Genomic DNA, 42,217 nt, shown 5'->3' on the forward strand with positions numbered 1-42,217 from the left:
CCGACGTTCATGTTGAAGTAGTGGTTATGCTGTATGAGCACCTTTTTTCAGATGTCAGCCCCCACTTGTGGGCAGGTTACCCTCGTGTTACTCGCCCGTCCGCCACTCACCAAGGTCCAAATCCAGGAGCAAGCTCCAATCAATGGTTTGGTTCGTTCGACTTGCATGTATTAGGCATGCCGCCAGCGTTCGTCCTGAGCCAGGATCAAACTCTCATATTAAAAGTTTGTGACTCATAAAAAAATTATACTAGCGAATTGACTTCGTTGTAAAACCAACAAAATGTTGGCCTACACAAAATAGTGTTAAAACTTTGTTCAGTTTTCAAAGGTCTACCAGCTGATTAAGCGCTTACGCTCATCAGCGACTTAATTATTTTATCAAGGAGACAAGTTGATGTCAAGAACTTTTTAAAATAATTTTTCTAAGATTTTAATGAAAATATTCATTAAAATCTTAGCTGTTAACTCGACGAGTTAACTTAATTATCATAACAAGTTCAAAACACATTGTCAAGAACTTATTTAAAATAATTATTTCAACAATTTAGCAAAATCATCGCTAAACCGTTGCTGTCGTTGACTTGTCGTGACAACAGGTAATATCTTACCGTTAATGGTAAACCAATGCAAGTACTTTTTCATATTTTTTTGAAAATAGTTAATTTTCTTTTATCTTTTCAATATCTAGAACCTTATCAATCCAATCACTACTATAAAAATCCTCCTCATGGGTTACGAGAATTATTGATCCATCATAGTTTCTAAGCCCTTTGCGGAGGGCTGCCTTACTTTCATCATCCAAATGGTTTGTTGGTTCATCCATAAATAGAAAGTTAGTATTATCAAACATCAAATCACCAATTTTAACCTTGGTCTGTTCTCCACCTGACAATGATCGCAATGGGGACATGATTTGCTGATTAGTTAAACCTGTTCTTGCAAGAACTCGTCTAACCTCTTTGCCATCCCTATCTGGATGTTCATTACTTATATAATGAAATGGCGTCTCCATATTATTCTTCCATACTAAATCTTGTTTAAAATAACCTATCTTAACCGTCTCTGAAAAATCAAAGTTACCATCTATTGGTTTAAGGATTCCCAAAAGGGTCTTTATCAAAGTAGACTTACCAATTCCGTTAAACCCTTTAATAACCATCTTTTCGCCACTAACAATCGAAAAATTCAAAGCTTTATCAAACAAAGCCTTACCATCATAGCCTACTTTTAGATCATTGACCTCTAATAGCATCCTTGAGCTAGGTACCTCAATATATGGGAATCCAAAGCTTGCAGCAGTCTTGTTCCCTGGTGGAGTCAAGACATCCATATGAGCCAATTGCTTCTCTCTACTCTTAGCACTTTTAGAACGTGAACCAGCCTTAAACTTTCTAATATAAGCTTTTGTCTTAGAAATTTGATCCTGCTGTTTAACATATGCCTTCATATAGGTCTCTTTATTAGCAGCCTTTTGTTTAAGCGCTTGTTTAAGTGAACCTGTATATTTGGTTATCTTACCAAATTCAAAATCAGCTACACAGTTAATGATACGATCCAAGAAATTGTAATCATGAGAAATAACAATAAAAGCGCCATCAAAGTTATTCAAATAATCAGCTAACCAATCTATATGGTTAGTATCCAAGTAATTAGTTGGCTCATCCAGCAAAATCATATCTGGTTTCTCAAGCAAAATTTTAGCCAGAATTATCTTTGATCTTTGTCCACCACTTAACTTGGAAACATCATGGTCATATCCAATTGCATCTAGTCCCAATCCAGTTGCTACTTGTTGAATCTTAGTATCCAATTCGTAGAAATCGTTGGCATCCAAGATTTCTTGTAACTTTCCAGCCTTTTCAAGATCCTCATCTGAAGGATTATTCATGTAAATCTCGTTTAATTTGTCACTTGTTTCATATAATTTTGTAAATGCTGTTTTTAAATACTCATAAATCGACATCCCTGCAGCCAATTTGGCTTGTTGATCCAAATAACCAATGGTCAAATGCTTCTTCCAAGATATCTTTCCTTCATCAGCTTCCAATTGACCAGTCAAAATTTTGATAAAAGTTGATTTACCAACACCGTTCTGACCAATTATGCCCAAATGATCCTCTTTATTTACTTGTAAATCGGCTGAATCATACAATTTTTTATCCAAAAATTGCTGGGTTAAGCCATGTACTTCTAAAACACTCATATTTTTCTCCTTTTATAACATAAGAAAAGACTGAAACTATTGTCTCAGCCTTCATTCAAATTCTTATTCAGACGTTTGATTTCTTGTGAAGATTGTATAGTTTTGATTTTGGTTCTCACTCTTAAAGGAAAAACCATTATCTTCATTCAATGTATTTAATCTTGTTTCTTCATTATCTAACTCTTCTTCAGATAAACCTAATTGTTTACGCAATTTATTAGATGCTCTTTGCAATTCCTTAGTTGGAATAACCTCATAAGACGAACCATTAATCATTGAACCATAACCTTGAACGTGATCTGATCCAATACTCTTGGCTGCTCCACGATAATTAAGGAACATCGACTGCATATCATTAAAACTCAAGTTAGTTGTCATTGAACTAGAAATACTATCCAATACTTTTTGATAATGCGTAAATGTCTTGGCACTTGCCGCACTCTTGATAATCGCAGTAATAACTTGACGCTGTCTTAACTGTCGTCCATAGTCTCCCTGCGGATCTTCATAACGCATTCTAGAATAATCTAGCGCTTGTTTACCATTTAAATGCATTTTACCTTTCTTAAAGTGAGATTCTTTTTCACCTGTATCACCATAAGAAAAACTAAATGGTACATCAACATCAACACCACCAACAGCGTTAACAATTTGTTTCAATGAATTAAAGTCAACCTTAACATAATAGTCAATAGGTATGTTCAAAAATTTCTCAGTCGTTGCAACGGCACTATTCTCGTTACCGATGTTATAGGCTGAATTGATTTTTTGGATCTTCTTAGTATTGTTAGTACTGCTCTTCCAAATTTGAGCCATACTGTCACGTGGAACTGACATCATTGTTGTCTTGTTAGTCTTAGGATTAACCGTTACAACGATCATAGTATCTGAATTACCACGATAATCTGTTTCTGTATCTCTGACTCCATTATCAGTTGTATCGACACCTAATAAAAGAATAGATACTGGTTTTTTATCACTGATTCTAGTTGAAACAGTTTTTCCATCCAAAGCTTTATAAGTCTTACCCAATGAATTTTGAGCTTGAGCGTAGATTCTAAAACCATATGCCCCCATAACGAAGATCATTACTAAAAACACTAATCCAATAATCTTCAAAAATGGACGTTTGATATTACCATTGTTAGAAGCTAAGGCACTGTTCCTAGATCTTTGCCTGTGCTCTCTAGACATGTTCTTATTGTTATTATCCATAAATAAACTCCGATTAATTTGCTATCTACAATTCAAGACAAATACCATCTATATTATATAGTAGATAGAATGCAATTATACAGCTTAATTCTAAGGAATTAAAATTTTCTTTTTAAGTCTGTATGTTTAAATTATAAATTTTTGATAGCAACTGTCAATTTTACCCAAAAATATTTACTAAAATATAACAACCATTATATGTAAAAAACTATCTCATTATTTAAGAGTTTTAATTGTATATTTCCTGTATAATCTCCTTCGTAGGAGGATTTTTATAATGTCAGATGTAACTACTAATGCCAAGACATTCAGATGGTGGAATATTGCCCTCTTAGGTTTTACCACTGTTTGGGGTCTTAACAACGTTATTAACAACTTTGCCAATCAAGGTTTAGCTGTTGTAACGTCGTGGATTTTAATTATGGTTCTATATTTTGTCCCATACACTTTAATGGTTGGACAATTAGGATCAGCATTCCAAGAAGCTGGTGGTGGTGTCAGTTCTTGGGTAAAGGCACTTTCTAATAATAGGTTAGCTTATTTTGCAGCTTGGACTTATTGGGTTGTGCATGTTCCTTATCTTGCTCAAAAACCACAGATCATAATGGTTAGTTTGAGCTGGCTGTTTAAGGGAAATGGTTCATTCATCAAAACCGCATCCCCTCTTGTAGTTCAAGGCGCTAGTTTGATTATCTTTTTAGCCTTTGTTTTATTAGCCAGCAGGGGGACTAACATTCTGAATAATTTGGGTAGTATTGCTGGTATCGCAATGTTTACTATGTCAATGTTATTCATTATTCTTGGAGTCAGCGCTCCATTTATCACTCATGTACAAATCGCTACACCAAACATGACTGATATTCACACATATATACCGAAATTCGATTTTCAATACTTTACGACAATTTCAATGCTAGTCTTTGCCGTTGGTGGTTCAGAAAAAATCTCACCATATGTTAACAAAACCAAAAACGCTTCTAAAGAGTTCCCACTAGGTATGATTATCCTGGCTGTCATGGTTGCTGTTTCAGCTATCATGGGATCATTTGCTATTGGTATGATTGTTAATTCTAATCATATACCAGCCGACCTTATGGCTAACGGTGCTTACCAAGCGTTCCAATTCTTAGGAAATAGTTTCCATGTTGGTAATTTATTTGTCTGGGCTTTTGCTATTACTAATACAATTGCTTCAGCTGCCGCTCTTGCTATTTCAATTGATGCGCCATTACGTATGCTTTTAGGAGATGCTGATAAGAAATTTATTCCTAAGGCTCTTTTGAAGAAAAACAAACGTGGCATTGCTATCAATGGTTACAAGATGACGGCCATTCTTGTTTCGATCCTTATCGTTGTTCCAGCTCTTGGTATCAGCGGTATGAACGACTTATACAACTGGTTATTAAACCTTAATTCAATTGTTATGCCTATGCGTTATCTTTGGGTATTCTTAGCATATATGATGCTAACTAAACAATTAGATAAATATAAATCAGATTATATGTTTGTTAAAAATCGATATGTTGGTTTTGGCTTTGGACTCTGGGCTTTCTTCCTAACTGCTTTTGCATGTATTCTAGGTATGGTTCCTAAGATGAACATGGCTCAAAATCCATCGTCATGGTGGTTCCAACTAGCCCTTAATATCATTACACCTATTGTTTTTATCGCTTTAGGATTGATTTTACCTGCCATCGCTAAACGTACTAATAAAGATGAATTAGATAAAATCTAAATTATTATCTCTGCACAGATAATATAATAGAAAAAATAAAAATAGTCTGTATTGACGTCAACTGACGAATCAATACAGACTATTTTTTTGACCAACTAAAACCAAAATATACGATCGTTATCTTTAATTATCATCATTACTAGAGCTAGTTGATGACGATGAACTAGTTGTTGTATTACCATTAGCATCAATCTTTATATCTGGTACACTCCCACCATAACTTCTGATCTCATTCATAATATCAATCAATTTTTGTTTCTGATCTTCTTTATCAGAATCATCATTTTTATAAGCACTCTTCACCTTTTGCAATTGTGTATTGTACTGCGGCATCAATTTATCAACCATTGCTTGACGTTTTTGTTCCCGTTGGGTCTCAATTGACTCTTTTTCAGATTCATATTTAGCAATCTTCTTATTATCTTTGGCTGCTTGGAACATAGCCTGACTCATATTTAAATCTTTTTGTAATCCCAAAATCTGTTTATTGAATCGGTTTTTAGCACTCTGACGTTTAACATTTGCATTAAGATATCGGATTTTTTGTAATTCACTTAGTTTCTTATCATATTGAGACTCTTTAGTAATTGGATTTTCATTATACTTATCAATTGCCTTTTCAACCTTATCTTCTCGGCTAAATTCTTCCTTCTTAGTTAAATGATAAATAATTCGGTAATCAAGATTATAAAGTCGATTAGTATTCTTTTCTTCTTGATCAGAGTTATATTTAGAAAAATCATTATCGATTATATCTTGAATGCTTGGCTTCTCGCTAGTCTTATTAACGGTTAAATTACTACCATTAACAGTGATAGTGCTTGGCTTCTTAAAGTCCTTTTCTTTTTCCTTGGTATAATCGACTAAATACTCGCCTTCAGCTTTAAAAGCCTGCATGGTTAGAGCATCTTCACTAGCTGTTAAGGTAGATGGTTGATCATTCCCAGTCCAGTTAGCAATCGTAAAATTAGGTGTCATCCCTACAAAATAAGAATCCTTAGTATCATCAGTTGTACCAGTTTTACCAGCCAGATATTTATAATTATCCAAAGCAGCAGCCTTACCCAACCCATCTGTAATGACAGATTGCATTGTATTGACCATCATGTAGCTGGCATTTTTGGTATAAACACGCTTTTGCATATGTGTATTTTGATAAATATAACGACCATTATCATTATCATAAATACTACTTAAATTACTTGGATGAACAAAATTGCCACCACGTGAAAAGGAACTATAAGCCGAAGCCATTTCTGTAGTGGTAGTTCCCTTGTTAAATGAACCAATAGCCAAACGAGGATCAGTCTTTTGGGTTGGATCTAGACCAGAGAACTCCATCTTTACTAAGTCATCATAATAAGTGTGTTTGGTATCTGAAGCAGCAAGTTTATAAGCCACTGTATTAATAGAATTTTCCAAAGCATGTCTAACAGTTGTTTGACCAGTATAACCACTGTACCAGTTATGAACAACTGGAGTTCCAACAGCTGAATCAATTACCGTACTCTGTGGCAAATATCCTCTTTCAAAAGCCGGTGCATAAGCCACAATTGGCTTAGCAGTCGAACCAGGTTGACGATACCCTGTTATTGCTCGGTTATTTTGATCTCCATCAGTTGTTCGACCACCAATTATAGCTATCACATCCCCTGTTTTGTTATCAATTACTGTACTAGCAACTTGAGGGGCCAGTTTACCATTGGCATCGCGGCCTGTGTAGGATTTATAAACATTATTAACCAAATCTTCTACCTTATTTTGAACACTCATATCTATAGTTGTTCGAATCGAATAGCCACCATCCATCAATTGACCACGAGCACGATCGGCCGCCTGTTGATAACGGACTCCATAAGCTTTTTGTTCGGCCTCATTTTTAAAATCATACTGCATTGAAAACCCAGATGATTTCATCAATTCTTCAGTCGCATTAAAAACAGCATAATTTAAAGCATAATTATTCGAAACGTCGTTATCATACTTACGTTCATTGACTTTCAAGTCTAAAGGACGCTTTCTAGCCGTTTGATAAGTCTTTTTGGAGATCAATCCCCGTTGATAAAAGATATAAAGAATCATGTTGCGGCGTTTCACAGTTCGTTCTGGATATGCAACGGGATCATAGTAAACTGGATTATTAGGTATACCAACTAGAACAGCTAGTTTATCAATTGATAAATCTTTTTGATTCTCAGAAAAATAATAATCTGAAGCAGAACTGAATCCATAAGAACCGTGTCCCATATAAACATCATTAATATAAAATTCCAAAATTTGTTTCTTAGTAAACTTCTTCTCAAGTTGCTGTGCAATTACCATTTCTTTTAACTTACGATTCAGATTCTGAGATTGATCTTGCAAAACAACATTCTTAACCAACTGTTGAGTTAAAGTGGAACCACCTTCAGTTCGGCGATGCAATACAGTTGAAATAACTGAACGCATAATCCCGTACAAATCAACCCCATGGTGAATATAAAAGCGTTGATCCTCAACATCTACTAATCCCTGACTGATCTTAGGATTGATTTCATTTATCGATGTATAATTCGAACTGGATTGTGAAAGCTTTTTTAACACTTTACCGTTACGATCATATATAACGGTTGAATTTTTGGGATGAAAGTCTGATTTCTTCAAACCCTGACTATATGAATAGCCATCAGCAATAGTATTTCTGATTTCATAACCATACTTCCACCAAAATGTTCCTATACCCAAAACAATTAAAATTATTATTGTTAGGAGTACCCAGGGCCATTTTTTTCTTTTCTTTGTTAACCTATGTTCCATTTTTTTACGCATAATTAGCCCCTAATTGACATAGAATGTTATTCCAGAAGATACTTGTGACATCAAATTAGACAAGTCTGATGAACTAATTTGCATACCATTGTTATAACTAGTGCCTCCGGCATAGATGAATCCTAGTGTTGATCCGTCACTAAAGTAAATTGAACTATTCAAAGCCGAATTATTCTTAAACCAGAAGACCGGAGTAGCTGAACTGAAATCAGCCGTTGTATTATCTGGATCAGCGACATTTAATGCACTCAATGAACTATCAGTCGCATTAGCAACGTATTGTCCAAAATTACTATTGCTACTATCAGTTATGATTGCATCATTCGAATTGGCATTAACCAATTTTTTAACTGTATACTTGCCGGAACTAACTTGTGAGTTAGTGACATTAGCATAACCATTTTCTGCTACATACTTCCCACTTACTCTAGTCATCAAGGCTAAAGTATTCTTACTTGAATTATAATAAAGAACATTCTTATCAGTAATCCCAGCTTGAGTAAGTGCATCAGAAGCTCCCGTTGTAGAATTTAAACTAGAAACAATATCAACATTTGCCGGTATGTATTTCTCAGTCAGAGGTGAATTCTTTAAGGCCTCTAATTCCTTCTTAACTGCCTCTACTCGCGAACTTTCTCCTTGATGATTTGAAAAATACTGATCCATTTTAGATACTGCTTCAGACCAACGTTTCTTTACAGTCTTGTTCTTGATCAATTTGTAATAAGTATTGACCATTGATATCTTTTCAAAACTTAAACTACTGTTATCAGTATTGAAAGCATCCCAAGTCTTACTAAAGTATTTATCGGCATCTTGAGTCTGCTCATACCAAATCTGAACTGTATCAAGTTTGTTTCTTTGTTTCTGATAAACATCCTGATTCTTTTCCTTTAGAAGTAACTTATCAAGGTCATTAATCTTATCACTGGTAACATCATCACGATAATTACTTTTTCCATCATAAAGACTCTCAACCATCTTTGTTCGATTCTTACGAGCTTGAATATAATTTTCCAACTGATTATATTTTTGAACATTACTTTTAGAGATGATATAACCATCACTAACGTTAATTACTTTACCAATAAAATCTAGTGAACGATAATTAAGATCCGTTTTTAAAACCTCTAGTTCTTTATCCTGATATTGACTAGATATTTTAGATGTTACAACTGCATTGACGACACCAAGCGAAAGCATAATGAAGAAAATGACGGCGGTAATAACGCCAACAACACCGGCACCCAACATTAAATAATGTTCTGATTTCGTTCTAGTCTTTAAATCTTTCTTATCTTTCATAATTTTCCCCAAATATCTAGTTCATCTTGTTATTATTATAGTAAATTATCCTGCAAATAAAGGGTGGAAATTTTGAAAAAATTAAACAAAAAATATATTAAATGGATCATTATTCTACTTTTGTTAGTAATAATCGTTTCCTCATATGCCCTTAATCTTGGCAAAATTAAAGATAAAACCGTAAACGGCATTGCTTCTCTAACAATTCCTTTTTCATTGATCGTTAATCCTAAGAATATTGATGAAGACATCGCCCCTAAGGCTATTAAACTTGGCAACAGTGACATGGAAAAAGACAAACAGCAAGCTCTGAGTTTAATAAGTACAATCAATGATGACTATGATAATACAAAAGAATTATCATTTTTGTCTAATGATCAAGAAAAATCTTTATTAAAAAGAGTCAATGAAAAACCTCATCGTTATATTGCTAAAATGACATTATTGAATTTTGGTAAAGATATTCATGGAAAATACATTACTATCAGTTGTAATCGTTATGATGACACTAAAACTATTGTTAGTTATCGTTATCGCCTATATTATAAAGATGATACTATCAGATCTGCCAAATACCTTGGAGTTAGATCTAACAAATATCCACCAAAGTTTATTATTAATAATATTGCAATCGGTAAGCCTGGTACAGATCAAGCTAAGGCCTTCATTCAACGTTTAAAGACTGCTATTATCAATTCAAACCTAACGGCTACAAATGCCAGTGAGCCAGGTAATTTTAACCAAATTTCGATTAACTTAGGGCTAAATCCTGACAAGAGTAATACTGGTTTATATCAATTGGCCAAAAACTCCAATTCACGAGTCAGCAATTCTAGTATTGTCGGTTATCAAATCTCTGATGTTCCTCGTTATACTAGAGTATATATTAAACAACTCAGTAAAAATAATACTTACTATTACACATTAACTTTCAGCCGCAACAGTGGTCGTTTCATCAATTTTCAAAATGGTATTATCGGAACTGATAAACAAAACTAAGTTTCTCCTTAAATTCCAGGTAGACCTTAAGTCTAAATAATTCTATTCTGATTTTTCAAATATTCAAAAATAGCCTGTATTGACATCAACTATGTTTTTTCAACATGGTTAATAATCAGTACAGACTATTTATTTTGATCAATTAAAATTATTTCAATAACAAAGCATACAACAGCTATCTCTGGAACAAAATAAGTTTAAATAAAAATGACTTTTCAGAAAACTAATTATTCATTTTTTAGAATTATTAACTAAAATACTGTCAATAATATCTTTCAAAGTCACTTGAGACATACTTTTTTCAGCATCAGATTGAATCTTTTGATAAACTCCTGTCAAAGTTTCTTGAATATTGCCACCAACAATACATTTTAGATTTGTTTTCTCATCAACATGCAACAAATTCTGATTATCCTCAATTGCACGATAGATGTTCAACAAACTTATTTCGTCTGCTGGTCGAGCAAGTTTTGGTGCCACTACTCCTGGTTGACTAACCAACAAACCGGCTTTACTCAATCGCGACATCATCCTTCTTACTAAACTAGGATTAGATTCAATACTACTGGCAATTGCTGCACTAGATAAGTCACCATCCTTGCAGATTTCAACGTAAGCGAGGATATGTACTCCATCACTCAACTTATTAGAATATTTCATAGTTAGCTCCTATCTTTTACCATCATAAAGTATTTTCAGAGCTGAAATAATTATTTATTAATTACTAATTTGACCGCTTGTTTAATTGGTATTAAATCGTGTCCTAAGACATCTGATAAATCAGTAGTGTCTTCAGCCAATTGGTTATCACTGATCAAATCTTGAATAGAAACAATTATCTCAATTGTCTGTTCATCCATACCAGCTTCTTTTAAGCTCTTCCTATACTCTTCATCACTTAATGATAATACCTTAACATTACCCACTGCCTCAGCCAAATCAGCATATGATCTACTTGGTCCCGCAAATTCGTAAACATCTTTAGGACTTTCTGTTACTAAAACTTTAACTGCGGCTTCTGAATATTCATCCTCTAGGGCCCAACCGACTTTACCAGTAGCTGAGTAAACAAAAGGTTGTCCATTAGCGGCGCCTTTTAAAGTAGCTGTTTCATTTTCTAAGTACCAATTATTTCGCAAAAATGAATACTTCATACCTGATTCAATAATTAATTTCTCGGTTGCCTTATGATCAGTTGCTAATGGTGCCGTGGCAATATTTGCATGTGGGAAACTAGTATAGGCAATATAGTTAACTCCAGCATTTTTAGCAGCCAAAACAATATTTTTGTGTTGCGTTAATCTAGATACTGGACCACCTGGCTGTGAAGATACGAATAATAATTTATCAACACCTTGTAAAGATTCTTGTAATTGTTCAGGCTTGTTATAATCAGTTGCTCTAACCTCAACACCTTCAGGAACAATCTCTTTGGCACGCTCTACATTACGGGCTAATGCAACAATATCACTTGGAGACACTAATTTAACTAATTCTTTAAGTGCATTTCGACCAAAGTGACCAGTTGCACCTGTTACAGCATATTTTGTCATAAAAAATCCTCTTTTCTTTGATGTTACTTTATAATTAACTTGTTATTTAAATAATAACATCATTGAAAATTTATACAAGAATTTTGTTTAATAAAAAAGCTCATCTAACAATCCATTACGTGGATGGCTTAGATGAGCTTAGTTATTTAATAATTATTTTTTCCAAACATCATTTACTTCAATTGTTTGTTCTCTATCAGGACCAACAGAAACTGTAGCATATTCAACGCCTAATTGATCTTTTACAAAATCAAGATAATTTCTAGCTGCCTGTGGCAATTCTTCGATACTCTTAGCTTGAGTCATATCTTCTGTCCAACCTGGGAAAGTTTTATAAACTGGCTTGCATTTAGCCAAAATATTTAAATTAGCTGGATATTCGTCAATAATCTTGCCATTCAAATCATAACCCGTGCAGACTTTAATTTCCTTCAATCCTGTTAGAACATCAAGACAATTAAGCGAAAGATGAGTTACACCAGAAACATTACATGAATGTTTTAGAACAACTAAATCTAACCAACCAACACGACGTGGACGATGTGTAACTGTTCCGTACTCATGACCCGCTTCACGAAGGAAGTCTCCTGTATCATTAAGTTGTTCTGTTGGGAAAGGACCAGCACCAACACGTGATGTATAAGCCTTAACCACACCAATAACATTATCAATTAAAGGGGCACCAATACCGGCACCAGTTGTTACACCACCAGCAGGATTAGATGAGGTTACATATGGGTAAGTACCATGATCAATATCAAGCATGATACCTTGTGCACCCTCAAAAAGTACATTTTTACCATTTTTCAATTCTTTATTTAAATATGCAGATGTGTCAATGACACGATCCTTAAGGTCTTGACCAATTTGATAATACTTATCAAAAATATCATCAAAATTCATTGGTTGTGCCCCATAGATCTTTGTGAATAGCTCATTTTTTTGCTTAAGATTAGCAGTTAGTAATTCTTTGAATAAATCCTTATCAAGAATATCGGCCATTCTTATACCAATACGTGAAGCCTTGTCAGTATAAGCTGGTCCGATTCCACGATTAGTTGTTCCAACTTTAGAATCACCCTTAGCAGCCTCTTGAAGCTTGTCTAACTCAATATGGTAAGGAAGAATCAACTGTGCACGATTAGAAATCTTCAAGTTAGTTGTATCAACGCCCTGTTCATGTAAACGGCCTAACTCTTCTTGAAGAGATTCAAGGTTCAAAACGACCCCATTACCAATAACACTAGTTTTATCTGAATATAAAATACCTGATGGAACAGATCTTAGTTTATAAACTTGATTATCAATATTCAAGGTATGTCCAGCATTATCTCCACCTTGGTAACGTGCAATAATGTTAGCTTCACCACTGAAATAATCGGTAATCTTTCCCTTACCTTCATCGCCCCATTGAGTACCTACTACAACAACTGTTGTCATATTTCTTCTACACCTACACTATTTAATTTTCTGGAATTGTCGCTATCGATGAAAACTTATTATAAGATTTCACGAACAATAACTTAGCTGTACCACGAGGTCCTGAACGGTTTTTACTGATGATGACTTCGACCTCACCAACATTTTGATCCTCTGAATCTTCAGGTTCCTCATTACCACCACCATTATTGTCATCGCCATCTTCATCACGATAATAATCATCACGATAAAGAAAGGCAACAATATCAGCATCCTGTTCAATTGAACCAGATTCACGGATATCTGACAACATTGGTCTTTTATCCTGACGGGCTTCAACCCCACGGGAAAGCTGTGATAACGCGATTATAGGAACATGAAGTTCTTTTGCTAATTTTTTCAAATTACGTGAAATAACTGAAACTTCTTGTTGTCTGTTTTCTTGTCCTGTACCTTCAATCAATTGTAAATAATCGATGATAACTAAATCTAAATGTCCACTTTCTTTTAATAATCGACGACATTTGGATCTGATTTCAGCCATTTTAATACCAGGAGTATCGTCAATGTAAACATTAGTCCTAGACAAACTACCCATGGCAACGACCAAATTATTCCATTGTCCTTCGTCTAATTTACCAGTTCGCAAAGCATTAGCATCAATACTACCTTCTGAACAAAGCATACGATTAACTAGTGACTCTGCACCCATTTCCAAACTGAAAATAGCCACAGTTGCATTAGACTTAGTGGCTGCATTTTGAGCTAGATTTAAAGCAAAAGCAGTTTTACCAACACCAGGACGAGCAGCCAGAATAATTAATTCATCTTTGTGCAAACCAGTAGTCATATCATCTAGTTCTTTATAACCAGTTGAAAGGCCAGTAACATCACTATCTTGATCATACAATTTGTCAATTTCTTCAAGAGAAGATTTAACAACATCAGAGATTCTTCGAAAGCCCTTATGATTACGGTTTTCAGAAACATCCATAATCTCTTTTTCTGACAAATCAATGATACTATCAACATCGTCATCTTCTTCAAAACTGCGGGTCACGATGCTTGTTGCAGCATTGATAAGTCGGCGAAGCGTTGATTTATTTTTAACAATTTTTGCATAATAGGTTGTATTAGCAGCCGTAGGTACAGCACTTGCTAACTCAGCAAGATAACTTACGCCACCAATATCTTCAATTTGATTTAACCGATCAAGTTCATTCTGAACTGTCACAACATCAACAGGTTCTTCTTCATCGTTTAAATTCATCATAGCTTGGAATACCAGTTGATTAGCATGTTGATAGAAATCTTCTGCTTCTACATATTCCATCGCTTCAATTAAAGCATCCTGACTTAGAAAAACCGCTCCTAATACAGCTTGCTCAGCATCCTTATCATTGGGCGGAATTCTTGTGGTTATATCGTTATTCATTTATATCCTACTTCTTTTCAGCAACGTGAACTCTGATTGTGGCTTCTACGCCATCGAACAACTTAACTGGGACATTGATATATCCTAATGATTTAACGCCGTCAGAAAGCACCATTTTATGCTTATCAACCTTGATTTCATATTGCTTATTAAGTTCTTCAGCAATCTTTTTAGTTGTTACAGATCCAAACAATCGACCATCAGTACCAGCCTTAGCTAAAATCTCGACAACAGTTTTGTCATCTTCAATCTTTGTTTTTAGAACTTTGGCTTCTTCTTTTTCTGCTTCATAATCTTTAGCTTCGCGATTTTGTTCAGCTTTTAATTTGGCTACATTAGCATTGGTTGCCTCAATAGCCTTTTTATTCTTAATAAGGAAGTTTTGAGCGTATCCATCAGCAACGTTCTTTAGCTCTCCTTTTTTACCTTTACCTCTAACATCTTCTAGGAAAATAACTTTCATAATATATGATCCTCCTCTTAGCTCTTCTTATTAGAATCAGCCAAAACATCAACTAATTGATTTTTAACATCTTCCACCGTTGAATCTGAAATTTGAGTTGCAGCGTCAGACAAATGTCCACCACCACCAAGTTTCTCCATAATGACCTGAACATTAACATTTCCCAAACTACGTGCCGAAATTCCTATTCGGCCATCGGGACGTTTGCTAATTACAAATGAGGCTTCAACATTATCTAATGATAACAATGTATCAGCTGCTTGGGCAACAATAACTGGATCATAAGTTTTGTCTTCTTCACCAAAACATACTGCCATATTACCGCTAACCATTGTAATTGTTTCAATTAAATGACTCTTTTGAATAAATGAATCAATATTCTCTTTCAAAACATTTTGAATGACTGTCTCATCAGCACCAACTGATCTTAAATAACTTGCAGCATCAAATGTTCTTGTACCAGTCCTAAGTGAGAATGACTTAGTATCAACTGTAATTCCTGCCAACAAGGCCGTAGCCTCAATTTTTTCAATAGCTTTTTTATTCTTTGGTTGATACTCCAACATTTCAGTAATTAATTCACTGGTTGAAGAAGCATAAGGTTCAATATAAATCAGCATTGGATTCTCAGGGAATTCCTCACCACGTCTATGGTGATCGATAACAACAACTTTATTATTATCACCATTGAATAAATCTGGATTAATAGAAATACTTTGCTTAGAATGATCCACCATTACAATCAATGTTCTTGGCGTTTTAATAGCAATTGATTCTTCTGATGAAATAATATCTTTTTTGATCTCTGGATCTTCATCAATCATACCTAGAAGTCGACTAACATCTGAATGTAGTGACTTGTTATCAATCACAACTTTACATGGCGTATTATTCATCATAGCAATTCTTCTAATACCTAATGAAGAACCCAAAACATCCATATCGGGATGTGAGTGGCCCATTACAAGAACCTGATCACTATCTTTCAATAGTTCTTGCAAAGCCTCACTAATCATCCTGGCACGAACTCGTGTTCTCTTTTCCATTGGATCGGTATTGCCACCATAAAATCGTGCCTTTTCACCAATCTCCTTAACGACAACTTGATCTCCACCACGACCAAGGGCCAAATTAAGGTTCTTTTGTGCCTCATCATTTAACTTATGTAGATCATCAACACCATAAGAGAAACCCATACTTAAGGTTAAAGGAACGTTTTGTTGAGATGTATATTCTCGAATGACATCCAAGATCTTAAAACCATTCTTTTCCATATCAAAAATTCGACCTGTATAAGCCATGATAAAGAAATGATCATCATCAATTCGTTTTAAAAACATTTGTTGTTTTGAAGCCCAATTGGATAATTCATTAGTTATATAATTGTCCAAATTTGATACATCACGATCACTCATTGACTGAGTGATTTCTGCATAATTGTCCAAGTAAACTTGACCAATTACTGAACGATTACCCTCATAACGTTTCTCAATTTCGGAGTAATGCGTTATGTTCAACAAATAAATGACTTTTAATTCTGTTTGAACTTGTACCAAATAGTACTTGTCATCTATCTGAATCGTTTTATCACCAGAATATTCTTCAGCATCAATCAAGTCCGAAAGTTCCGATGAAATATCTCCAACTTTCATACTATTTGATGGGTTAAAGCCGGTTTCCTCAACAAAGGAAGGATTCACCCATTGAACCATCTTATCAGCATCATATAAAAGGATGCCTAATGGATACTCTACAAAACTATTATCCGTTCCTCTATCAATCCGATATTGTAAGTTATTAGTGTACTTACCTGCTTTTTCACCTAAAAGTAAAAACAAATAAACAAATAGGATTAGCGAGATAATTATTAAAACAGCCTGAATGTAACCGGCTACAGAGCCGTGAATCAAACCGACTATTAATATTGATAATAGCATTACAATCAAAGAGACTGCCGTAAGTTGAGTCGAATGATCAACTCGCGAAAGGAAGAATTTCAGATTAGATTTTATCTTTTTCATATTAGTCCCCTCTTAGATATACCCCTTAATTTTATCACAGCCTACTTCTTCTTTCCGAATAATATTAACCGGAAACCATGATCAAATTTTTACATCTAAAAGATAATTTACCATTAGATTTTTGTGTTACACAGAAAATTAGAGTTTAAAAAAAGACCACTCTCAAAAGTGGTCTTTTTACAAAAAATTAGTCTTCAGCGACGAATGGTAATAGAGCCATAATTCTTGCTCTCTTAATAGCTACAGTAAGCTTACGTTGGTTCTTAGCACTTGTACCTGTAACACGTCTTGGTAAGATCTTACCACGTTCTGAGATAAATCTCTTAAGTAATTCTGTGTCTTTATAATCGATGTATTCGATATGATTAGCAGCGATGAAGTCAACTTTACGTCTTCTACGTCCGCCTCTTCTTTGTTGGGCCATTATTAATTGCTCCCTTCTATATTAAAATGGTAAATCATCATCAGAAATGTCAATCTGTTTGCCATCAGCAAATGGATCGCCATTATTATTGTTAGAATTGTTAGATTGGTTATTATTATTGTTGTTATTGGTACTATTACTATTGTTGCTGTAATTGCTATTGTTACCAGAATTATTCCCGTAACTATTGCCATTACCGCTATTATTGCCAAATGAAGGCTGATTTGATTGGTTTGAATTATTATAGCCGGATGTTTGATTTGAAGAGTTTCCACTACCGGAATTTCTTCTTTCACTTTCAGCACGAGATTCTAGTAACGAGAAGTTATCGACATTAACGTCTGTTCTATAAACTCTTTGACCTTGTTGATTTTCATAAGAACTTGTTTGAATACGTCCTTCGACACCAACTAAAGATCCCTTATTAGTGAAATTAGCAAAATTCTCGGCGGCTTTTCTCCAAATAATACAATTGATAAAATCGGCTTCGCGTTCACCTTGTGCATTTGTAAATGTACGATTTACGGCAACCGTAAAGTTTGCAACCGCTGCTCCATTGGCAGTGTATCGCAATTCAGGATCACGTGTCAGGCGTCCAACTAAAACTACTCGATTAATCATTTATCTGCCTCCTAATTGTTTCACGTGAAACAAGACTAGTCTTCGCGTCTAACGATCATGTGACGAAGAATGTTATCTTCAATCTTTGAAAGACGGTCAAATTCGTTGATTGCTTCATCGTTTTCAGCATCTACATTGATAATATGGTAGATACCTTCTTTGTAATTAGCAATTTCATATGCTAAACGTTTCTTTTCCCAGTCTTTTGAGTCGATTACTTTGGCGCCGTTGTCAGTAAGGATCTTATCGAAACGATCGATCAATACCTTCTTTGCGTCTTCTTCCATATCAGGTTTAATGATATATGTGATTTCGTAATGTGCTTCAGCCATGACTGTACACCTCCTTATGGTCTAATGGTTCCTTGCGGAACAAGGAGCATAAATTAACTTCATTTTATACTCACGAAATATAAGTCTATCATAGAATAACTCCAATTGCTAGGTCTAATTTAACTAAAAAAAATCGTTTTTGCCTGACACGCATCCTTAAAGGATACATATCTAAAATACGCAAAAACGATTCATTAATTTTAATCAGTTGTATCTGTTTCTGGAGATTCATTATTATCTACTTCCGAGTCATCATCATCTTCAGAATCATCAGCAATTTTAGCCATTGTTGAAACGATTGAATCATCATCAACCTTGATCAGTCTGACACCTAGTGTGGCACGACCTGTTTGTGAAACGCTTTGTACGTCAAAACGAATCATAACACCTTTATCAGTGATCAACATAATATCTTCATCGCCATCAACAACTGTCAAACCAGCAATTGGTCCATTTTTCTCAGTAACGTTAGCAGTCTTAATACCTTTACCACCACGTCCTTTGATTGGATATTCGGTAACAGCTGTTCTCTTACCATATCCTTTTTCTGAGATCGTCAAAATTTCTTGGCTAGCTTCAGCTATTGAAGAACCTACTACATAATCTTCCTCACGTAGCTTAATACCACGAACACCAGCAGCTGTTCTTCCCATTGGACGAACATCACCTTCTCTAAATGTTACGGCATAGCCTTTGTGTGTTCCGATAATAATAACTTTATCACCATCAGTTAGAAAGACGTTATTTAGTTCATCCTCATCTTTAAGGGTGATTGCACGTAAGCCAGAATGTCTAATATTAGCAAAATCTGTGACTGGTGTACGTTTTACGGTTCCATATTTAGTTACAAAGAACAAATATGAATTGTCAGGATCAACATCCCTATCAACATTGATGACCGTTTCAATTTTTTCACCTTTTTCAATATTCAAAAGGTTAATAACTGGAATACCTTTGGCTGTACGACCATATTCAGGTACCTCATAGCCCTTGATACGATAAACTTTACCCGCATTAGTAAAGAATAGGAGACGATCATGCGTTGATGTATAAATCATTTGTTCAATGAAATCATCATCATGGATTCCCATTCCTTGAACACCACGGCCACCACGGTTTTGAACACGGAATTCATCTGCTGATAAACGTTTGATGTAACCATTATGTGTTAAGACAATTAAGATATTCTCTTCTTCGATCAGATCTTCATCTTCGATATTAGCAACTTCACTAGCACGAATTTCAGTTCTTCTGTCATCGCCGAATTTATCTTGTATATCAAGCAATTCATCATAAATGATCTTATCAACACGTTCAGGTTTAGCCAAAATATCCTCATAATCAGCAATCTTAACTAATAATTCTTGATATTCAGCTTCAACTTTTTCACGTTCCAAACCTGTCAAACGAACCAAACGCATATCCAAGATAGCTTGTGATTGTTTATCAGATAATTTGTAACTATCCATTAAAGTTTGTTTAGCAATGGCTGAGGTCTCGGAGCTACGGATGATCTTGATAATTTCATCAATATGATCCAAAGCGATTCTTAAACCTTCGAGAATATGAGCGCGCGCTTTAGCACGTCTTAATTCAAATTCGGTTCTACGTCTAATAACAACTTCCTGATGCTTTAAGTACTCAACCAAAATACCTTTTAGTGAAAACACTTTAGGTGTCTTACCAACGATAGCAACCATGTTGATACCATAAGAAATTTGTAATTGAGTCAATTTATAAAGATTGTTTAAAACAACTGAAGCAGACATATCACGACGAATATCGATAACGATACGCATACCTTCACGATCAGATTCATCGTTTAGATCAGTGATACCCTCAAGTTTCTTTTCACGAGCTAGTTCCGCAATTCTTTCCACAAGACGGGCCTTATTAACCATGTATGGCAATTCAGTAACGATAATTTGCTCAGCGCCACTCTTCTTTGTCACCACATCGACTTTAGCACGCAAAATAATTGTGCCTTTACCTTCTTCATAAGCCTTTCTGATACCAGAACGGCCCATGATAATACCACCTGTTGGGAAATCAGGACCAGGGATAACTTTCATCAAGTCAGCCACCGTTGCATCTTTATTTCTCATCAAAATATGTAAGGCATCAATAACCTCTTTTAGGTTATGTGATGGAATATTAGTTGTCATACCAACGGCAATACCGGTAGCTCCATTAACTAACAAGTTAGGGAAACGTGCTGGTAGAACCATTGGTTCTTTTTCTTCGCCATCATAGTTAGGAACTAAATCAACAGTATCTTTGTTGATATCACGCAACATTTCAACAGCCATTTTGCTCATTCTAGCTTCGGTATAACGCATGGCAGCAGGTGGATCACCATCAATTGAACCAAAGTTTCCGTGTCCATCAACTAATGGGTAACGATAACTAAAATCCTGTGCCATTCTAACCATTGATTCATAAATAGCTGAGTCCCCATGGGGGTGATACTTACCCATGATATCCCCAACGAAACGAGCACTCTTTTTATAAGGCTTGTCAGGTGTAACACCTAACTCATTCATACCATAAAGAATACGGCGATGAACTGGTTTTAGACCATCACGTACGTCAGGTAAAGCACGTGACACGATAACACTAGCAGCGTAGTCAACGAAGGAATTCTTCATGACTTCTGTCAAGTTAACATTTTCTATTCTATGATCTGCCATTTGCCATCCTCCTAGTAATCTACTTCTGCATAACGTGCATTTGCTTCAATGAACTCTCTTCTAGGTTCAACTCTATCGCCCATCAACATGGAGAAAATTTCATTAGCCTCAATAGCATCGTCGAGGTTAACTCGGTCTAATCTTCTCTTATCAGGGTCCATAGTTGTCTCCCACAATTGATCAGCATCCATTTCACCAAGACCCTTATAACGTTGAATCTTTGGTTCTGGCTTTGGTGGTAACTGTTCAACGAAGTCATCTTTTTCTTTATCAGTATCAAAGTATCTCATCATCTTACCTTGACGTACTTGATACAAAGGTGGCTTAGCGATATAAACATATCCTGCATCAACAACTGGACGCATATATCTATAAAGTAAAGTTAAAAGTAAAGTCCTAATATGGGCACCATCGACATCGGCATCAGTCATAATAATAACTTTATGATACCTAGCTTTAGAAATATCAAAATCTTCACCGAAACCTGTTCCCATAGCAGTAAATAATGTTCTAATTTCTTCATTAGCCAAAATTTTATCCATTGAGGCTTTTTCAACATTCAAGATTTTACCTCTAATAGGTAAAATTGCTTGAGTCAAACGTGAACGTCCGGTTTTAGCGGAACCACCAGCAGAATCACCCTCGACAATAAATAATTCAGAAATTGCAGGATCTTTACTAGCGTTGTCAGCCAACTTACCAGGTAAATTACTGATTTCCAAACCATTTTGTTTTCTAGTAACCTCACGTGCACGTTTAGCGGCTAAACGTGCCTTAGTAGCTAATGAACCCTTTTCAACGATCTTTTTAGCTACATCTGGATTTTCCATCAAGAATTTGTTGAAGTGTTCGCTGAATAGACGATCGGTAATAGTTCTAGCATCACTATTACCAAGTTTAGTCTTAGTTTGACCTTCAAATTGTGGATCTGGATGCTTGATAGAAACAACTGCTGTCATTCCTTCACGAACATCTTCACCGGACAACTTTTCAGTATCTTTTAATAGTTTATTTTTATGAGCGTAGTCGTTAATAACACGCGTCAAAGCGGTCTTAAATCCAACTTCGTGAGTACCACCTTCATACGTATGAATGTTATTAGCAAAGGTCATCAAATTAGTATGGTATTCATCGGTATATTGCAAAGAAACCTCAACCGTAATCCCATCTTGGAATCCTTCAAGATAAATTGGTTCATCAAAAAGAACCTCCTTATCTTTATCCATAAATTCGACGTAACTCTTTATACCGCCTTCATAATGGAAAACCAACTTTTCAGCAGTATCTGCTCTTTTATCAGTGAAGGTTAATTTGAGACCCTTATTTAAGAAAGCCAGCTCACGAATTCTAGTGGTTAAAACCTTATCATCGTAAACGGTCGTTTCTGTAAAGATATCAGGATCTGGAACAAAATGAACTTTTGTACCATGATCGAATTCTTCCGCATCACCTAAAATATGCATCGGATGAGCAACTTTACCACGTTTGAAGTCAATTCCGTAACGCTTTCCAGCACGAACAACCTCAACATCAAGTTCAGTACTCAAGGCATTAACAACAGAAGCACCAACACCATGCAAACCACCAGATACTTTGTATCCGCCTCCGCCGAATTTACCACCAGCATGCAAAATTGTATAAACTGTTTCAAGTGCGGGTTTTCCAGTTTTCTTTTGAATGTCAATTGGAATACCACGACCATCATCAGTAACTGTAATGGAGTTATCAGGCTCAACAGTGACCTCGATTTTAGTAGCGAAACCAGCTAGAGCTTCATCAATACCATTATCAATAATTTCCCAAACAAGATGATGTAAACCTTGTTTACTTGTAGAGCCGATATACATACCGGGACGTTTACGAACAGCCTCTAGTCCTTCAAGAACTTGAATTTGACTCGCGTCATATTCTTCGACTTTTTCTTCTTTCTTTTCCAGCTCAGCTTTTCTGTCTTCAGCCATTAAATCTCCTCCTGTTGAACTTTGCCATTACTAATATTTAATATATTAGGGTTCTTAACTAATTGTGGATCAACGTCATCAATTGAGGTCGTTGTAATGAAAGTTTGAATTCCTTTTTTAATCGACGACAACAAATGAGTCTGACGCTTATGATCAAGTTCTGATAACACATCATCCAGTAAAAGAATTGGATAATCGCCAACAGTATCCTTGATCAACTCCACTTCGGCTAATTTTAAACTTAACGCCACTGAACGTTGTTGACCTTGTGATCCAAAATCTTGAACGTTCTTTTCATTGACCATGAATTTAATATCATCACGGTGAGGCCCTAAAAGAGTTACACCACGTTGAATTTCTTTTTGATAATTCTTTTTGAAATTTTCTTTGAAAATATCATAGATATTTTCAGCAGTTTTTCCATCAGTGTTGAAAAAAGTACTGTAAACAATTTCCAATTTTTCATGATCTTCAGTAATATTTGCATGAATTTTTTCAATATGTTCCTGCAACTTTTGAATATACTGCAATCGCGAAAAAACAACTTCAGCACAATATGCCGAGAATTGATCCGATAAAACATCTAAATAAATCATATCCTTCGTTTGTCGATGCTGAAGCTTTTTTAAATATGCGTTACGTTGTTTCAAGACTGATCGAAATTGACTCATTGTCTTCAAATATTGTGACGACATTTGTCCAAATTCCATATCAATAAACTTGCGACGAATCCCTGGATTTCCTTTAACAATGGAAAGATCCTCTGGAGAAAAAAGAACAACATTTAAATTACCAATATAACTGGATAATTTACGTTGTTCTAAATTATTCAATTTGGCTTTTTTTCCAGACCTACTAATGACCAAATCCAATTTCAATCGACTGGAATTATCTTTGATCACAGTTCCTGAGATTCTTGCAAAGTCACTATTCCACTTAATAAAATCCTTGTCATTTGATGTTCGATGGCTTCTTGTTAAAGCTAAAAAATACATAGCCTCTAATAAATTGGTCTTGCCTTGAGCATTCTCTCCCAAAAAAACATTGATTCCGGGTGAAAAATTAACATCTAAGGATTCATAATTTCGGTAATTTTGAAGCTTTAGTTCTTTTACAAACATTTATTCAATTTCAAATGTCTGATCACCAACAACCACAACGTCCCCAGTTCTTAATTTCTTACCACGACGATCTTCAGGATTGCCATTAAGAAGGACTGAATTTTCTCTCAAGAACCATTTAGCTTGACCACCAGTTTCAATAACACCAGTATCCTTTAAAAGTTGACCTAAAGTAATAAATTCAGTTTCTAGCTTAATTTTTTCAGACATTGTTAACACCCTATTTATTAGATTTATCCATTAATGACATAATAATATTATAGTTGTTTTCACAATAAAAAACAACTTAGAACGAAATATCAGGCGATTTGAGCAATTTTTCAAATAATAAGTATCCACCCACTAAAATCACTAAAAAAAAGTCCCTAAGCGAATTTATGGCCTTTAAATCTATGAAGTTAAAAAAAATAGACCGAACCGAAAGTTCAGTCTATTTTTACTATTTCACATTAAAATGTTCGTACCGGAGTAATAAGTTGTACAAAATTATCACGATCTTCTACTGGTCTTAAAGTAAATGGATGTAATGGTGATGTAAAACTCATTTCAATTGTTGTGTTAGATCCGAATGATCTTAAAGCATCTTTCAAGTAATCAGGATTAAATGAAATTTCCAAATCGTCACCCTCAAGATTTTCGAAATCAAGTACTTCTTCAACCGTACCGACTTCTGGAGAGTTCCCATATAGGGTAGCCTTTTTGTCCACAGCCTTGATCTCTAATTTAATAACATTATTTCTACTTTCATGAGAAAGTAATGACGCACGTTCAACTGAGGCTAATAGATTTGATGAATCAAATGTCAAACGAGTACTTGATTCGTCTGGAATTAGGCGATCAGTTTCTGGATAACGTCCATCAAGCAATCTTGAATAGAACATAATGTTATCAAAACTGAATAAGACTTGGTTTTCAGAAATTGACATTGAAATTTCTTTGACTGAATCACTGATGGTTCTAACCAATTCAGTCAAACTTTTACCAGGAATAATTAAATTATAATCTTCATCACTAGTTATATTGATTTTTCTTTGTGAAAGACGATGACTATCAGTAGCGACAGCGGCTAATCCTTCACTGTTGATTAAAAAGTTAACACCAGTTAAAACAGGACGACTTTCTTGAGTAGAGACGGCAATAACAGTTTGATTTACAACCTCTTTAAAAACATCTGTTGGTAAAACTAATTGGTTATCAGTTTCAACATCAGGAAGATGAGGATAATTTACAGCATCTAGTCCATTGATTGTAAATTCTGAAACCCCTGACTTAATCAAAGTTTGGTTGTTGTCTAATACTTCAAGTTCAAAATTGTCGCCAGGAAGTTTTTTAATAATTTCGTTAAAGAATCTAGCAGGTAAAACGATTGAACCAGTGCTTTCAATTTTTAGATCATTATCAGAATCTTCTTTAGAAATGAATGATGTGATAGAAATATCTGAATTACTACCAGTAATTGTTAAGCCTGATTCAGAAAGATCCAACTTCATACCCGTTAAAATCGGAATGGTTGTTTTCGTTGAGATAGCTCTTTGAACGTTACTCGTTTGATTTATGAACTTTGATCGATCAATAGAAAATTTCATAGGTAACTCCTTTTTTTAAGTAATTAATAAAAAAATAGTAGTAGTAGTAGGTACTGTTGAAACTGTGGAAAACTTACTGAAGCATTGAGTTTATTTGAAAAAAAGATGTTATTAACAGCTGTGGAAAACTTTGGGAAAACTCAAAAGTTATAAACATGTTAATTTCTGAGGTCATCTTTCAGCTCATTAACTGAACGTTTTAAATCGACATCTTTAATAAGTAACTCGGATATTTTATCACACGAATGCATAACTGTCGTATGATCTTTCCCGCCAAATTCCATACCAATTTGTGGAAGCGATCTGTCTGTCATTTCTCGTGACAAATACATTGCGATTTGTCTTGGTACAACAATTGATTTAACACGTTTCTTTCCTTTTAGATCTTGAACGGAAACATGGTAATATTTAGCAACTTTACTTTGAATCTTAGCAATAGAAAGTCCCTTTTTATCATTAGATAGTTTGAAGACTTTTAAAGCATCGGCAGCAACGGCTTTAGTGATATCGGTATTTTTAGTTGTTGAATAGGCTTGAACTCGAATCAAAGCACCCTCAAGCTCACGAACATTAGTATCAATTTGAGCGGCAATATAAGATAAAGTATCATTGGGAATTTCCAGATGCTCAGCTTTGGCCTTGTTTCTTAGAATGGCAATTCTTGTTTCCAAATCTGGTGCAGTAATATCAGCCGACAAACCACTTGTAAATCTGGAGACCAATCTAGCCTGTAACTTAGGGATTTCGTTAGGTAGACGATCAGATGTCATTACAATTTGTTTGCCATTTTCATACAATTCATTAAATGTATGGAAAAATTCTTCTTGTGTTCCCTCTTTTTCGGCAAAAAATTGAATATCATCTATTAATAGTAAATCGACGTTTCGATATTCTTGACGAAAATCATCTTGAGATTTTGTCTGGATAGAGTTAATGAAATCGTTGGCAAAAGTCTCACTAGTAACGTATTTGACTTTTGCAAGTGGGTCTAATTTGATCATTTGGTGTCCGATGGCCTGCATCAAATGAGTTTTTCCTAATCCAACACCTCCATAAATGAAGAGTGGATTGTATACACCACCTGGATCTTCTGCAGCAGCTAAAGCAGCGGCATGGGCCATTTGATTGCCACCCCCAACGATGAAGGTTGAAAAAGTATATTTTGGATTTAAATGTGAATTATGAAAAACATGTTTTGGTTGGACTGATTCAGTTTCTTGTTCAACTTGGGGAGCTATTTCTGGCTCCTCTTTTTTATTGTTGTCTTCAACATTTTCAATAATTGGGTTAAGTTCAATACCATTTAGTTCATATGAATAAATAACAATTTTTTCGGTATAGTTTCGTTCCCAATAATCTTTATGCAATTTTGTGGGGACTGAAATATAAATGTTATTACCATCTATATATAATGGATGAGCACTTTCAACCCAAGTTGAATAACTAACTGAAGTTAATTGAGAACGTAATTTGTTGGTAAAGTAGTCCCAAAACTTGGTTAATTCTGGATCAGTTGAGTTATGTATGTTTTGCAATAAATTCCCCCCAATCTGTAGTTGTGGATAATTTTTTTCCCTAAAATGACAGAGTATAGTTTATCATTCTATTAACTAGTTTTCCACAGAACACATGTTTAAATTAACTAGAATTTAAAGTAATTAACAAGTGTTATTTCAAGAATACACAACCTTGTGGAAAATTAGAGACAGTATAGTTTATTAACATGGTTATCCACAATTAACAGCCGTGTAAAAGCTTAATTGACAGCTGTTACATACAAAAAACAAGAAATTGACAAAAACTGTGGAAAACTAAAACACAGTAAAAATTATATGGGAAAACTTTGTTTAAAGTCTTGTGGATAAAAAAAGTTGTCAAATACGTTCACAAATTATCCACAATTCAAATTGCGAAAAATTAATTAAAAAAATCTTGCATTAATAGGAAATTTGTTATTTAAAAAATTGGCATAACATGATATTATAGATGAGCAATTGTCTGAAGAAGTGAAGTATTTTAATATAAAGAAGAGTCAGGAGGTTTACTGATGACTACAAAGAGAACATATCAACCTAAGAAGCGTCACCGTGAACGCGTCCATGGTTTCATGAAGAGAATGAGTACAAGTAATGGTCGCAAGGTTCTAGCAAGACGTCGCAAAAAGGGTCGTAAAGTATTATCAGCTTAGTTTTGAAGGATCACTAAACATTTTGGTGGTCTTTTTTTATTACAAAACGAGAGTAGTCTGGTGACATATGAGAAAAAGCTATCGAATAAAAAAAGAAAATGAGTTTCAATATGTCTATTCCAATGGACAATCCGTTGCTAATCGTAATTTTGTCCTATATACAATGCCTAAAGAAACTCAAAAGCATTGGCGAGTGGGATTGTCAGTTGGAAAGAAAGTTTCACATACGGCAGTCGGGCGTAATCGTATTAAAAGATACGTTCGCCAATCGTTATTAGAGTTGAAACCTGAAATTCCTGCTGAATTAGACTTTTTAATTATTGCAAGGAAACCTGCAGTAAATTTAGATATGTTTGAAACAAAGAAAAATATTGTACATTTATTGAAATTAGGTAAAGTATTAAATTAGGGTCGAAAATTATAATAATTAAATAGGTGTAAACGTGAATAAAAAAAGCTTAAAGAAATACATAGGTATAGCACTGTTACTTAGTGTTGTCTTGGTTTTAGCTGGATGTTCAAACCTAAACGAACCGATTACAAGCCACAGTACTGGATTTTGGGATCACTACGTTATTTATAGTTTCTCAAGATTTATTCTTTGGTTAGCCTCACTTGTCGGTAATAGTTATGGTTGGGCGATCATCATCTTCACACTGATCATTAGAATTATTTTGTTGCCACTTAACTGGTTCCAGATCAGAAGCATGAATAAACAAATGAAGATTCAGCCACAAATGCAGGCTCTTCAAAAGAAATATTCTGCTAAGGATGTTGATACACAACAAAAATTAAGAGAAGAAACGCAAAAGTTATATAGTGAAGCAGGAGTTAATCCGGTCGCTGGATGTTTACCATTAGTAGTTCAATTGCCGGTTATGTTTGGTTTGTATCAAGCCATTTATAAGACAACGCAATTGCGTGATGGTAGTTTCTTGTGGATGCAGCTTGGTAAGGCTGATCCGTATTATATTATGGCTATCTTAGCTGCAGTATTTACTTTCTTAAGTACATACATTTCTAGCTATTCACAACCAACACAGAACGCCACAACAAAGATTATGACTTGGGTCATGCCAATATTTATCTTCGTACCAGCATTGACATTCCCATCAGCCATCACTATTTATTGGGTAATTACTAATGCATTCCAAGTTCTTCAGACATTGGCTTTCCAAAATCCTTTCAAGTATCGTCGCGAACGTCGTGAAGAAGCGGAAGCAGAGAAAGAAAAAGAACGTCGACTTAGAAAAGCTAAGAAACGTGTTTACAAAAATCGTAAATAATTGACATTTCTTAAATTACCATTTAAGATGTTTTAGAATTGTTAATAGATTTTATATATAGAAAAGTAGTCAAGGTGCTTTTCCGTCAATATGGCGGATTATGCACTTTTTTTATGCTCAAAAATAAGAAGGGAGTTTATTTATGCCTAGTGCAGTAACCGAATATGATACGATAGCAGCCATTTCAACGCCTCCTGGGGAAGGAGCCATCTCCATTGTTAGATTATCTGGAGATCAGGCTGTAACGGTCGCTAAGAGAATTTTTAAAGGTAAAGATTTGGCAAAGGTAGCCAGCCATACAATTAATTATGGACATATTATCGATCCATCTGATGGATCTTTAGTTGATGAGGTAATGGTTTCAGTTATGCGTGCCCCAAAAACCTTTACCAGAGAGGACGTCATCGAAATAAATACCCATGGGGGTATAGTTGCGACGAATAAAGTCCTGCAACTTTTGTTAGGTTATGGCGCTCGAATGGCCGAACCAGGTGAATTTACTAAGCGTGCTTTTTTAAATGGTCGAATTGATTTGACCCAGGCAGAATCAGTAATGGATCTAATTCGTGCTAAAACTGATAAGGCAATGCAGGTAGCTGTTAATCAACTGGATGGAAACTTACATCATTTGATTTCTAATTTGAGACAAGAGATTTTGGATTCGTTGGCTCAGGTTGAAGTTAATATTGATTATCCAGAATATGATACTGATCAAATGACTACAAATTTATTACTAGAAAAAGCTCGAACGGTTAGTACTCGAATCGATGAGTTATTGAAGACAGCTGATAGCGGTGAAATTTTGCAACATGGTTTGGCAACAGCAATTGTCGGTAAACCCAATGTGGGAAAGTCTAGTCTTTTGAACCGTCTATTGGATGAAGAAAAGGCTATCGTAACAGACGTTGCGGGAACTACTCGTGATGTTGTTGAACAATACGTCAATATAGATGGGGTGCCTTTGAAGTTGATCGATACTGCCGGTATTCGTGATACAGAAGATAAAGTCGAGAAAATTGGGGTTGAGCGCTCTAAGAAGGCTTTGGCTGGTGCCGATTTAGTGATTCTAGTTTTGGACTCAAGCCGCGAGCTAGAAGATGATGATATAGAGCTCTTAGACGCAACTGTAGATAAGAAGAGAATCGTTATCTTTAATAAGAATGATTTAATGCCCGTTATAACGCCTGAGTCAGTCGTTCAATTAAACCCTGACGACGTTATCTTGAGAACATCAGCTATTAAAAATGATGGTATTGAAACAATTAAACAAACAATTGGTAAAATATTTAATTCGGGAATTGAAGATAGCAGTAGTAATGTCATCATCACTAGTGCTAGACAAGCTGGATTGCTTCGTAAAGCTAAAAATAGCCTCAATGATGTAATTTCAGGAATTGAAGCAGGAATGCCTATTGATTTGGTTCAAATTGATATGACTGCTTGCTGGGACACTCTAGGAGAAATTACTGGAGAAAGTTATCAAGACGAATTAATAACACAATTATTCTCACAATTTTGTTTAGGAAAATAGGTATAAATAAAAATGGAAATTAAGGAATTTGATTCAGAAACTTATGATGTTATCGTTGTAGGTGCTGGTCATGCGGGTTCAGAAGCAGCATTAGCCGCCGCTCGTATGGGCCAAAAGACATTATTGGTTACAATTAATCTTGATATGGTAGCCTTCATGCCATGTAATCCATCTGTCGGTGGACCAGCTAAGGGAATTGTAGTCAGAGAAATTGATGCTTTAGGTGGTGAAATGGGCCGAAACATTGATAAAACATATATTCAAATGAGAATGTTAAATACTGGTAAGGGACCTGCTGTTCGTGCACTTCGTGCCCAAGCTGATAAAAATATGTATCATCGTGTTATGAAAGATACTTTAGAAAATGAGCCTAACTTAACTCTCCGCCAAGGAATGGCAGAAAAATTGATTGTCGAAGACGGTGTCTGCAAAGGAATAGTTACCGCAACAGGTGCCAAATATCATGCAAAATCAGTTGTTTTAACGGCTGGAACGTCTTCGCGAGGCAAGATCATTATCGGTGAGTTAATGTACTCATCAGGTCCTAATAATAGTATTCCTTCAATTAAGTTATCTGAAGACCTTGAAAAGCATGGATTCAAACTAACTCGTTTCAAGACTGGTACTCCACCACGTATTAACAAGAACACGATCAATTTTGATCAAACAATCGAACAACCTGGCGATAAAGAACCAAATCACTTTTCATTTGAGACGCCGGATTCAAGCTACTTGCAACATCAAATTTCTTGTTGGATGACATATACAAATGCTGAGACACATAAGATCATTCGTGAAAATCTTGATCGTGCACCAATGTTTTCTGGGGTTATTAAGGGTGTAGGTCCTAGATATTGTCCATCTATTGAAGATAAAGTAGTTCGATTTGCCGATAAACCAAGACATCAAATTTTCCTTGAACCTGAAGGAAAAGATACACAAGAGTATTACGTTGGGGACTTTTCAACATCGATGCCAGAAGAAATTCAATTGAAGATGTTGCATTCTGTTGCAGGATTGGAAAATGCCAAGCTAATGCGTCCTGGTTATGCCATCGAATATGACGTTATTGAACCATGGCAATTGAAGTCTAATCTGGAAACTAAAGTTGTTAAAAATCTATTCACTGCTGGTCAAATGAATGGAACCTCTGGTTATGAGGAAGCAGCTGGGCAAGGAATAATGGCTGGAATCAACGCTGCTCTACGTGCAGAAGGAAAAGATCCATTTGTTCTTCGTCGCGATGAGGCATATATCGGTGTTTTGATTGATGATTTAGTAACCAAGGGTACTAATGAACCATATCGTCTACTAACTAGTCGTGCGGAATATCGTTTGATTTTGCGTCATGATAATGCTGATTTACGTTTGACCGATTATGGATATAAGTTGGGTTTGATTAATGATGACCGTTATAACGGATTTAAAGAAAAACGTCAAACAATCGAAATGGAATTAAATCGTCTTTCACGTAAGATGATTACACCAAAGATGGCTCTGCCATTCTTAAAAGCTCATGATTTAAAACCTCTCAAAGATGGTATTTTGGCAGATCATTTCTTAAGAAGACCGGAAGTTCATTATTCAGATATCATTGATATGATTGGCGAAGCCAATTATCCAGTTGATAATCGTGTTGCTGAACAAGTTGAGATTGCTACTAAGTATGATGGTTACATTAAGAAGGAACAGATGCGAATTGAGCGTTTGAAGAAAATGGAATCAAAGAAGATTCCTGAACGTATCGATTATACAAAAATTGACAGTTTAGCTACAGAAGCAGTTCAAAAGTTGACTAAGATTAATCCAACAACAATAGCTCAAGCTAGTCGTATCAGTGGGGTTAATCCTGCCGATATTGGAATTTTGAGTGTTTATATTGAACAAGGTAAGATAGCTAAAGTACCAGTGGAATAAACTAATATAGTCCTGAAAAGGGCTATTTTTTTTTTGCATAAATTTGGTATTAAAAATTACGGTCAGATGATAAGCTAAGTTCGTTAAATTATATATAGGCGGATTGAGGAATGAAAAAGAGAATTTTTATTATCGTTATAGCGTTACTAATGTGCTTTACGATATCAGGATGTAACTCTGATAAAACTAAACTTGCTATTTCTAGAAACGTTACAAGTTCAAAATTTGAAAAGAATATTATTAGACCTTTTGCTAAAAAAAATAATAGTGATATTAATCTATTAACAGATGATAAAAATGCAGATATTATTGAGTTATCTCAACTTGATGCCGCAAAAGAGAATAAAGCTGGGCGCTTTAAAAAATTGGACTATAAGAGGATAGCCAATTTTAAATATTTATCAAATGAGCAACAAAAATTGGCTAAAGAAACTAATAGTGTGCCACTCTCTATGGAAAGGTTGAGTATGGTTTATGATTCTAGAAGAATTGGTCCACCTTATTTTTTTTATGATTTATGGAACCAAGAGCAAGTCAAAAGTATTGCTCTGCCAGATATTACTACTAAGTTTGGTCCAGCTATAATTTATTTAGGAAATGATTATGATCATTACCGAAGTACTAGCTCTTATGTAAGTGATGAGGTTGAAAATCATGGTCAAGACAGTTTTAGGGCGTTACGAGAGTTAGAAGCATATACAAGAATTTATAAAAATCAAACTGAATTAATTAATTTATTTGAAAAGAAACAAATAAATGTCGCAGTTGTTGGCACTTCAACTGCAGAAAAATTGATACAAAGAATGCCTTATTTAAGAGTAACTGATGGGCATCAAATTACTAACACTGTAGTATATCAGATGGCCGCTGTTTCTAAAGATAGTAAGAATATAGAGTTAAGTTATAAGTATTTAAATTATCTATTGAGTAAAAATATTCAGAAAAAAATGAATAGTTTAGAAAGTGTATCGGATAACTTGTCGGTAGAAGTAAAAAATAAGGAATTAATCGTTACAACGATGAACTCTAATTTAGTTTTGGATGAATTGGGTGGTTGGAAAAAAGAATGGGATCAAATATTTTATTAAAATTTGAAAAGACCCCTGTCGCTTTGCGACAGGGGTCTTTAATAAACCTACCAAGGTAGAATCGAATATTTCCGCCCGTTTATCATTTGATAAATAGAGTCGATTTAAATAATGTTATAATCCCATTAGATTAGAAGGGGGAAATCATGACAATTAGACATAAAGACTATATTCCGGATAATATTGAAGTTACAGGGGCCAATGCCAACAATCTTAAGAATATTGATGTTGATATTCCGCTTAATTCTTTTGTTGCCATAACGGGTGTATCAGGTTCAGGAAAATCTTCTTTAGCGATGGATACAATTTACGCTGAAGGTGCCAGAAAATACTTGAATGCCTTGTCTACTTATACACGCCGAAGGATAACTCAAATGGGACGCTCTGATGTTAAGGGGATTAAAAATTTACCTTCAACGATTGCTTTACGGCAAAGACCAGTAGTCCCTAGTGTCCGCTCAACAGTTGGGACTATGACCGAGAGTTTGAATATTCTTCGGTTAATGTATTCACGTTTGGCTTCAATTGTTTGTCCTAATGGACATCGAATACAGCCAACTTTGAAAATATCTGAAGTTATGGATTTACCAACCTCAGATGAAGCCATGGGTCAGATGATTTGTCCAGTTTGCGGAATCAAATTCATGGCATTTAGTGCTGAAGATTTTGCTTTTAATTCTGAAGGGGCATGTCCAACTTGCCAGGGAACTGGTTTCTTGAAAGAGATAGAATTAAAAAAGATTATTCCTGATGAAGAACTTTCAATTAATGATGGGGCAGTAAAATCTTGGAATTTACCAGGGCGAACACTTCAAAAGGACATTATCAAAGAATTGGGCGTTAGAACTGATGTCCCTTTTAAGGATTTGACTGATAAAGAAAAAGAAATTGTTATCAATGGTAAAGAACAAAAAAAGGAAATTTTAGTGCCTACCAAAACAGGTCGTTCTTTTAGATTGAATGCTTTATATGAGAATGCTATTACGGCGGTCAAAAACAGTTTAAAGAGTACTAAAAATGAGAACACTTTGACGCGTCTGGAAAGATTTTATACCGAAAGAACCTGTCCAGATTGTCATGGCAGTCGCTTTAATCCTAAATTGTTTACTAACGAACTAGTAGGGAAGAATATTGCTGAGGTAAGTCAATTTACAATTTCTGAACTACAAAATTTTTGTCATGACATAATGAATTGGTTACCAGCCGATATGAAAGTCTTGGGGAAAAATCTTACAACAGAATTGTTAGATCTCTTAGCACCTATTATTGATTTAGGGCTAAATTATTTATCAATTTCTCGAGCAGGTAATACTTTATCAACTGGAGAACTTCAACGGATTCAATTGGCTAGGACTATTCGGAATCAAATGACCGGAGTTCTATATGTTTTGGATGAACCGAGTGTTGGTCTACATCCAGCCAATGTGGATGGGCTAATCAAAATTTTACGAGAATTAGTTCAATTGGGAAATTCATTAATAGTTGTTGACCATGATACTAGTATTATTTCGGCGGCCGATTATGTAATTGAAATTGGACCAGATTCGGGTCTTGATGGTGGAAGGGTTATCACTCAGGGAACCGTTAAACAAATTGAAGAACATTCTGATTCGGTTATTCAGCCTTATTTAACTGGTAAAGCTGATATTATTAAACATAAGCAAAATATTCCCTTTAAAAAGGGATCAATTAAAATTGAGATTTCTGACCGTTATAACATTCATAATATGACAGCTAAGTTCAGTAAAGAATCGCTCAATGTAGTTTCAGGAATGTCTGGGTCGGGCAAAACGACTTTGATTTTTGATAGTTTATTACCAGCACTAAACGATAAAATTAATGGAGAAAGATTACCGCAATTTGTAAAATTAATTGATACAGGGGATATAAAGAATATCGTTAAGGTTGACTCTGTTCCAATTGGAAAAAATGTTCGTTCGACCGTCGGTACTTATACTAAAATCTTGGATCATTTAAGAAAATTATTTGCTCAAACACCTAAAGCCAAGGAAAAAAATTTCACCCCAACCTATTTTTCATATAATAATAAACAAGGTGCATGTCCTAATTGTGGCGGAACTGGAGTAATAACCTTGGATATTCAATATTTACCAGATATGGTACAAACTTGTCCAGACTGTCTTGGCAATCGTTATAGAAAAGAAATTTTAGATATTACCTGGAGAGGGAAGAATATTGCTGAAATATTGGCTATGTCTGTCAAGGAAGCTGATAAATTCTTTGAAGGAGTTCCGCAGGTAAAGAATATTTTAGATGTGTTGATCAGTATCGGGCTGGGTTACTTAAAACTTGGTGAAAGTACTCCGACTTTATCTGGTGGTGAGGCTCAACGAATGAAACTGGTCACTTATATGAAGAAGAGTCAAAAGAATCAATTATTCGTTTTTGATGAGCCAAGTGTTGGACTACACCCCAAGGATGTGGGCGTTTTGCTCGATGTGTTCAACAAACTTTTGAAACGTCATGCAACAATTATTGTTATTGAGCATGATCTTGATATTATTGCTAATGCTGATTATATTAATGATTTAGGTCCCGAAGGTGGAGTAAACGGTGGTAAAATTGTTGCAACAGGTACTCCGAAAACGGTTGCAGATAACCCCGCCAGTTTAACGGGCAAGTATCTTAAAGAACATCTGCAATTGTTTAACAAATATTAACCTGAGGTGATAGGTATGGAAAAAATTGGTGTGATTGGACTAGGCAATATAGCTCAAAAGGCTTATTTGCCAGTTATGGCAACATTACAAAACGAATATGAATGGCATTTAACGACACGTAATGAGTCAAAGGGAATAATGTTAGAACAGAAATACGGGTTTAAACATTTCCATCAAACTCTTGATGAATTAATAGCTGAAAAACCACTTGCTGTTTTTGTTCATACACCTACCCAAACCCATTTTGAAATTATCAGTCAATTATTAGAGTCTGGAATCAATGTTTATGTTGATAAGCCAATTTCAGAAGAGTTGTCAGAAGTGAAAGAACTTTATAAGTTAGCAAAGGAAAAACATCTTTTATTGACCTGCGGTTTTAATCGCCGATTTGCGCCATTTAATCAGGAATTAAAAAGTATTCCTGATAAAAGAACAATTATCTCTGAAAAGATTCGAGAAAATTCACCACAGCCAACTAAATTTGCTATCTTTGATTTAATGATTCATTCAGTTGATACAGCAGTTTATTTAATGGATGAGAGAATAAAAAAGGTTGATAATTTTCTTGTGACTGATTCAGATAATTTAGAACAAGGTTATATCACTTTAATGGGTAAAAAAACACAAGTTCAGATTATTACTAATATGGTTGGTGGAAGTAATTTAGAATTATCAACGGTTCAGGGAATAGATACTAGGAAAACTGTTACTAATTTAGGATTATTACAAACATATAAAACTGGATCGACAATTCAAAAATCTCGCCCTGATTGGGAAAACACTTTGGTAACTAGGGGATTTGACCCCATTATAAGAGCCTTTCTGGAAGCCGTATCTGTCAATGGTGATAATCCGGTGAGTCCAGAGTCTTCTATTTTGAGTCATAAGTTATGTTTTGATCTTGTTAACTCTATCTCAGAGTAAATACAATATCTTGTGGCAAACATATGTATTTATACAATATGTTCCATGTGGAACAATTAAATAAAAAAGCTGAATCCAGTAAGCTTTCAGCCCTTTTACTTTGGAAACGGATACTTAAAATAAAATTGACTTATTAGGTGTTATCATGCGATACTACATGTGGTGCCAAACCGAGGTAAGGGTACGTGGTTGGCGCGCAAGCGTTTGGAAAATCACCGCACCTTACCACTGAGTCCTGCAGATGTGCAGGACTCTTTTTTTGTCTCATTATGATAATTCATAAGGCTATAAAGTACTTTATTATTGCTTTGAATTTTTAAAAATCTATTTTTTTTAATAGTAAATTTAAGCTAAATATTATGAATCAGAAAGTCCACAAGAAAATGTCTTGTGGACTTTTTTGTTTATAAAACAGATATTTAAAGATTAAAATTTTCAAAAATCACAACATCTTTCGCTGAAACAATAAAAAATTAGAATTAAATATATCTAATTATCTACCATTGTAAATAGACTAAATAATTTAATTTAAAAAATTAAATTATTTAATAAAATCACTCTATAAAATGGGCAAAGATTCATTTGCTGATGAAATATCAATATAACTAACGTCCTTAAAATAGAAAAACCCAAAATTATTTATAATAAATCAAAAATATAATTCTACATTTAATTAGAAAAAAATTAGAAAATACATAGTTGCCAAATTGCCAAGAGCTTTAAATAGATAAACTATTTAAAATGATGATACTATGATTGTAGTTAAGAATACCTATTTTAAAGGGACTATGCCACTTTATTTGAAAAAGGAAAATTGTATCACTAGATAACTTTTCTTTTTATTAAAGAAGATTTATTTCTAATAAAAATCATATTTAATCTAATTTTTTAAAAATTGATTGTAGGGAAACTATCTAAGCTAATATATTGACTTTATCCAATATATATATCACTAAGAATTGAATATTTGTCTGCTTTTAATCTAACGATAAAATCTGAATCAAATTTAAGGAAAAACAAAGATGAAATATTAATAGCTAGGTCAATATTTAATGGCATTCTGGTTAAAAATCAAAAGGGCTTGCTAATACATAAAGCAATTTTTGAATCAAGGGCTTAAGGTATCGGTTTTCAATCGGTTATTTTTGAGAGATTAAAAAGGGGGGAGAGAACTTTGAAACTAAGAAAAGTATTATTTTTAATACCTATACTCGTATTTCTTTTTAGTTTTCCTACCAATGTAGTGAAAGCGAGTGTTAATAAAGAGAATGACACTGCAATTGAAGAAAAGAGCAATGCAAACAAGATAGTTAACGATAATGTTGTTAAATCATTCTCTAGTACGGGGCTTGCTGATGCATCTTCGCTATACTCGGAACCTGAGATATCTTCAGAAGATACGGTACATGTTAAGACTGCGGATGAATTTATAGATGCAATTTATAATAATGATGACGGCAGTGTAACATTTAATAATCGAGGTGGAGCACAAACCGTATCGCATATCCATAAGATAGTTTTAGATAATAATATAAATTTACATGATTCGAAAAAATATAGCAGCATTGTAAATGAAAGTGCTAATTATTACTATCTTTCTGTAAATCATGGAACCTTAGTTATCGATGGTGCTGGATATAACTTAGATATGAGAAGAACCGATATTGCGCTAGTTTCAGGGATGAAGAATCAGAACTGGACCTTTGAAAATATTGTAATTGAAGGTTCTTCATATTATGGTCCTGTAAGTGTGAATTCTTCAGATACGACTCTAAATTATAGCAATATGACTTATTATGGTTCTCAATTAATATGGAGTTCAGGAGTTCAAAATTCCAAAGTTAATATATATGGCAATTGTAACGTACACTCTTTGTATCAATATCAATCATATCCAGCATCTAATCCCGATGGTCAGACTGTTTTGTGTGATAGCAGTGGAAATCAACAAAATATGCAGACAGGTGATTTGGAATTTCATGCGGGATCAAAGTATTATGGTGAAACCTACAATGGTACTTGTTTGGAGCTTTACGGTGGAGTAACAATGGATGAAAATTCTAGTGTTGAGTTACATCCCCATGGTACTAGTGCTGAGAATTCACCGGATTCTGGCTCAGGGTATGGACTGTATTTTTTAAATAATGGTTACTATAAGCCATCATTGAACTTTTTGGATAATACTACGATGGATATTTATTGTGATAATGGGAATTTAACGGGCCCACCTAAACCAGGAAGTGTTGCAACCAAAGATATGGTTCCGAATAATCCAAACGAGATCTCCCCAGCTATTTATGCAAATGGGAAACCAACATTATCAATGAATAGTAAAAAAAGTAGTCTTAATATAATTGAATCTGGAGCTATTCATAGTAATCGTCCAGTAGCAACTTTCCAAGGAATTACTGCTAATATATCTAATTCTTCTACATTTTCCGTAAGCGTCAAAAATCCTGGAACATATAATCCAGGAAGTGGTGTTGTTTATATTGGTAATAACAGTAACGTCAATATTGGTGAAAACGGTGGCTTTGAAGTGCAATCGGATGCCTTAGTGGGCGGATATCTTATGTTTATACCACAAGCAAGTTTTAATGTAACAAGACCACGAAGTTTTTTATTAGACAATGGTGGTGGTACGAAGAATCGAATATTATACATGAATGATAGTCAGTATATTAATGCTCAAGATATAATCGCTTCAGCAAATGGTTATTCTTATAATGGTGATACTCAGATAGCTTTTGATAATATTCCTTTGCATAAAATGTTTCTTGCTAACACTGGTGGTAGTTATTTCTCTTATCAAAAGATCAGAACATTTGGTAGATATAAGGATCTGTATAATATAAATCAACAATTATTAAGTGCGACAGATAGCTCCAAAAATTACACTAGGGAATTTAATAGGCTTCAATTTACTAAATCTCCCAATCCAACAATTTCTATGACTAAGAGATACACTGACAAGAATGATCCTAAATTGACTGGTAATATTAAGGATGATGATGGAAATGTTCTTGCTGGTGCTTATATCAGAATATATTTGGATGATGACAAGAACAATAGTGATAAATATATATCACCAACGGCGTCTGCTACACTTTCAGATGACGATGTTGCTAATATAATTAATTCTAAAACTATTTTAACTAGTGCATCGAAAAGTGACATCCCAGCTACTGGAACGGGAGCAGGGACGAGTTTTGCAAAGAATACAATAAAAACTAGCGATTTTACCAGTGCGGCTAGTGGTTCTAGTGAATATAATCAATTTGATAAATATTTAAATGCCAATGGTTCTTTAAGTACTGCATTTAATGGTATATCAACTGTTTCTGAAAGTTATCCATATATAGCAATAACTGATGCTAACGGTAATTTTAGTTTCAATGTTCCAGATTCGGTTTGGGATAGGATAGGGTCTGAGTATAAGATTTTGGATGTTGTTGCTTCATACAATGGCGGTGACAGTGCAGTTAAGCAAGTAATGCTAAATAATAGACCGGATCTAAGTATTAGTAACGGTATGCAAAATTTAACTTATGCAAATTCTAATGTAGATGAGAATAATTTGAAATATGTTTATCAGGGTTCAGCTTTGAAAGATGGAGACATTTTACAGTTTAATAATAATCTTGATAATAACTCATCTAGTGTACCTATAAGTGGCTTTACTTATATTCAACCAGTGCCTAGTTCAATGGATACCAGTACATTACAAATATCTTATGATGGTGGCAAGACCTTCAGTTCGCTTACATCTGACAAATATAAAGTGACGGATACTAATTATCTCGATACAAGTGGAGGTAGTACTGTAGGTTATAAAAATATATGCTTGAATGGGATTTCCTTGAATACAAGTTCGAATATGAATCTGTCTATAAAAGGTACTCTACGAAACAAAGATGGCACATTCAGTAACGATAAAGTAAGCTTTTTACCATATATCTTGGATGGTAATTTGGATTCGAGTAGCGATAATTATTATTCATACTCTCCAGCTAAGGGAAAAGTTGATACAATATCATACGCATCAGGTGATGACTTTAACTTTATTCCTAAGGATATAACTTTTGGCAATATTCCATCTTACAAGGAAGGGTGGATATCTGGTAAAAGTATTGATCCAGATAATCTAGGCCTTCAAGTCGAAGATAATCGAAGAGAAAAAACCAATTTGAAGATTTTTGTTAGCCAAGAGAATAATCATTTTACTAATGTTGATAATCCTGGTTATGGATTTGAAAATGATCTGATGTTTAAGGATGGCAATACAATGCATAATTTGAATCAAGGTCCATATCAAATTATTGATAGTAGTAATCCTCAAAATATTTATTGGAATAACAATCGCAAGATTATGATGGATATGAATTTAAAAGGTCAACCTAAAGGAAGATACACGACTGGGTTGACGTGGAGCATGACAGATAGTCTATAAAAAACACCCTTAGTTTTATACCAAGACTAAGGGTGTTTTTTTTCGATTTTTATTTAATGACGAAGATGCTTATCTACATCCCCAGCTAATAATTCGTAAGCACCTAATAACCGACCGTCTATGATTTAGGCGGAATTCGAATTATGATTATCTCATCAAACATATTGGTGAGGTATTTTTTTATGGAAAATCAACCTGAAATCGTGAAGGTCAATGTCCCTAAGGCTTTAAGCGAAGCTAAGCCATCAGTTACCAAGAG

30 protein-coding genes and 1 rRNA gene are annotated in these 42,217 nt (G+C 34.6%); 11 read left to right on the top strand and 20 right to left on the bottom strand.

Annotated features, from left to right (window positions below; all coding sequences use genetic code 11):
- The 3 genes from CBP76_RS13315 to CBP76_RS08290 all read right to left on the bottom strand — a co-directional run.
- Window positions 1–221: ribosomal RNA gene (locus CBP76_RS13315) — 16S ribosomal RNA — on the bottom strand; the annotation flags it as partial.
- A gap of 439 nt (window positions 222–660) precedes the next feature.
- Window positions 661–2,205 carry an ABC-F family ATP-binding cassette domain-containing protein gene (locus CBP76_RS08285; protein WP_102196434.1) on the bottom strand — a complete coding sequence of 515 codons (1,545 nt, stop codon included), beginning with the start codon at window positions 2,203–2,205 and terminating at the stop codon, window positions 661–663.
- 63 nt (window positions 2,206–2,268) lie between these two features.
- Window positions 2,269–3,420 carry an LCP family glycopolymer transferase gene (locus CBP76_RS08290; RefSeq protein ID WP_102196435.1) on the bottom strand — a complete coding sequence of 384 codons (1,152 nt, stop codon included), beginning with the start codon at window positions 3,418–3,420 and terminating at the stop codon, window positions 2,269–2,271.
- 277 nt (window positions 3,421–3,697) lie between these two features.
- Between CBP76_RS08290 and CBP76_RS08295 the strand changes: the two genes are divergently transcribed.
- Complete coding sequence (locus CBP76_RS08295; RefSeq protein ID WP_102196436.1) at window positions 3,698–5,155, top strand: APC family permease; 1,458 nt, start codon at window positions 3,698–3,700, stop codon at window positions 5,153–5,155.
- Between the two features lie 123 nt (window positions 5,156–5,278).
- On the opposite strand, the gene CBP76_RS08300 is transcribed toward CBP76_RS08295, so the two are convergent.
- Window positions 5,279–7,963 (bottom strand): transglycosylase domain-containing protein, encoded by a 2,685-nt coding sequence (locus CBP76_RS08300; protein WP_245865689.1) that lies wholly within the window; start codon window positions 7,961–7,963, stop codon window positions 5,279–5,281.
- 9 nt (window positions 7,964–7,972) lie between these two features.
- The gene (locus CBP76_RS08305) at window positions 7,973–9,268 is read right to left on the bottom strand and encodes a hypothetical protein (protein ID WP_102196438.1); all 1,296 of its coding nucleotides are present in this window, start codon (window positions 9,266–9,268) and stop codon (window positions 7,973–7,975) included.
- 72 nt (window positions 9,269–9,340) lie between these two features.
- Here CBP76_RS08305 and CBP76_RS08310 point away from each other — a divergent pair, with 72 nt between their 5' ends.
- Entirely contained in the window at window positions 9,341–10,267 is a 927-nt protein-coding gene (locus CBP76_RS08310; RefSeq protein ID WP_102196439.1) for a hypothetical protein, read from the top strand.
- 231 nt (window positions 10,268–10,498) lie between these two features.
- Here CBP76_RS08310 and CBP76_RS08315 read toward each other — a convergent pair whose 3' ends face one another.
- The 15 genes from CBP76_RS08315 to dnaA form a co-directional block, all read right to left on the bottom strand.
- Window positions 10,499–10,927 carry an Rrf2 family transcriptional regulator gene (locus tag CBP76_RS08315; protein WP_102196440.1) on the bottom strand — a complete coding sequence of 143 codons (429 nt, stop codon included), beginning with the start codon at window positions 10,925–10,927 and terminating at the stop codon, window positions 10,499–10,501.
- Between the two features lie 50 nt (window positions 10,928–10,977).
- On the bottom strand, window positions 10,978–11,820 hold the full coding sequence (locus tag CBP76_RS08320; RefSeq protein WP_102196441.1) for an NAD(P)H-binding protein: 843 nt from the start codon (window positions 11,818–11,820) through the stop codon (window positions 10,978–10,980).
- A 153-nt stretch (window positions 11,821–11,973) separates the two neighbouring features.
- Entirely contained in the window at window positions 11,974–13,260 is a 1,287-nt protein-coding gene (locus CBP76_RS08325; RefSeq protein WP_102196442.1) for an adenylosuccinate synthase, read from the bottom strand.
- 22 nt (window positions 13,261–13,282) lie between these two features.
- Window positions 13,283–14,674: a replicative DNA helicase gene (gene dnaB / locus CBP76_RS08330; RefSeq protein WP_102196443.1), complete on the bottom strand. Its 1,392-nt coding sequence runs from the start codon at window positions 14,672–14,674 to the stop codon at window positions 13,283–13,285.
- A gap of 7 nt (window positions 14,675–14,681) precedes the next feature.
- The gene (gene rplI / locus CBP76_RS08335; RefSeq protein WP_102196444.1) at window positions 14,682–15,137 is read right to left on the bottom strand and encodes a 50S ribosomal protein L9; all 456 of its coding nucleotides are present in this window, start codon (window positions 15,135–15,137) and stop codon (window positions 14,682–14,684) included.
- Window positions 15,138–15,154: 17 nt separating this feature from the next.
- Window positions 15,155–17,158: a DHH family phosphoesterase gene (locus CBP76_RS08340; RefSeq protein ID WP_102196445.1), complete on the bottom strand. Its 2,004-nt coding sequence runs from the start codon at window positions 17,156–17,158 to the stop codon at window positions 15,155–15,157.
- Window positions 17,159–17,345: 187 nt separating this feature from the next.
- Window positions 17,346–17,582, bottom strand: coding sequence for a 30S ribosomal protein S18 (gene rpsR, locus CBP76_RS08345; RefSeq protein WP_010017915.1), 237 nt, complete (start codon window positions 17,580–17,582; stop codon window positions 17,346–17,348).
- Between the two features lie 21 nt (window positions 17,583–17,603).
- Window positions 17,604–18,203: a single-stranded DNA-binding protein gene (ssb, locus tag CBP76_RS08350; RefSeq protein ID WP_102196446.1), complete on the bottom strand. Its 600-nt coding sequence runs from the start codon at window positions 18,201–18,203 to the stop codon at window positions 17,604–17,606.
- Window positions 18,204–18,238: 35 nt separating this feature from the next.
- Complete coding sequence (gene rpsF / locus CBP76_RS08355; RefSeq protein WP_102196447.1) at window positions 18,239–18,535, bottom strand: 30S ribosomal protein S6; 297 nt, start codon at window positions 18,533–18,535, stop codon at window positions 18,239–18,241.
- A 200-nt stretch (window positions 18,536–18,735) separates the two neighbouring features.
- Entirely contained in the window at window positions 18,736–21,225 is a 2,490-nt protein-coding gene (gene gyrA, locus CBP76_RS08360; protein WP_102196448.1) for a DNA gyrase subunit A, read from the bottom strand.
- Window positions 21,226–21,236: 11 nt separating this feature from the next.
- On the bottom strand, window positions 21,237–23,186 hold the full coding sequence (gyrB, locus tag CBP76_RS08365) for a DNA topoisomerase (ATP-hydrolyzing) subunit B (protein WP_102196449.1): 1,950 nt from the start codon (window positions 23,184–23,186) through the stop codon (window positions 21,237–21,239).
- Window positions 23,186–24,307 carry a DNA replication/repair protein RecF gene (gene recF, locus CBP76_RS08370; RefSeq protein ID WP_102196450.1) on the bottom strand — a complete coding sequence of 374 codons (1,122 nt, stop codon included), beginning with the start codon at window positions 24,305–24,307 and terminating at the stop codon, window positions 23,186–23,188. Before recF ends, gyrB begins: the two co-directional genes overlap by 1 nt.
- Complete coding sequence (gene yaaA / locus CBP76_RS08375; RefSeq protein ID WP_102196451.1) at window positions 24,308–24,517, bottom strand: S4 domain-containing protein YaaA; 210 nt, start codon at window positions 24,515–24,517, stop codon at window positions 24,308–24,310.
- Window positions 24,518–24,756: 239 nt separating this feature from the next.
- On the bottom strand, window positions 24,757–25,893 hold the full coding sequence (gene dnaN, locus CBP76_RS08380) for a DNA polymerase III subunit beta (protein WP_102196452.1): 1,137 nt from the start codon (window positions 25,891–25,893) through the stop codon (window positions 24,757–24,759).
- A gap of 158 nt (window positions 25,894–26,051) precedes the next feature.
- Entirely contained in the window at window positions 26,052–27,428 is a 1,377-nt protein-coding gene (dnaA, locus tag CBP76_RS08385) for a chromosomal replication initiator protein DnaA (protein ID WP_102196453.1), read from the bottom strand.
- Window positions 27,429–27,940: 512 nt separating this feature from the next.
- Here dnaA and rpmH point away from each other — a divergent pair.
- The 9 genes from rpmH to CBP76_RS08430 all read left to right on the top strand — a co-directional run bounded on the left by rpmH (window position 27,941) and on the right by CBP76_RS08430 (window position 41,958).
- The gene (gene rpmH, locus CBP76_RS08390; protein WP_025085419.1) at window positions 27,941–28,081 is read left to right on the top strand and encodes a 50S ribosomal protein L34; all 141 of its coding nucleotides are present in this window, start codon (window positions 27,941–27,943) and stop codon (window positions 28,079–28,081) included.
- Between the two features lie 67 nt (window positions 28,082–28,148).
- Window positions 28,149–28,490, top strand: coding sequence for a ribonuclease P protein component (gene rnpA / locus CBP76_RS08395; protein WP_102196454.1), 342 nt, complete (start codon window positions 28,149–28,151; stop codon window positions 28,488–28,490).
- 34 nt (window positions 28,491–28,524) lie between these two features.
- Window positions 28,525–29,367, top strand: a complete 843-nt coding sequence (yidC, locus tag CBP76_RS08400; RefSeq protein WP_102196455.1) for a membrane protein insertase YidC — start codon at window positions 28,525–28,527, stop codon at window positions 29,365–29,367.
- Between the two features lie 142 nt (window positions 29,368–29,509).
- Window positions 29,510–30,898, top strand: coding sequence for a tRNA uridine-5-carboxymethylaminomethyl(34) synthesis GTPase MnmE (gene mnmE / locus CBP76_RS08405; RefSeq protein WP_102196456.1), 1,389 nt, complete (start codon window positions 29,510–29,512; stop codon window positions 30,896–30,898).
- Between the two features lie 12 nt (window positions 30,899–30,910).
- Window positions 30,911–32,815, top strand: a complete 1,905-nt coding sequence (gene mnmG / locus CBP76_RS08410; RefSeq protein WP_102196457.1) for a tRNA uridine-5-carboxymethylaminomethyl(34) synthesis enzyme MnmG — start codon at window positions 30,911–30,913, stop codon at window positions 32,813–32,815.
- A gap of 110 nt (window positions 32,816–32,925) precedes the next feature.
- Window positions 32,926–33,903: a type 2 periplasmic-binding domain-containing protein gene (locus CBP76_RS08415; RefSeq protein ID WP_102196458.1), complete on the top strand. Its 978-nt coding sequence runs from the start codon at window positions 32,926–32,928 to the stop codon at window positions 33,901–33,903.
- 146 nt (window positions 33,904–34,049) lie between these two features.
- Window positions 34,050–36,584, top strand: coding sequence for an excinuclease ABC subunit UvrA (locus CBP76_RS08420; RefSeq protein ID WP_102196459.1), 2,535 nt, complete (start codon window positions 34,050–34,052; stop codon window positions 36,582–36,584).
- Between the two features lie 15 nt (window positions 36,585–36,599).
- On the top strand, window positions 36,600–37,508 hold the full coding sequence (locus CBP76_RS08425) for a Gfo/Idh/MocA family protein (protein WP_102196460.1): 909 nt from the start codon (window positions 36,600–36,602) through the stop codon (window positions 37,506–37,508).
- Window positions 37,509–38,682: 1,174 nt separating this feature from the next.
- Window positions 38,683–41,958 carry a pectate lyase-like adhesive domain-containing protein gene (locus CBP76_RS08430; RefSeq protein WP_102196461.1) on the top strand — a complete coding sequence of 1,092 codons (3,276 nt, stop codon included), beginning with the start codon at window positions 38,683–38,685 and terminating at the stop codon, window positions 41,956–41,958.
- Window positions 41,959–42,217 lie beyond the last annotated feature (259 nt).

The organism is Companilactobacillus nuruki, assembly GCF_002872255.1.
Classification (GTDB): domain Bacteria; phylum Bacillota; class Bacilli; order Lactobacillales; family Lactobacillaceae; genus Companilactobacillus; species Companilactobacillus nuruki.

Excerpts from the sequence above, each read along its gene's own strand:
- CBP76_RS08285 (WP_102196434.1), bottom strand. The coding sequence starts at position 2,205 with ATGAGTGTTTTAGAAGTACATGGCTTAACCCAGCAATTTTTGGATAAA.
- CBP76_RS08290 (WP_102196435.1), bottom strand. The coding sequence starts at position 3,420 with ATGGATAATAACAATAAGAACATGTCTAGAGAGCACAGGCAAAGATCT.
- CBP76_RS08295 (WP_102196436.1), top strand. The coding sequence starts at position 3,698 with ATGTCAGATGTAACTACTAATGCCAAGACATTCAGATGGTGGAATATT.
- CBP76_RS08300 (WP_245865689.1), bottom strand. The coding sequence starts at position 7,963 with ATGCGTAAAAAAATGGAACATAGGTTAACAAAGAAAAGAAAAAAATGG.
- CBP76_RS08305 (WP_102196438.1), bottom strand. The coding sequence starts at position 9,268 with ATGAAAGATAAGAAAGATTTAAAGACTAGAACGAAATCAGAACATTAT.
- CBP76_RS08315 (WP_102196440.1), bottom strand. The coding sequence starts at position 10,927 with ATGAAATATTCTAATAAGTTGAGTGATGGAGTACATATCCTCGCTTAC.
- CBP76_RS08320 (WP_102196441.1), bottom strand. The coding sequence starts at position 11,820 with ATGACAAAATATGCTGTAACAGGTGCAACTGGTCACTTTGGTCGAAAT.
- CBP76_RS08325 (WP_102196442.1), bottom strand. The coding sequence starts at position 13,260 with ATGACAACAGTTGTTGTAGTAGGTACTCAATGGGGCGATGAAGGTAAG.
- dnaB (WP_102196443.1), bottom strand. The coding sequence starts at position 14,674 with ATGAATAACGATATAACCACAAGAATTCCGCCCAATGATAAGGATGCT.
- rplI (WP_102196444.1), bottom strand. The coding sequence starts at position 15,137 with ATGAAAGTTATTTTCCTAGAAGATGTTAGAGGTAAAGGTAAAAAAGGA.
- CBP76_RS08340 (WP_102196445.1), bottom strand. The coding sequence starts at position 17,158 with ATGAAAAAGATAAAATCTAATCTGAAATTCTTCCTTTCGCGAGTTGAT.
- rpsR (WP_010017915.1), bottom strand. The coding sequence starts at position 17,582 with ATGGCCCAACAAAGAAGAGGCGGACGTAGAAGACGTAAAGTTGACTTC.
- ssb (WP_102196446.1), bottom strand. The coding sequence starts at position 18,203 with ATGATTAATCGAGTAGTTTTAGTTGGACGCCTGACACGTGATCCTGAA.
- rpsF (WP_102196447.1), bottom strand. The coding sequence starts at position 18,535 with ATGGCTGAAGCACATTACGAAATCACATATATCATTAAACCTGATATG.
- gyrA (WP_102196448.1), bottom strand. The coding sequence starts at position 21,225 with ATGGCAGATCATAGAATAGAAAATGTTAACTTGACAGAAGTCATGAAG.
- gyrB (WP_102196449.1), bottom strand. The coding sequence starts at position 23,186 with ATGGCTGAAGACAGAAAAGCTGAGCTGGAAAAGAAAGAAGAAAAAGTC.
- recF (WP_102196450.1), bottom strand. The coding sequence starts at position 24,307 with ATGTTTGTAAAAGAACTAAAGCTTCAAAATTACCGAAATTATGAATCC.
- yaaA (WP_102196451.1), bottom strand. The coding sequence starts at position 24,517 with ATGTCTGAAAAAATTAAGCTAGAAACTGAATTTATTACTTTAGGTCAA.
- dnaN (WP_102196452.1), bottom strand. The coding sequence starts at position 25,893 with ATGAAATTTTCTATTGATCGATCAAAGTTCATAAATCAAACGAGTAAC.
- rpmH (WP_025085419.1), top strand. The coding sequence starts at position 27,941 with ATGACTACAAAGAGAACATATCAACCTAAGAAGCGTCACCGTGAACGC.
- rnpA (WP_102196454.1), top strand. The coding sequence starts at position 28,149 with ATGAGAAAAAGCTATCGAATAAAAAAAGAAAATGAGTTTCAATATGTC.
- mnmE (WP_102196456.1), top strand. The coding sequence starts at position 29,510 with ATGCCTAGTGCAGTAACCGAATATGATACGATAGCAGCCATTTCAACG.
- mnmG (WP_102196457.1), top strand. The coding sequence starts at position 30,911 with ATGGAAATTAAGGAATTTGATTCAGAAACTTATGATGTTATCGTTGTA.
- CBP76_RS08415 (WP_102196458.1), top strand. The coding sequence starts at position 32,926 with ATGAAAAAGAGAATTTTTATTATCGTTATAGCGTTACTAATGTGCTTT.
- CBP76_RS08420 (WP_102196459.1), top strand. The coding sequence starts at position 34,050 with ATGACAATTAGACATAAAGACTATATTCCGGATAATATTGAAGTTACA.
- CBP76_RS08425 (WP_102196460.1), top strand. The coding sequence starts at position 36,600 with ATGGAAAAAATTGGTGTGATTGGACTAGGCAATATAGCTCAAAAGGCT.